At 72.6% G+C, this 50030-nt stretch carries 49 protein-coding genes and 2 pseudogenes (1 of these 51 only partly in view); 34 read left to right on the top strand and 17 right to left on the bottom strand.

Annotated elements, in window-relative coordinates; translation table 11 throughout:
• Positions 1–373: the final stretch of an alpha-galactosidase gene (locus tag ACFYXS_RS21400; protein WP_389250409.1), read on the top strand. It extends 1772 nt beyond the left edge of the window; the window shows 373 of its 2145 coding nt (coding positions 1773–2145); its start codon lies off the left edge, out of view; the stop codon is at positions 371–373.
• Positions 374–459: 86 nt separating this feature from the next.
• The gene (locus ACFYXS_RS21405) at positions 460–816 is read left to right on the top strand and encodes a hypothetical protein (protein ID WP_389250411.1); all 357 of its coding nucleotides are present in this window, start codon (positions 460–462) and stop codon (positions 814–816) included.
• Between the two features lie 70 nt (positions 817–886).
• Here ACFYXS_RS21405 and ACFYXS_RS21410 read toward each other — a convergent pair whose 3' ends face one another.
• From ACFYXS_RS21410 to ACFYXS_RS21420, 3 genes are read right to left on the bottom strand one after another with little or no spacing between them, the layout of a single operon-like run.
• A complete protein-coding gene (locus tag ACFYXS_RS21410) occupies positions 887–1447 on the bottom strand; it encodes a cysteine hydrolase family protein (RefSeq protein WP_389250413.1) in 561 nt (186 codons plus the stop codon).
• Positions 1423–3198 carry an MFS transporter gene (locus tag ACFYXS_RS21415; RefSeq protein WP_389250843.1) on the bottom strand — a complete coding sequence of 592 codons (1776 nt, stop codon included), beginning with the start codon at positions 3196–3198 and terminating at the stop codon, positions 1423–1425. Before ACFYXS_RS21415 ends, ACFYXS_RS21410 begins: the two co-directional genes overlap by 25 nt.
• Positions 3199–3203: 5 nt before the next feature.
• A complete protein-coding gene (locus ACFYXS_RS21420) occupies positions 3204–3653 on the bottom strand; it encodes a MarR family winged helix-turn-helix transcriptional regulator (protein WP_389250415.1) in 450 nt (149 codons plus the stop codon).
• 282 nt (positions 3654–3935) lie between these two features.
• Here ACFYXS_RS21420 and ACFYXS_RS21425 point away from each other — a divergent pair, with 282 nt between their 5' ends.
• Positions 3936–4655: an SDR family oxidoreductase gene (locus ACFYXS_RS21425; RefSeq protein ID WP_389250417.1), complete on the top strand. Its 720-nt coding sequence runs from the start codon at positions 3936–3938 to the stop codon at positions 4653–4655.
• 27 nt (positions 4656–4682) lie between these two features.
• Here ACFYXS_RS21425 and ACFYXS_RS21430 read toward each other — a convergent pair whose 3' ends face one another.
• Positions 4683–5444, bottom strand: a complete 762-nt coding sequence (locus ACFYXS_RS21430) for an SDR family oxidoreductase (protein WP_389250419.1) — start codon at positions 5442–5444, stop codon at positions 4683–4685.
• 293 nt (positions 5445–5737) lie between these two features.
• On the opposite strand from ACFYXS_RS21430, the gene ACFYXS_RS21435 reads away from it, so the two are divergent.
• The 3 genes from ACFYXS_RS21435 to ACFYXS_RS21445 all read left to right on the top strand — a co-directional run bounded on the left by ACFYXS_RS21435 (position 5738) and on the right by ACFYXS_RS21445 (position 8639).
• Positions 5738–6487, top strand: a complete 750-nt coding sequence (locus tag ACFYXS_RS21435; protein ID WP_389250421.1) for a DUF4328 domain-containing protein — start codon at positions 5738–5740, stop codon at positions 6485–6487.
• 121 nt (positions 6488–6608) lie between these two features.
• Positions 6609–6860, top strand: coding sequence for a hypothetical protein (locus ACFYXS_RS21440; RefSeq protein ID WP_389250423.1), 252 nt, complete (start codon positions 6609–6611; stop codon positions 6858–6860).
• A 210-nt stretch (positions 6861–7070) separates the two neighbouring features.
• A complete protein-coding gene (locus ACFYXS_RS21445) occupies positions 7071–8639 on the top strand; it encodes a CehA/McbA family metallohydrolase (protein ID WP_389250425.1) in 1569 nt (522 codons plus the stop codon).
• Between the two features lie 66 nt (positions 8640–8705).
• On the opposite strand, the gene ACFYXS_RS21450 is transcribed toward ACFYXS_RS21445, so the two are convergent.
• Entirely contained in the window at positions 8706–9557 is an 852-nt protein-coding gene (locus ACFYXS_RS21450) for a glycoside hydrolase family 19 protein (protein WP_389250845.1), read from the bottom strand.
• Positions 9558–9793: 236 nt separating this feature from the next.
• On the opposite strand from ACFYXS_RS21450, the gene ACFYXS_RS21455 reads away from it, so the two are divergent.
• On the top strand, positions 9794–11164 hold the full coding sequence (locus ACFYXS_RS21455; RefSeq protein ID WP_389250428.1) for an FAD-binding oxidoreductase: 1371 nt from the start codon (positions 9794–9796) through the stop codon (positions 11162–11164).
• On the opposite strand, the gene ACFYXS_RS21460 is transcribed toward ACFYXS_RS21455, so the two are convergent.
• Entirely contained in the window at positions 11161–12309 is a 1149-nt protein-coding gene (locus ACFYXS_RS21460; RefSeq protein WP_389250430.1) for a TDT family transporter, read from the bottom strand. The two genes, ACFYXS_RS21455 and ACFYXS_RS21460, sit on opposite strands and share 4 nt — an antisense overlap.
• Before the next feature lie 70 nt (positions 12310–12379).
• Between ACFYXS_RS21460 and ACFYXS_RS21465 the strand changes: the two genes are divergently transcribed.
• From ACFYXS_RS21465 to ACFYXS_RS21475, 3 genes are all read left to right on the top strand, one after another.
• Entirely contained in the window at positions 12380–13306 is a 927-nt protein-coding gene (locus tag ACFYXS_RS21465; RefSeq protein WP_389250432.1) for a LysR family transcriptional regulator, read from the top strand.
• Positions 13307–13394: 88 nt separating this feature from the next.
• Positions 13395–13874, top strand: a complete 480-nt coding sequence (locus ACFYXS_RS21470; protein ID WP_389250434.1) for a MarR family winged helix-turn-helix transcriptional regulator — start codon at positions 13395–13397, stop codon at positions 13872–13874.
• Positions 13875–14484: 610 nt separating this feature from the next.
• Positions 14485–15138, top strand: coding sequence for a hypothetical protein (locus ACFYXS_RS21475; protein WP_389250436.1), 654 nt, complete (start codon positions 14485–14487; stop codon positions 15136–15138).
• Positions 15139–15153: 15 nt separating this feature from the next.
• Here the strand turns inward: ACFYXS_RS21475 and pip are convergent, their stop codons facing one another.
• Positions 15154–16119 carry a prolyl aminopeptidase gene (gene pip / locus ACFYXS_RS21480; protein WP_389250438.1) on the bottom strand — a complete coding sequence of 322 codons (966 nt, stop codon included), beginning with the start codon at positions 16117–16119 and terminating at the stop codon, positions 15154–15156.
• Between the two features lie 442 nt (positions 16120–16561).
• A complete protein-coding gene (locus ACFYXS_RS21485; protein WP_389250847.1) occupies positions 16562–16936 on the bottom strand; it encodes a GMC oxidoreductase in 375 nt (124 codons plus the stop codon).
• Between ACFYXS_RS21485 and ACFYXS_RS21490 the strand changes: the two genes are divergently transcribed.
• Complete coding sequence (locus ACFYXS_RS21490) at positions 16843–18006, top strand: AI-2E family transporter (protein ID WP_389250440.1); 1164 nt, start codon at positions 16843–16845, stop codon at positions 18004–18006. The genes ACFYXS_RS21485 and ACFYXS_RS21490 overlap by 94 nt on opposite strands.
• Positions 18007–18340: 334 nt before the next feature.
• Positions 18341–22639, top strand: a complete 4299-nt coding sequence (locus ACFYXS_RS21495; protein WP_389250442.1) for a discoidin domain-containing protein — start codon at positions 18341–18343, stop codon at positions 22637–22639.
• A gap of 114 nt (positions 22640–22753) precedes the next feature.
• Here the strand turns inward: ACFYXS_RS21495 and ACFYXS_RS21500 are convergent, their stop codons facing one another.
• Positions 22754–23233: a lamin tail domain-containing protein gene (locus tag ACFYXS_RS21500; protein ID WP_389250444.1), complete on the bottom strand. Its 480-nt coding sequence runs from the start codon at positions 23231–23233 to the stop codon at positions 22754–22756.
• A 340-nt stretch (positions 23234–23573) separates the two neighbouring features.
• On the opposite strand from ACFYXS_RS21500, the gene ACFYXS_RS21505 reads away from it, so the two are divergent.
• Entirely contained in the window at positions 23574–24413 is an 840-nt protein-coding gene (locus ACFYXS_RS21505; RefSeq protein WP_389250446.1) for a methyltransferase domain-containing protein, read from the top strand.
• On the opposite strand, the gene ACFYXS_RS21510 is transcribed toward ACFYXS_RS21505, so the two are convergent.
• Positions 24376–24993, bottom strand: a complete 618-nt coding sequence (locus tag ACFYXS_RS21510; RefSeq protein WP_389250448.1) for a TIGR03086 family metal-binding protein — start codon at positions 24991–24993, stop codon at positions 24376–24378. The two genes, ACFYXS_RS21505 and ACFYXS_RS21510, sit on opposite strands and share 38 nt — an antisense overlap.
• Positions 24994–25177: 184 nt before the next feature.
• Between ACFYXS_RS21510 and ACFYXS_RS21515 the strand changes: the two genes are divergently transcribed.
• From ACFYXS_RS21515 to ACFYXS_RS21535, 5 genes and pseudogenes are all read left to right on the top strand, one after another.
• Positions 25178–27760, top strand: a complete 2583-nt coding sequence (locus ACFYXS_RS21515; RefSeq protein ID WP_389250450.1) for a SpoIIE family protein phosphatase — start codon at positions 25178–25180, stop codon at positions 27758–27760.
• A 74-nt stretch (positions 27761–27834) separates the two neighbouring features.
• Positions 27835–28092: pseudogene (locus tag ACFYXS_RS21520) on the top strand (serine/threonine protein kinase); the annotation flags it as partial.
• A 451-nt stretch (positions 28093–28543) separates the two neighbouring features.
• Positions 28544–28705: a hypothetical protein gene (locus tag ACFYXS_RS21525; protein ID WP_389250866.1), complete on the top strand. Its 162-nt coding sequence runs from the start codon at positions 28544–28546 to the stop codon at positions 28703–28705.
• Positions 28706–28811: 106 nt separating this feature from the next.
• Positions 28812–29549, top strand: coding sequence for a dienelactone hydrolase family protein (locus tag ACFYXS_RS21530; RefSeq protein ID WP_389250452.1), 738 nt, complete (start codon positions 28812–28814; stop codon positions 29547–29549).
• Positions 29549–29827: a DUF6295 family protein gene (locus ACFYXS_RS21535; protein ID WP_389250454.1), complete on the top strand. Its 279-nt coding sequence runs from the start codon at positions 29549–29551 to the stop codon at positions 29825–29827. The genes ACFYXS_RS21530 and ACFYXS_RS21535 overlap by 1 nt, the downstream gene beginning before the upstream one ends.
• A gap of 16 nt (positions 29828–29843) precedes the next feature.
• Here the strand turns inward: ACFYXS_RS21535 and ACFYXS_RS21540 are convergent, their stop codons facing one another.
• Entirely contained in the window at positions 29844–31028 is a 1185-nt protein-coding gene (locus ACFYXS_RS21540; protein ID WP_389250456.1) for a damage-control phosphatase ARMT1 family protein, read from the bottom strand.
• 102 nt (positions 31029–31130) lie between these two features.
• Here ACFYXS_RS21540 and ACFYXS_RS21545 point away from each other — a divergent pair, with 102 nt between their 5' ends.
• Complete coding sequence (locus ACFYXS_RS21545) at positions 31131–31727, top strand: HD domain-containing protein (RefSeq protein WP_389250458.1); 597 nt, start codon at positions 31131–31133, stop codon at positions 31725–31727.
• Positions 31728–31786: 59 nt separating this feature from the next.
• Entirely contained in the window at positions 31787–32353 is a 567-nt protein-coding gene (locus ACFYXS_RS21550) for a histidine phosphatase family protein (protein WP_389250460.1), read from the top strand.
• A 130-nt stretch (positions 32354–32483) separates the two neighbouring features.
• On the opposite strand, the gene ACFYXS_RS21555 is transcribed toward ACFYXS_RS21550, so the two are convergent.
• Entirely contained in the window at positions 32484–33203 is a 720-nt protein-coding gene (locus ACFYXS_RS21555) for a VOC family protein (protein ID WP_389250462.1), read from the bottom strand.
• Between the two features lie 238 nt (positions 33204–33441).
• Between ACFYXS_RS21555 and ACFYXS_RS21560 the strand changes: the two genes are divergently transcribed.
• On the top strand, positions 33442–33738 hold the full coding sequence (locus tag ACFYXS_RS21560) for a WhiB family transcriptional regulator (RefSeq protein WP_389250464.1): 297 nt from the start codon (positions 33442–33444) through the stop codon (positions 33736–33738).
• 32 nt (positions 33739–33770) lie between these two features.
• Here ACFYXS_RS21560 and ACFYXS_RS21565 read toward each other — a convergent pair whose 3' ends face one another.
• The gene (locus ACFYXS_RS21565; RefSeq protein ID WP_389250466.1) at positions 33771–34112 is read right to left on the bottom strand and encodes a hypothetical protein; all 342 of its coding nucleotides are present in this window, start codon (positions 34110–34112) and stop codon (positions 33771–33773) included.
• A 143-nt stretch (positions 34113–34255) separates the two neighbouring features.
• Between ACFYXS_RS21565 and ACFYXS_RS21570 the strand changes: the two genes are divergently transcribed.
• The 4 genes and pseudogenes from ACFYXS_RS21570 (at position 34256) to ACFYXS_RS21585 (ending at position 37251) form a co-directional block, all read left to right on the top strand.
• Entirely contained in the window at positions 34256–34489 is a 234-nt protein-coding gene (locus ACFYXS_RS21570) for a DUF5133 domain-containing protein (RefSeq protein ID WP_389250468.1), read from the top strand.
• Positions 34490–34618: 129 nt separating this feature from the next.
• Positions 34619–34978, top strand: coding sequence for an STAS domain-containing protein (locus tag ACFYXS_RS21575; protein WP_389250470.1), 360 nt, complete (start codon positions 34619–34621; stop codon positions 34976–34978).
• Between the two features lie 336 nt (positions 34979–35314).
• Positions 35315–35963 (top strand): annotated as a pseudogene (locus ACFYXS_RS21580) (DNA polymerase ligase N-terminal domain-containing protein).
• Between the two features lie 82 nt (positions 35964–36045).
• The gene (locus tag ACFYXS_RS21585) at positions 36046–37251 is read left to right on the top strand and encodes a glycoside hydrolase family 64 protein (protein ID WP_389250472.1); all 1206 of its coding nucleotides are present in this window, start codon (positions 36046–36048) and stop codon (positions 37249–37251) included.
• Here ACFYXS_RS21585 and ACFYXS_RS21590 read toward each other — a convergent pair.
• Positions 37244–38086 carry a GntR family transcriptional regulator gene (locus tag ACFYXS_RS21590; RefSeq protein WP_319659645.1) on the bottom strand — a complete coding sequence of 281 codons (843 nt, stop codon included), beginning with the start codon at positions 38084–38086 and terminating at the stop codon, positions 37244–37246. The genes ACFYXS_RS21585 and ACFYXS_RS21590 overlap by 8 nt on opposite strands.
• Before the next feature lie 243 nt (positions 38087–38329).
• Between ACFYXS_RS21590 and ACFYXS_RS21595 the strand changes: the two genes are divergently transcribed.
• Positions 38330–39787, top strand: coding sequence for a cellulose binding domain-containing protein (locus ACFYXS_RS21595; protein WP_389250475.1), 1458 nt, complete (start codon positions 38330–38332; stop codon positions 39785–39787).
• Between the two features lie 130 nt (positions 39788–39917).
• On the opposite strand, the gene ACFYXS_RS21600 is transcribed toward ACFYXS_RS21595, so the two are convergent.
• A complete protein-coding gene (locus ACFYXS_RS21600) occupies positions 39918–40745 on the bottom strand; it encodes an MHYT domain-containing protein (protein WP_389250477.1) in 828 nt (275 codons plus the stop codon).
• Between the two features lie 398 nt (positions 40746–41143).
• Complete coding sequence (locus ACFYXS_RS21605; protein WP_389250479.1) at positions 41144–42085, bottom strand: squalene/phytoene synthase family protein; 942 nt, start codon at positions 42083–42085, stop codon at positions 41144–41146.
• A 313-nt stretch (positions 42086–42398) separates the two neighbouring features.
• Here ACFYXS_RS21605 and ACFYXS_RS21610 point away from each other — a divergent pair, with 313 nt between their 5' ends.
• From ACFYXS_RS21610 to ACFYXS_RS21640, 7 genes are all read left to right on the top strand, one after another.
• A complete protein-coding gene (locus ACFYXS_RS21610; RefSeq protein ID WP_389250481.1) occupies positions 42399–43160 on the top strand; it encodes a DeoR/GlpR family DNA-binding transcription regulator in 762 nt (253 codons plus the stop codon).
• A gap of 114 nt (positions 43161–43274) precedes the next feature.
• Complete coding sequence (locus tag ACFYXS_RS21615; protein WP_389250483.1) at positions 43275–44666, top strand: ABC transporter substrate-binding protein; 1392 nt, start codon at positions 43275–43277, stop codon at positions 44664–44666.
• Positions 44667–44673: 7 nt separating this feature from the next.
• Complete coding sequence (locus ACFYXS_RS21620) at positions 44674–45648, top strand: carbohydrate ABC transporter permease (protein ID WP_389250485.1); 975 nt, start codon at positions 44674–44676, stop codon at positions 45646–45648.
• Positions 45645–46496: a carbohydrate ABC transporter permease gene (locus ACFYXS_RS21625; protein ID WP_389250487.1), complete on the top strand. Its 852-nt coding sequence runs from the start codon at positions 45645–45647 to the stop codon at positions 46494–46496. The genes ACFYXS_RS21620 and ACFYXS_RS21625 overlap by 4 nt, the downstream gene beginning before the upstream one ends.
• A complete protein-coding gene (locus ACFYXS_RS21630) occupies positions 46493–47482 on the top strand; it encodes a zinc-dependent alcohol dehydrogenase family protein (RefSeq protein ID WP_389250489.1) in 990 nt (329 codons plus the stop codon). Before ACFYXS_RS21625 ends, ACFYXS_RS21630 begins: the two co-directional genes overlap by 4 nt.
• Positions 47479–48450, top strand: coding sequence for a carbohydrate kinase (locus tag ACFYXS_RS21635; protein WP_389250491.1), 972 nt, complete (start codon positions 47479–47481; stop codon positions 48448–48450). The genes ACFYXS_RS21630 and ACFYXS_RS21635 overlap by 4 nt, the downstream gene beginning before the upstream one ends.
• A 50-nt stretch (positions 48451–48500) precedes the next feature.
• Entirely contained in the window at positions 48501–48971 is a 471-nt protein-coding gene (locus tag ACFYXS_RS21640; protein ID WP_389250494.1) for a DUF5990 family protein, read from the top strand.
• Positions 48972–48973: 2 nt separating this feature from the next.
• On the opposite strand, the gene ACFYXS_RS21645 is transcribed toward ACFYXS_RS21640, so the two are convergent.
• The gene (locus ACFYXS_RS21645; protein WP_389250497.1) at positions 48974–49135 is read right to left on the bottom strand and encodes a hypothetical protein; all 162 of its coding nucleotides are present in this window, start codon (positions 49133–49135) and stop codon (positions 48974–48976) included.
• A gap of 488 nt (positions 49136–49623) precedes the next feature.
• Between ACFYXS_RS21645 and ACFYXS_RS21650 the strand changes: the two genes are divergently transcribed.
• Positions 49624–49881: a hypothetical protein gene (locus ACFYXS_RS21650; RefSeq protein ID WP_389250499.1), complete on the top strand. Its 258-nt coding sequence runs from the start codon at positions 49624–49626 to the stop codon at positions 49879–49881.
• Positions 49882–50030 lie beyond the last annotated feature (149 nt).

Here is a 50030-nt window from a genome sequence, read left to right on the forward strand (position 1 = left end):
GGAACTGGCCGAGGCCGCGGAGCTGGTGGCGGAGTACAAGACGGTCCGCCACCTCGTCCAGCACGGCGTCCTGCACCGCCCGGCCGTCCCGGGCGACGACGGTCCCACCGTCGTCCAGTACGTCTCCGCGGACGCCGAGGAGACCCTGGTCCTGGCCTGGCGCCCGCCCCTCCCCCACGGCACCCCGCGCCGCCCCGTCCGCCTCGCCGGCCTCACCCCCGGCGCCCGCTACCGCGACGCCCGCACCGGCGCCGTCCACCACACCACGGTCCTCACGGGCTACGGGCTCACCCTCGACCTCCCCCCGGGCGACTGGGCGAGCACTGCCGTCCACCTCGTCCGCGTACCGGACGGCGAGGTTCCCGCATCCTGAATGCCGAGACAACGGATCTCACGTCATGAGATACCTGTTACCGTCCGGACCACGGGGACAGCGCGGAGGGAACGGGAGAGGACGCGATGCCCAAGACGGTCATTCATGTGTTCCACGACGATGACGACTCGCTCGCGACCGGGACGCGGGTGGCGCAGCGCATCCAGGAGATCGCCCCGGACCACGGGAGCTCTGTCGAGGTGTTCTGCTTCGGGCCGGCCCAGCGCCGTCTCGGCGGCCGGAACGGCCCGGAGTCCGTCGTGACCTTCAACCGGCGGATCGACGAGCTGATCGCGGACGGTGTCGTCGTCGGAGCCTGCGTCAACTCCGCCCGTGCCGACGGAGTCGAGGACGAACTCACCTCGCGCGGCCTCACCCTTCGGGTCGCCCGGGACGAGTTCCTGCGCTTCACTCTCGAAGGCGCGACGGTCGTCACCTTCTGACGCCGGCCGGTCCCGCCGTACCGCTGCCCCGCGCCCGGCGCGGGCCCGGGGCAGCCGACGGGAAGGGCGGTCAGTTCTTGACGGCGAGCACCCATTCGTCGACGGAGACGACGGCCGCCTGCCGGGGGAAGACCTTCTCCGTGAGCACGCGGTGCACCTCCGGGTCGGCGTCGAGGCAGGCGTCGGCCAGGACCGTGAGCCCGAAGTCCAGGTCGGCGGCCTGGCGGAGGGTGGACAGGACGACACCGCTGGTGGCGATGCCGGTCAGGACGAGGCTGTCGATGCCGCGGGCGCGCAGCAGCATGGCGAGGTCGCTGCCCGCGAAGGCGCTGACGCGCTTCTTGGTGACGACCAGATCGCCGGGCTCGGGGGCGACGTCGGGGTGGACCCGCGCGCCGGGGTCGCTCTCGGCGAAGGCGCCGGTGCCGGCGAGGGCGCTGAAGGTCTTGTTGCGGGGGCTGACCTCGGGGTGCCCGTCGCGGAAGCCGATGACGACGTAGAGCACCGGGATGCCGGAGGCGTGGGCCGCGTCGATGGCCCCGCGCAGGCGCGGCAGGTAGTCCGGGTCGGGGGCGAAGCGGTCGAGGATGCCCTGCTGGACGTCCATCACGAGGAGTGCGCTGTGCGCCATGCTTCTGTTTCCTGTCCTTCGTTCGCGCCGGCCGGTGTGCCCGGTCCGGCCTTGTGGTGCCGGCCGCGGAGCACCGAGGCGACCGCGGCGATCAGGGACATCGCCGTGGCGGCGGTGAAGACCGTGACGAGCCCGTGGTGGAAGGGCCCGGAAACCAGTGCGGGGAAGAAGCCCGTACCGGTCAGGACGTCGACGTTGTGCGCGGGCAGGGAGTGCAGTACGCCGCTGGGCCCGAGCAGGTGGCTGATGGGGTTGTTGCCGAGGAAGGTGGCGAACAGCGTGCTGACCGGGGGCAGCCCGGCCACCTGGCTCGCGATGTCCGCGGGCACGCCCTGGCCGCGCAGACCGCTCTCCAGCGCGCCGGGGAGCGAGCCGGCCAGGCCGGAGATCATCAGCGAGAAGGACAGCCCGATGGACAGGGCCGTGCCCGAGTTCTGGAACGTCGAGCGCATGCCGGAGGCCACACCGCGCTGGTCCGGTGCGACGCTGCCCATGATCGCCGAGGTGTTGGGCGCCGAGAACATGCCCTGCCCGATGCCGCTGAGCAGCAGCAGGCCCGCGAAGGCGGGATAGGGGAAGTTCACCGGCAGCATGAGCAGTCCGACGAAGCCGGCGGCCACCAGCACCAGTCCGGTCGTGGAGAACAGCCGCGCGCCGAAGCGGTCGGAGAGGTAGCCGGATGCGGGGCCCGCGATGAGGAACCCGACGGTGAGCGGCAGCATGAAGATGCCCGCCCACAGCGGGGTGTCCTCGAAGGCGTAGCCGTGCAGCGGCAGCCAGATGCCCTGCAGCCAGATGATCAGCATGAACTGCAGGCCGCCGCGGGCGACGGAGATCAGCAGCGCGGCCAGGTTGCCGGCGGCGAAGGCGCGGATGCGGAACAGGCCGAGGCGGAACATCGGCTCGGCGATCCGGGTCTCCGCGACGCAGAACACCACCAGCAGCGCGACGCCGGTGGCCAGACCGCCGAGCACCCAGGGGTTGGTCCAGCCGGTGGGGTGGCCCCCGTAGGGCTGGATGCCGTACGTGATGGCGGCGAGCAGTCCGCCGGCCCCGGCGGTGAAGGTGATGTTGCCGATCCAGTCGATCCGGCCCGGTTTGCGGACGCCGGTCTCGCGGAGGCTGCGGTACGACCAGATCGTGCCGACGATGCCGATCGGCACGCTGATCCAGAACACCGCGCGCCAGTGGATCGTGGCCAGCAGCCCGCCCGCGAGCAGCCCCAGGAACTGCCCCGCCAGGGCGGTGATCTGGTTGATGCCGAGCGCCATGCCGCGTTGTCTGGAGGGGAACGCGTCGGTGAGGATGGCCGCGGAGTTGGCCGTGAGCATCGAGCCGCCGACGGCCTGCACGACGCGGAAACCGATGAGCCAGAGCGCGCCCGAGCCGCCCTTGAACGGGTCGAGCGACAGCGCGAGCGAGGCGCAGGCGAAGATCGCGAAGCCCATGTTGTACATGCGGACGCGGCCGAACATGTCGCCGAGCCGGCCGAGCGCGACCACCAGGACCGCGGAGACCAGCAGGTAGCCCAGGATCATCCAGAGCAGGTAGCCGATGTTGCCGGGCGCCAGGGGGTCGAGGCCGATCCCGCGGAAGATCGCCGGCAGCGAGATGATCACGATCGAACCGTCGATGGTCGCGATCAGGACGCCCAGCGTCGTGTTGGAGAGCGCGACCCACTTGTACCGGCCGTTGTCGTCCGGCCGGCCGTCGCCTTCGCCTTGGGTGCGGGCCGCCGTGCCCGCCGGTATACCGCTCACAGCCGCTCCGAGAGCCGGTCCAGCAGCGGCAGCACGGTGAGCAGCTGCCGCCGTTCGTCGTCGGTGAACTCGTCCTGGATGACCGCGCCCAGCCGCTGCACGGACTCCGAGCGCCGGTCGGCGAGCACCTTGCGGCCCGCGTCCGTCACCGTCACCACCGCGCGGCGGCCGTCCGCGGCGTCGGGGCGCCGGCTGACCAGGCCCCTTTCCTCCAGCCCCGCGAGGGTCGTCGCCATGGCCTGCGGGCGCACCCGCTCCAGTTCGGCGAGCGACCCGGGGGAATCCGGCCCCTCGCGGTCCAGCCGGGCCAGCACGGACACCTCGGAGAGCGTCACGTCCCCCACGGCGTGTGCCTGCCGCAATCGGCGCGCGATCCGGCCCACGGCCAGCCGGAGTGCCGCTCCGACCTCCGTGGGGTCGTCCGCCGCCGGCGTTGTCTCGTCCATGAATACTTACAATAGCTTAATCAATCCGCCGTAACTACCCGTGGATCGCGGATCCGGGAGCTCCCTCGACGCCACCGCCGGCGAGGGCTCCGGCACCCGAACGCGGCCGCCTACCGGACCGGTTGGCGCGGGCGGGCCGCGGTCGCCGCCGATGACGCGCGGTCCGGGTGGTGGCAGAGACCCCTGCGACATACGTTTGACGTGGGAGCGGCGCCGCACGCTCGCGCGTCATCGCGACGCCGGTCCACGGCCCTGCAGTCCATCGCCGGTGAGGTGCTCCCCATGAAAGTCCAAGGGTCTGTCGCTCTCGTCACCGGAGCGAATCGCGGGCTCGGTGAGCAGTTCGTGCGGGCGCTTCTCGACGCCGGAGCGGCCAAGGTCTACGCGGGGGCGCGCGATCCCGGGAAGGTCACCGTGCCCGGGACGACCCCGGTCACCGTGGACATCACCGACCAGGAGTCCGTGCGCGCGCTGGCCGAACTGGCCCAGGACGTGACGCTCCTGGTCAACAACGCGGGTTCGACGACCCGGGCCCATGTGCTCACCTCCGACCTGGACTCCTTCCGCAAGGAGTTCGAGACGCACGTCCTCGGCACCCTCGCCATGAGCCGGGCCTTCGCGCCGGTGCTCGGGCGCAACGGCGGCGGCGCGATCGTCAACGTCCTGTCCGTGCTGTCCTGGGTGTCGATCCCGGTCAGCGCCGGATACGCGGCGGCCAAGTCCGCCGAGTGGTCCGTGACCAACGCCCTGCGGGTGGCGCTGGCGGAACAGGGCACGCAGGTCACCGCCGTGCACGTCAGTTACCTCGCGACGGAGATGGCCGCGCAGGTGTCCGGCCCGAAGGCCGATCCCGCCGCGGTGGCCCGCGCGGCCGTCGACGGGGTGGACGCCGGACTGGACGAGGTGCTCGCCGACGACATCAGCCGGCAGGTCGAGGCCGCGCTGGCCGCGGGCCCCGAGGCCCTGTATCCGCAGTTGTCCGGCCGCCCGCCACTGGTCTGACCGACCCGCCGCCCCGCCCACGAAGGATCAGTGCGGGAGGAGCTGCTGGCCGCCGTCGATGTCGTAGGTCGCGCCCGTGAGCGCGTCATTGCTCATGATGTGCAGGGCCAACGCGGCGACGTCGCCGGGGCCGACGACCCGGCGGATGGGCAGCGTGGCGCGCAACTCCTCGCGCCGGGCTTCGAGTTGATCGCCCAGCAACGAGGCCGACAGAGGCGTGTCGACGAATCCCGCCGCGATGAGGTTCACCCGGACCGGCGCGATCTCCAGCGCGAGGTTGGCGACGAGGGCCGGCAGCGCCGCCGTCATGGCGCCCACGACGGACATGCCGACGCCAGGGCGCCGGGCTCCGGTACCGCTCATGAACAACAGCGATCCCCCGGCCCTGACCTTCTCACGGCCGTGGAGGGCGACCGCGAGCGTCGTCGTCAGGCGGTCGCCGAACTGGCTGCGGGCGGCGGCGAGGTCCATGTCGTCGAGCGGCATGTAGGCCGGACTGCCGGCGGTGACCATCACATGGTCGACGGGACCGCGCAGATCCTCGAAGAACTGCCGGAGACGGTCGGTGTCGTTGGCGTCGAACGCGGCCGTGCCGAGCGGCTGGAGTTCGCGCGCGGCCCGCTCCAGCCGTTCCGGGCTGCGGGCGACGAGAATCAGCCGGCCGCCCCTGGCGCGCGCCTGGCGGGCGGTCTCCAGCCCGATGCCCGCACTGGCGCCGATCACCACGACGGTCCGGTCGGCGAAGTCGGCGGGACCGTGCGCGGCGGGAGCGCCGGGTGCCGCGCTCATGACGCGACCTCGCGGCCGCTGTCGCCACGGCATCGGCATCGGCAGTTCAGTGGGCAGCTCATCCGTGCCTCCGGGGGTCGGCCTCCGGTCCCATCGTCGCGCTTCGGTCCGCTGCTCGCCTGCCGGCCGGCCACAGCCCGGGCCCTTGCCGGGAGGCTCCCCTTCCGGAAACGCGCGTGCGGGCCGCCGGGCGAATCCACATGGACGTCCTACGACCCGCTGGCATATGTTCCTGCCTGCCCGTTCGCGACGGGCCCACCGCTCGTCCACGATCCCTTGGGGGGGATTTCGTCGTGTCCATCAGTCCTGTCGGTCCACCGGGTGGCGCCGCCCCGTACTCCCAGCCCGGCCTGACGCCCACACCACCGGTCCTGCCCCGTGTGCTCCGGTCGCCGGGCGGCCTTGCGAACGCGGTCACCGTACTACTGGCGCTCATGATGGCGTTCGACCTGTTCTCGATCGCCTCCGACGTCAATCTGCACTCCCTGGCCGGAACGCTCACGGCGGACGGTCTCGTCTCGATCAGTGGCGACGACGCCGACCGTGCCGAGGTGCTCGTGGGCGTCGCCGCGCTCCTTCAGGGCCTCGGCTTCCTGGCGACCGCGGTCGTGTTCATCATCTGGTTCCACCGGGTGCGCAGCAACGGCGAGGTGTTCTCGCCCAACGGCTTCAACAGGGGCCGCGGGTGGGCCATCGGCGGCTGGTTCATCCCCTTCGCCAACATCCGCATCCCGTACCGCATCGCGCGCGACACCTGGGCCGCCAGCACACAGCTCGCCCCGGACGGTTCGTGGCGTCCGCTCCGGACGGGGATCGTCACCGTCTGGTGGATCGCGCTGCTCGCCGACCGGGTCGCGACCGAAGTGACGTCGCAGATGTTCACCGGGGCCGAGACGCCCGACGCCCTCGGGGACGCCGCGATCGGATTGTCCTTCTCCGACGCGCTGGACATCCTCGCCGCCGTCCTGGCGATCCGCTTCGTCCGGAGGCTGACCGCCATGCAGCACATCAAGGCCGTGCAGGGCCCGGTGGCCGCCTTCTGAGGTTCCCGCTTCCGGGGTTCCCGCGGAGTCCGGGCGCCGGCCACGTGCCGGCGCCCGGACCCGTTCTCACGGCCCGGGTTGCGAGCGGTGCGGGCACACGGGGAGGCTGGCAGGGGGGACGGTGCCACGAAGGCGGTGGTGGGACGTGGAGCGCCAGGTGTCGGTGGAGATGACCGGTGAGGGCTATCGCGTCGCGTGCCGGGACACCGGAGTGGTCGGGCACGGCATGACCGAGTCGGAGGCGTGGACGGACTTCTGGGAGGCCCTGCACGCGGATTGGAAGTCGCCGGAGGACGCGCGGGCCGCCGCGGAACGGCGGGATGCGGACCGCGCGCGGCCCCGGATGGACCGGGTGCGCGGCCTGCTGAGCTGAGCACGCCGGACCGCCGCGACACACCGGAGGTCCTCCCGGCTTCAAGCAACCGTGGCCGGGAGTTCCCCGTGGACTGTGCGCCGTTCACCTCGGCGGGCAAGGGTGCCGAAGTCATTGCACGCACCATCCATTCAGGAGGGGACCGCCTTGTGCCAGTCCGGGGCCTGTGAGCACAGTTCGAACCCGTCGGGAGAGGAAGCGGCCGCGGGCATGGGCCGCCGCTCCCTGCTGATGGCGAGCGGCGTGATCGGCGCGGCGGGGGCCCTGACCCTCGCTCCCGTGAGCTTCGCCGAGGCGGACCAGGCCCACGCGGCCGGCTCCGCCGGAGCGGGCGTTCCCGCCGACGGCACGGAGGTCACCCGCGTGATCACCGGTCACCTGGAGACCGGCGCCGCCGACTTCGTCTACCTTCCGGTCGAGGTGCCCCGCGGCGTCAACCAGATCGCCGTCTCGTACACGTACGACAAGCCGTCGGTGCCGAGCGGCACCCCGGGCAACTCGTGCGACGTCGGCATCTTCGACCAGCGCGGCACGGCGCTCGGCGGCAAGGGCTTCCGCGGCTGGTCCGGCGGCGCGCGCACCTCCTTCGTCGTCAACAGCGACGACACGACCCCCGGGTACCTGCCCGGCCCGGTCGAGCACGGCACCTGGAACGTCGTGCTGGGCCCGTACCAGATCGCGCCGCAGGGCATGAACTACTCGGTGACCGTCACCCTGCGCTACGGCCCGGCCGGCACCCCGTTCACGCCGTCCTACCCGAGCGAGCGCGCCACGGGCCGCGGCCGAGCCTGGTACCGGGGCGACTGCCACCTGCACACCGTGCACTCCGACGGCAAGCGACTGCCGTCCGAGGTGGCGGCCGGGGCGCGCGCGGCGGGCCTGGACTTCATCGTCTCCACCGACCACAACACCTCCTCGGCGCACGCCGTCTGGGGTCAGTACGCCGGCCCCGATCTGCTGATCGTCAACGGCGAGGAGATCACCACGCGCAACGGCCACTGGCTGGCGCTGGGCCTGGACTCCGGTGCGTGGATCGACTGGCGCTACCGCTCGCGGGACGACGCGTTCGCGCGGTTCGCCCGCCAGGTCCGCCGCCAGGGCGGCCTGGTCGTCCCGGCCCACCCGTACTGCCCGTACGTGGCCTGCCAGTGGAAGTTCGGCTACGAGGACGCGGACGCCGTCGAGGTGTGGAACGGCCCCTGGACGTACGACGACGAGTCGGCCGTCGACACCTGGGACGCCATGCTCGGCGCCGCGATGCGCAAGGGCGAGGACTGGCTGCCGGCCATGGCCAACAGCGACGCGCACAGCGTCCCGCAGGTCATCGGCCTGCCGCAGACCGTCGTGTACGCGGACGACCTGAGCCGGCGCGCGGTCATCGAGGGCATCCGCGAGGGCCGCACCTACGTCGCGGAGTCCTCCGCGGTGACGGTGGCCTTCACCGCGACCGGCGGCGGCCGCCAGGCCGCCATCGCCGAGACGCTCACGGTGGACGGGGACACGCCCGTCGACGTGCGCCTGGAGGTCTCCGGCGTGCCGAACGGCACGGTCCGGCTGATCACCGACGAGGGCCAGATGCACCAGGAGTCGCTGGACGCGTCCGGCTCCGGCACGGTCGTGTGGCGGACGACCGCTTCGCTCGCCGCGTACGTGCGTGCCGAGGTCCGCCACCCGAAGGCGGACGGCACCCCGGGCAAGGGCAACACCATGGCCGCGGACCTGCAGTGGGGCCCGATGGCGGCGCTGACCAACCCGATCGTGCTGAAGGTCCGCGACTGACCGGCGCCCTCCAGCCGGCCCGGTGGGCGCAGGGGCCGCTGCCCCTGCGCCCACGTGCGGTGGCGCTCAGCAGTAGAGGTTGTCCCCGGCGGCGACCCCGAGGATCTGGGTGAAGCGCTGGTAGTTGGTCACCCGGCTCTGGACCTGCGCGGGGTTGTGCCCGTCGCACTCCAGGGAGCCGTTGATGGAGCGGATCGTCTGGCCGAAGCCGGCCCCGTTCACCATCGCGTTGTGGCCGGTCATGGTGCCGGGGCCGCTCTGGGTGTTCCAGTACCACAGGCCGGTCTTCCAGGCGACGGCCGCGTCCTGCTCGACCAGCCACGGGTTGTGCAGCAGGTCGATGCCCAGCGCGTCGCCCGCGGCCTTGTAGTTGAAGTTCCAGCTGAGCTGGATCGGGCCGCGGCCGTAGTACGCGGACTGGCCGGCGGGGCAGCCGTAGGGCTGGCCGCTGTCGCAGTAGTGCGGGTAGTTGGCGGTGTTCTGCTCGACGATGTAGACGAGGCCGCCGGTCTCGTGCGCGATATTGGCGAGGAAGGCCGCGGCCTCCTGCTTCTTCACGGTGTCACTGCCGGTGTTCGCGAAGCCGGGGTACGCCGACAGGGCCGCGACCAGGCCGCTGTAGGTGTAGAAGCCGTTCCTGTTCGGGAACATCTGGTTGAACTGGGCCTCGCCGACCACGAATCCGGAGGGGTTGCCCGGGTTGCCGGGGTCGGTGCCACCGCCGCCGCAGGTGCCCTGGTCGGCCCACACGCCCCATTCGCCGGTGGTGCCGGGCGTCTCGCCCTGGGTCCACCACTTGGCCTGCCAGTTGTGGCCGCCGAGGGACGCCGTCATGCCGTTCGTGTAGACCGCCGAAGCGCTCCAGGGGGCCGCGCAGGTGGCGGCGGAGGCGGAGCCTGAAGGGATGGCCACCGCCATGCCGGCGGCGGCCGCGATGGTTGTGAGGAGTGCCAGAGTGCGTCGCATGACCATAACTGCTCCTTGGGTGGGGGGAGTTGCGTTTCGCACTGAGCAATGAACCGGATTGGCCTATACCTGTCAAGGTCTAGACCAACGCCCATTCCGCTTGAGGGCGTGCCCCGGCGGCGTAGCGTGGGAGGGGTAACGCGGGACAGGCGGGAAGGGGGGCCTCGGCGCTACGAGGAGCGTGGGCGATGGGCAACCCCTCGATCGACCGGCTGCGCGAGCGCGTCCGCGGCCCGGTGGTCACCCCCGGCAGTGACGACTACGACCGGGCGCGCACGGTCCGCAACGCCATGATCGACAAGCGCCCCGCGGCCGTTGTGCGCTGCGCCGACGCCGAGGACGTCAGGGCGGTCGTGGACCACGCCCGGGACACCGGGGCCGATCTCGCCCTGCGCGGCGGCGGGCACAGCGTGCCCGGCTTCGGCACCTGCGACGGCGGTGTCGTCGCCGACCTGTCGTCGATGCGCGCGGTACAAGTGGACCCGGCGGCACGGACCGCCCGCGCCGAGGGCGGAGCCACCTGGGGCGACTTCAACACGGCGACCCACGCCTTCGGTCTGGCCACGACCGGCGGCATCGTCTCCACCACCGGGGTCGGCGGGCTGACCCTCGGCGGGGGCATCGGATACCTGAGCCGGGCGCTCGGCCTGAGCTGCGACAACCTCGTCTCGGCGGACGTCGTGACCGCGGACGGGAACCTGGTCGTCGCGAGCGGCAAGGAGCACGAGGACCTGTTCTGGGCCCTGCGCGGCGGGGGCGGCAACTTCGGGGCCGTGACCTCGTTCGTGTTCCGGCTGGCACCGCTCACGGACGTCTACGGCGGGCTGATGCTCTACGAGACGGAGGACGCCGGCAGCGTGCTGCGCGCCTACCGCGAGGCCATCGCCGCCGCCCCGGAACGGCTCGGCGCCTTCCCCGCCTTCCAGATCGCGCCGCCGCTGCCGTTCATCCCCGAGGACCGGCACGGGGACCTCTTCGTCGGCGTCGTGGCGTGCTGGGCCGGTCCGCCGGAGGAGGGCGAGCGCGCCCTGCGCCCGTTCCGCGACGCGGCACCCGTGGTCGCCGAGCACATCGGCCGGATGCCCTATCCGGCGATGAACAGCCTCTTCGACGCCATCGCGCCGCCCGGCCTGCAGCACTACTGGAAGGCCGCGTTCGCCACCGGACTGACCGACGAGGCCATCGCGGCCCACGTCGCCCACGCGCCGGGGCTGCCCGCGGTCAACTCGACCGTCCACATCTACCCGATCGACGGCGCCTGCCACCGGGTGGCCCCGGACGCGACAGCCTTCGCGTACCGCGACGCGTCCTTCGCCGCGGTCATCGCCGGGATGTGGCCCGACGCCACGGCCAACGACGCCAACATCGCCTGGGTGCGGGACTACTTCGACGCCATCGCACCGCACTCGCAGGAGGGCGGGTACGTCAACTTCATGGCCGGCGACGACCAGAGCCGCATCCGGGCCAACTACCGCGGCAACTACGACCGCCTGGTGGAGGTGAAGAGGGCCTACGACCCCGGCAACCTCTTCCACCTCAACCAGAACATCAAGCCCTAACGCGCGGGCACCGGGAGGAAGATGCTCCCGCGTGCCGCGGCCCGCGCCGTGCGCGCCACGACCGTGACCCACGCGACGAGCAGCAGGACGCCGAGCACCACCGCGGCGCCTTGGAAGGCCGTCGAGTGCAGCCGCAGCGCCAGCGCGCTCGTGCCGGTGACGCAGGTGCCGACGGGGAAGGTGAAGCTCCACCAGGTCAGGGAGAAGGGCAGGCCGCGGCGGGCGGTGCGCACCGTGAGGGCCGCCGCCAGGACGAGCCACATCATCGCGAAGCCCCAGACGGGCACGCCGTACAGGAGGCCGAACACCTCGGCGCCGGTGGCGTAGGGGCGCGGCAGCACCGAGGGGGCCACCCCGCCGAGCAGATTGGCGGCGGTCACCGACTGGCCCAGCGGGCCCAGCACGATCCACAGCGTCGGCACCATCGCGGCGGGTCCCGTCTTGTGGTGCACGAGCCGGCTCCACACCAGGGTGATGATGATCAGGCTCGCGATCAGGCTCATACCGAACATTGCGTAGCACGCCAGCAGCAGCGTGAGCCGTCCCTGCCCGGGTGCGAGGTGCGGGATCAGGGCGGCACCGGTGGCGGCCGACACCATCGGGGGCACGACGGGCATCAGCCAGCCGCCGAAGGCCGAGTCCCCGGTGACGTGGTGGTCGGTCATCGCGCGGTACGGGATCCACACCCAGGTCACCAGCCCGAGCAGGGTGCCCGCCGACCAGAGCACCACGTCCACGACGAGCGCGGGGCGCTCCCCGATCCACGCGGAGCCCAGCGTCAGGGTGCCGACGCCGACCGTCATCAGCGCCATCGCGGGGGCGCCCCAGAAGTGCGCCATGACCGGGTTGGCGGCGTGCGCCCGGCCCCGCTCGGGGTGGCGCGTCCAGTGCACGGACCAGGCGGCGGTGAGCACGACGAGCCAGGCGGCGGCCAGGGCCCAGACGACGGTGGCGAACGTTCGCAGTCCCGGCACGTGCACCGGGAGGTTCGCCGCCGCGACGGCGATGATGCCGGTGCCCATGACGGAGGCGTACCAGTTGGGACCGAGGTCGCGGAAGAGCTGGGAGGGGTGGTCCAGCTCCCGCAGCAGGCCGGTGCGCGGGTGGGCGCCGGTGCTGGGCGGGGCGGTGAGCGAGCTGTGCATGGCCTCACCTTCCCGCCGCCGGGCGGGCCGCGGTAGGGATCATTCCGCGATGGGGTCATAGACTCGGCCTATGCCCTTGCCCGAGCGTGTGAGCGACCTGGCGGCGTACGACCTGCTGCTCTCCGTCGCCCGCCTGGGCAGCGTGGGCGCGGCCGCCCGCGCGCACGGCATCAGCCAGCCGTCCGCCAGCTCCCGGCTCCGTCATCTGGAACGCCGGCTCGGACTCCAGCTGCTGGAACGCTCACCGCGCGGTTCACGGCTCACCGAGCAGGGCGCGCTGGTCGCCGACTGGGCGCGCACCGCGGTGGACGCGGCGGCCTTCCTGGACGCGGGCGTGACCTCGCTGCTGGGCACCACGGAGAGCCGGCTGCAGGTGGCGGCCAGCATGACGGTGGCGGAGTATCTGCTCCCCCAGTGGCTGGCGGTCCTGCGGACGCGCGCGCCGCACACCTCGGTCGCGCTGACCGCGGGCAACTCCGACGAGGTCGCCGCCGCCGTGCGGGAGGGCAGGGCCCACCTCGGCTTCGTCGAGGCCCCCGACGTCCCGCGCGGGCTGACGGCCCGCACGGTGGGACGCGACGAGCTCACGGTGATCGTGGCCCCGGCCCACCCCTGGGCCCGGCGGCGCTCGGGGATCACCGCCGGCGAGCTGTCCGCCACGCCGCTGGTCAGCCGCGAACGCGGCTCCGGCACCCGGCGCTACCTGGAACGGGCCCTCGACGGGGTGGGCGCGGTCCCGCTCGCCGCTCCCCTGCTCGAACTCCCCTCGACGACCGCCATCAAGACCGCCGTCGCCGACGGGGTCGCCCCCGCGGTCCTCAGCTCGCTCGCGCTGACCGCCGAGCTGGCCAACGGCACCGTGGTGGCCGTCCGCGTGCGTGACCTCGATCTCACCCGCGCCCTGCGCCTGGTCCACCCGCGGACCAGCCCGCCGACCGGCGCCGCGGGCGAACTGGCGGCGATCGCCCGGCACGACTGCCCACCGACGGCGGCTTGAGCCCATCGGCCCATCGCCACGATCTATCATTGAGGGGCGGCAACGATCTGTGCCGACGGATGGTTTCCCGCTTGATACGGTGACCGACGTGACAGGACACGAGAACGCGACCCGGGACCCCGCATCCGATCCCCTGGACCGGCTCGGCTTCCTGTTGGTCCGTCACGGAGCCGTCGCCAAGAGCCGGGTGCAGCACGCCTTCGGCGTCTGCGGACTGGCACCCCGTCAGGGCACCACGCTGATGCTGCTCGGCAGGTCGGGCAACATGAGCCAGCAGTCGCTCGCCGGTGAACTGGGCGTCGACCCCAGCATCATGGTCGGCATCCTCAACGACCTGGAGTCATGCCACCTGGTGGAGCGGCGGCGCGACCCGGCCGACCGGCGGCGGCACATCGTCGCCATCACCGAGGCGGGCGGCGACACGCTGACGCAGGTCGAGAAGGCCCTCCATGAGGTGGAGAGCGAACTCTTCGCCGATCTCGCCCCCGAGGAGATCAGCACGCTCCGCGGTCTGCTCGCTCGGGTCAGGACCGACTCTCCGGTCGATCCCCCCTGCGACGAGGTCTGAGCCGACACCGGCCCCGGGCGGTGCGCGAAGGGCGGGCGGCCGTCACGTCCGAGCGTCCCCACGCGCGATGACGGGCCACCCGCCCTGGCGGACAGGGCGACAGCCGTGTCCTGTCAGCCGCACTTACCGTCCCCACGGGCGCGGCCTCCTGCGCCTCCCTCACAGAGCGCAGGGCCTTCACCCCGTCCTCACAAGTCCGGGGCGAGATTGAACGTACACGACGGTTGATCGAACTCAACGATTACGACCGTGTGACCATGACCTCAGCACGACGTTTCCCGGTGGCGGAATAAACGGCTCCGGATGGGCGCACGCCCGCCCCGGACGGCGTGGGGCACCTCACACCCCCTCGCAGAGCATGACGATCACCGCCCTGACCTGCCCTTTCACGGAATCACTCCTGGTGGGACCGGCTTGCGCCGACCCCAGGGCCTTGCGCTGTCCGCGCCCGCTGTCGCAGAGTCCAGTCCAGACATATCCGGCCTCGTTCGCCGATACGGCGACGAGGCCACCGGGCGGGGGGCACGTTCGAAAGGGTCCTCGTCCAGCCATGGCTTCCCCACGCAGCAACCAGGCAAAGCACCGCCGCGGTCGGTCCCTGCGGTGGAAGGTGACAACGGCGGGCGTCGCCGCGGCGGCCGCGCTCGGCGGCACCGCCTGGGCGCTGCAGCAGTCCTTCCAGGAACCCGCGGAGGCCGCCGGCAAGCCCCGGCCGGCCGCCGTCTCGCCGGCACCGGCGTCCCGCACCACCGCCGCCGGCCCCGACGGCGCGGCCGGCAAGGGCCTCGGCCCGGCGGACCACGGCAAGCGGACCGCGTCCGGGGAGCAGGACGACGCCGGTAAGGACCGCAAGCCCGCGCACGGGTCGCCGTCCCCGGAGCCATCGGCGTCCACCCCCGCGAAGGCGACGCACAAGCCCGCCGAACCCACCAAGTCCGCCGCGCCGTCGCACCACCCGGCCCCGAGCGCGTCGCACACGACCCACCCGACGCACCCCGCCGGCACCCCGACACCGGTGGTCACCCACCCGTCGCACACGCCCCCGGCCACCCCGCCCGCGCCCAGTCAGCCCGCACCCAGCACCCCGCCGGCGAGCCCCGATCCCACGGACACGCCGACTCCGACGCCTACCCCGACGGCCACGGACCCGGACCCGGCCGAGGACACGGACGCGCCGGTCGAGGACACGGCACCCACCACCGCGCCGGAGCACCGGGGGCCGCCGGAGCACGGCGGGTGGTGGCAGCGCCGCTCGCCGCGGTGACACCGCGGGCGCGAGTCAGCGCCCGCGCCCCGAGAAGCGCTCGATGGCGGAGAGCACGGCCTCCTGCATCGCGGGGCTGCCGGTGTGCCCCGAGTCCTCGATGACCTGCAGCTCCGCGTCCGGCCACACCTTGGCCAGCTCCCACGCGGTCGTCAACGGGCTGCCGAGGTCGAGCCGCCCGTGGATCAGCACCCCGGGGATGCCCGCCAGCCGGTGGGCGTCGCGCAGCAACTGCCCGTCCTCCAGCCAGGCGTCGTGCGAGAAGTAGTGCGCGCAGATCCGCGCGAAGGCGATCAGCGCGTCGTCCGCCCGGTCGCTGTACGCACCGGGCCTGCCCAGGCTCTCGTGGGCGATGACCGCGTCCTCCCAGGTGCACCAGTCACGTGCCGCCTTGGCGCGCACGGCCTCGTCCGTGCTGTTCAGCAGCCGGCTGTAGGCGGCGACCAGGTCGCCGTCGCGGTCCTCGGGCGGCAGCGCGTCACGGAAGGTCTCCCAGGGGCCGGGCAGCAGCCGGCCGACCCCGCGGTAGAGCCAGTCGGTCTCCTCCGGCCGGGTCGTCGTGACCCCGACGACGATGATCTCGGTGACCCGCTCGGGGTGACGCTCGGCGTACGCGAGCATCAGGGTCGACCCCCAGGAGCCGCCGTAGAGCAGCCAGCGCTCGATGCCCAGGTGCTCGCGCAGCCGCTCCATGTCGGCGACCAGGTGCCGGGTGGTGTTCTCCGCGAGGCTCACGCCCGGGTCGGAGGCGTGCGGCAGGCTCTCCCCGCAGCCGCGCTGGTCGAACATGACGACCTGGTAGAGCTCGGGGTCGAAGCCGTTGCGGGCACCCCGCTTGCCGCCGCCGCCCGGACCGCCGTGCACGCACAGCGCGGGCTTGCCCTCCGGATTGCCGCTGGCCTCCCAGTGGACGAGCTGACCGTCGCCGACGTCGAGCAGACCCTGCGCGTACGGTGCGGAATGCTGATACGGCGACGCCACGGCGGACTCCCCCTGCGAGGTACGGAACGGACCCGGAAAGGACGCGAAACGTCCGTGAGGCTACTGGGCGCGCCCCGGGAGACGCCATCCACTTCCGCACGCCCTCCACGGCGCGGGTCAAGCCGTACCGAACCACGCCTATGAGCTGAAAACATCACCAAAGATGTCAGCTCACGTCCTGGGGACCGCATGATCGAGGACACAAGGGGCTTCGCGCCCGTGGACCGGCGGCCGGAGCGGCAGCGCTCCACCCGCACGCCGATCGCCGAGAGCTTCTGCCTGGTCGTCTCGAAGCGGGCCGCGACGACCCTCCAGCAAGCGGGCCAGTACACGTATCACGAGTTCCGCAACGACGTCCCCGGCGCGGGCACGGACAAGAACGGCTGCGACGTCTTCCCCGCGGGCCAGACCGCGGCGAGCAGCGCGCCGGCGAACGCGCCGATCATGACGGCGGTCGCGTGCGGGCACGTGCTGACGATCCCGGGCACACCGACGCGTCGGCGATCCGCCGTCCCTCGACGCCGTGGACGCGCAGCTCCGCGTCGACGACCGACCCCACGGCGCGGGTGCCGACCGGGTGGGGGTACGGCATGGCGGCGTCGCGCGCGAAGGCCGGCGCATGCGGGTCGCGGTGGGTGCCTTCGGGCGAATGACGCCCGCGGCGCGTTGCTCGGGACGGGAGTGGTGGTACGAGCCCAGGCGTAGGGAGGTGGTGGCGGGCCCATGCCCAGGCGAGCGCACACGCAGGGCCGCCCGGACCCGGGCATGCCGCCGGGAGGACGCCGGGACCGCATCCGCACGGGCCGCCGCGTGTCAGCGGGACGCACTCCCGACAGGACCGGGCCCCGGGTGCTCCCGGCGCTCAACACGGCGGCCGCGTACAGCTGGCGGCTCATCGTCGTCGGCGTGGTCGTCTACGGGATCTTCTCCGTGCTGGGACGCTTCCACGAGATCGCGGTCGCGGTGTTCCTGGGGCTCGTCGGCACGGCGATGCTCCGGCCGGTCGCGGACCTGCTGGCGCGGTGGATCCCGCGGCCGCTCGCGGTAGCGGTGACGCTGCTCGGCAGCATCGTCCTCGTGCTGGGCGTGCTGGCGCTGGTCGGCGAGGCGGTCGCCCAGGAACAGGAGGGACTGCAGAAGGAGTTCGGGGCCGGGCTGTCCAGAATCGAGCGCTGGCTGGAGTCACCGCCGTTCCGCGTGGACCCGAAGGCCCTGACGGACCTCCAGTCCAAGATCGGCGACTGGCTGTCCAGCCACCGCTCGACACTCATCAGCACCGCGCTGAGCGGCGCCGGACGCCTCATCGAGGTCCTCACGGTCTTCGCGCTCGCCCTGTTCTGCTCGGTCTTCTTCCTGCACTCGGGCGACCGCCAGTGGACGTGGTTCTGCCGGCAGCTGCCGCTGTCGGTGCGGGACCGGGTGGCGGTCGGGGGCACGGCGGCGTGGCGCACCTTCACCGGGTACACGCACGGCATCGTGCTCGTGGCCGGCACCAACGCCGTGCTCGTCGGCCTCGCCCTCTACGCGCTCGGCGTGCCGCTCGCGCTCCCGCTGGCGCTGCTGGAGTTCTTCGCCGCCTTCGTGCCGCTGATCGGCTCCCCCATCGCGCTCGCGGTGGCCGCCGTCGTCGCCCTGGCCTCCCAGGGGCCCCTGATCGCGCTCGTCGTCGTGGCCCTGATCGTCATCATCGGCCAGATCGAGGGCCACGTCCTGCACCCCCTCGTGATGAGCTGGGCGGTCCGGCTCCACCCCGTCGTCGTCGCCCTCAGCGTGATCGGCGGTGCCATCGCCGCGGGCGTCATCGGCGCGGTCGTCGCCGTCCCGCTCGTCTCCGTGCTCTGGTCCGTCCGTCAGGCGCTGCGCGCCGCCGGAGCGCAGCGGGCCTGAGGCCGCCGGGCCCGGCCGCTCGGCGGTCCGTGAATCCGGAGCGAGGGCGTCCGAACACGTGGACGAAGCCGCTCCGGAGCGGCGAGGGAGCGTAGTAAAGGCGACCCGCAGAGGCAAGAGCAATTGCGAATTGCGCAAAATCTTGCATGCAGGCGCAAGCACGTGCCGTGCGCACGACACAGCAGTGCAAGCCTGTCGCGTGCATATCAAAAGGCCCGGTCGTAGGCATGGACGACCGCAATTGACTCTGCAACTATCGCCACGGTTAACGCAATTTCATGAGCGATCAACGCAACTTCTCGTTCACTCGACACACGAGAGGCACAGGGACGACATGCGTAGGAAGCACATGGTCCAGCGGCTGGTGGCGGGGGTGATCGCGGCGGGCATGGTCGTCCTCGGCCTGTCGGCGCCGCCCGCGTCGGCCGCCGGGGGGCCGAACCTCGCCGCGGGCAGACCGGCCACCGCGAGCAGTTCGCACGCCGAGTACGGGGTCGCGAACATCACCGACGGCAGCCAGGACACGTACTGGCAGAGCGCGGGAAGCACGTTGCCGCAATGGGTCCAGGTCGACCTGGGCAGCGGGACGAACGTCGACGAGGTGGTCGTGAAGCTGCCCGCGCCGTGGGGCGCGCGCGACGAGACCTTCGCGGTGCAGGGCAGTACGGACGGCAACACCTTCTCCACCCTCTCCGGCTCCGCGGCGCACACCTTCGCCCCCGGTGCGGGCAATACCGTCACGATCGGCTTCTCGTCCGTCACGACCCGGTACGTGCGGCTGAACATCACCGCCAACACCGGCTGGTCCGCCGCCCAGGTCTCCGAGCTGGAGGTGCACGGTGCCGCCTCCTCGACGGACAACCTGGCGCAGGGCCGGACGCTGACCGCGAGCGGCAGCAACGCCCCCTACACCCCGGCCAACGCCAACGACGGCAACCAGGCCTCGTACTGGGAGAGCGCCAACAACGCCTTCCCGCAGTGGCTCCAGGCCGACCTCGGCTCCTCCGTGGGGGTCAGCAAGGTCGTGCTGAAGCTGCCGCCGACCTGGGAGGCGCGGACGCAGACGCTGTCGCTGCGCGGCAGCACGGACGGGTCGAACTTCAGCGACCTGGTGGCGTCCCACGACTACGCGTTCACCCCCGGGAACAACAACACGGTCACCATCACCATGACCTCGGCCACCGTGCGCTACCTGCGGGTCAACGTCACGGCCAACACCGGCTGGGTCGCCGCCCAGTTGTCCGAGCTGGAGATCTACGGCCCGGCAACCGGTGACACCGTCGCGCCGTCCGCGCCCACCGGACTGGCGTACACGCAGCCCGCGTCCGGACAGATCCGGCTGACCTGGAACGCGTCCACCGACAACGTCGGCGTCACCGGCTACGACGTGTACGCCAACGGCATGCTGCGCACGAGCGTCGCCGGCAACGTGACGACCTTCACCGACAGCCAGCCCGACACCGCGACGGTCACGTACTCCGTGCGGGCCAAGGACGCGGCGGGCAACCAGTCGGGCAACAGCAACACCGTCACCCGCAACGGCGACACCGGCGGCGACACGCAGGCGCCCTCGCAGCCCGGCAACCTCGCCTACACGCAGCCCGCGTCCGGACAGGTCAAGCTCACCTGGACCGCCTCGTCGGACAACGTGGGTGTCACCGGCTACGAGGTGTACGCCAACGACCAGCTGCGCGGCACGGTCTCCGGCACGACGCTGACGTACACCGACACCCAGCCGGACTCGGCCACCGTCGCCTACTACGTCAAGGCCAAGGACGCCGCGGGCAACCGCAGTGTCGCCAGCGCCACCGTGATCCGCAACGGCTCGCCCACCGGCCCCGGTTCCAACATGGCCGTCGGCAAGCCGATCACGGCGTCCTCCACCACCCAGAACTTCGTCGCGACCAACGCCAACGACAACAGCGTGACGACGTACTGGGAGGGCGCGGGCGGCAGCTACCCCAACACGCTGACCGTCTCGCTGGGCGCCAACGCCGACGTGACCTCGGTGGTGCTCAAGCTCAACCCCGACGGCGCCTGGGGCACCCGCACCCAGAACGTCCAGGTGCTCGGCCGCGAGCAGGGCGCGACCGGTTTCACCAGCCTCAAGGCCGCGGCGGACTACACGTTCAACCCGGCCTCGGGCAACACCGTGACGATCGCGGTCAGCGCGCGCGTCGCCGACGTACGGCTGACCTTCACCTCCAACAGCGGTGCGGGCGGCGGTCAGGTCGCCGAGTTCCAGGTGATCGGCACCCCGGCGCCGAACCCGGACCTGACGGTGTCCGCCATGGGCGTGTCCCCGAGCGCGCCGGTCGAGACCGACGCGGTCACGCTCTCCGCCACCGTCCGGAACATCGGCGATCTGGCGTCCGGCGCCACGAACGTCAACTTCTACCTGGGCACCACCAAGGTCGGCACCGCCGCGGTCGGCGCGCTGGCCGCCGGTGGCTCGACCACGGTGACGGCGAACATCGGCACCCGTGACGCGGGCAGCTACCCGCTGAGCGCGAAGGTCGACGAGTCGAACACCGTCATCGAGCAGAACGACACCAACAACGCCTACACCAACCCGAGTCCGCTGGTCGTCAAGCCGGTCGACAGCTCCGACCTGGTCGCCGCGCCGTCCAGCTGGACGCCGGGCAACCCGGGCAAGGGCAACACGGTGACCTTCTCGGTCGCGATCAAGAACCAGGGCACCGTGGCGTCGGCGGGCGGCGCCCACGGCATCACGGTGACGGTCACCGACACCGCCTCCGGCAGTGTGGTGAAGACGCTCACCGGCTCCTACAGCGGTGCCATCGCGGCGGGCAGCACCGGCAGCCCGGTCAACCTGGGCACCTGGACGGCGGTCAACGGCAAGTACTCCGTCAAGACCGTGATCGCCGCGGACGCCAACGAGCTGGCCGTCAAGCAGGCGAACAACACCAGCACCCAGTCCCTGTTCGTCGGGCGCGGCGCCAACATGCCGTACGACATGTACGAGGCCGAGGACGGCGTCCTGGGCGGCGGCGCGCAGGTCGTCGGCCCGAACCGCACCGTCGGCGACCTCGCGGGCGAGGCGTCGGGCCGCAAGGCCGTCACGCTGAACAGCACGGGCAGCTCCGTGGAGTTCACCACCAAGGCCGCCACCAACACCCTGGTCGTGCGCTACTCCATCCCGGACTCGGCGGGCGGCGGTGGCATCGACTCCACGCTCAACGTGTACGTCAACGGCACCTTCCTCAAGGCCATCGACCTGACCTCCAAGTACGCGTGGCTCTACGGCAACGAGACCGCCCCGGGCAACAGCCCCGGCGACGGCAGCCCGCGCCACATCTACGACGAGGCCAACATGCTGCTCGGCACCAACGTGCCGGCCGGGGCCAGGATCAAGCTGCAGAAGGACGCCGCCAACGGCACCAACTACGCGATCGACTTCGTCAACACCGAGCAGGTCGCGCCGGTCGCCAACCCCGACCCCGCGGCGTACACCGCGCCCACCGGCTTCAGCCAGCAGGACGTGCAGAACGCCCTGGACAAGGCGCGGATGGACACCACCGGCACGCTCAAGGGCGTCTACCTGCCGCCGGGCGACTACGACACCTCCAGCAAGTTCCAGGTGTACGGCAAGGCCGTCAAGATCATCGGTGCCGGCCCCTGGTACACCCGCTTCCACACCCCGTCGAGCCAGTCCAACACCGACGCGGGCTTCCGCGCCGACTCCACGGCCAACGGCTCGTCCTTCTCGGGCTTCGCCTTCTTCGGCAACTACACCTCCCGCATCGACGGCCCCGGCAAGGTCTTCGACTTCGCGAACGTCGCCAACATCACCATCGACAACGTCTGGAACGAGCACACGGTCTGCCTTTACTGGGGCGCGAACACCGACAACGTCACGATCACCAACTCGCGCATCCGCGACACCTTCGCCGACGGCATCAACATGACCAACGGCAGCACGGACAACCACCTCGACAACATCGAGGCCCGTGCCACGGGTGACGACAGCTTCGCGCTCTTCTCCGCGATCGACGCGGGAGGCGCGGACGAGAAGAACAACCTGTACGAGAACCTGACGTCCCTGCTGACCTGGCGTGCCGCGGGCATCGCGGTCTACGGCGGCTACGCCAACACGTTCCGCAACATCCTCATCGCGGACACGCTGGTCTACTCCGGGGTCACGATCAGCTCCCTGGACTTCGGCTACCCGATGAACGGCTTCGGGACCGACCCGACCAACATCCAGAATGTCTCCATCGTCCGCGCCGGCGGACACTTCTGGGGCGGTCAGACCTTCCCGGGCATCTGGCTCTTCTCGGCCTCGAAGGTCTTCCAGGGGATCCGCGTCAGCGACGTGGACATCGTGGACCCGACGTACAGCGGCATCATGTTCCAGACCAACTACGTCGGCGGGCAGCCGCAGAACCCGATCAAGGACACGATCCTCACCAACGTGACGATCAGCGGCGCCCACCGCAGCGGTGACGCCTTCGACGCCAAGTCCGGCTTCGGACTGTGGGCCAACGAGATGCCGGAGGCCGGCCAGGGTCCGGCGGTCGGTTCGGTCACCTTCAACAACCTGCAGTTCAACGACAACTTCCAGGACATCAAGAACACCACGTCCACCTTCACCATCACCCGCAACCCGTAGCCGGCATGCCCCGGCCGGTGGTCCCGGCCGGGGCGCGAGGCGCACGCAAAGGCGGCGTGCCGCGCTGGATGTCGCGGCACGCCGCTCGTTCATCGGGCCCTGCCGGGCCTGGGATCAGCGGTGACGGCGGCCGCCCCACTCCTTGCTGTCCACGACGCGGCCGTGGTCGTTGCGCAGGGTGGCCATGTCACGGTTGTCCCAGACGCCCTTGCGGCGGTCCTGGAAGACGTCGAACCGGCTGTCGCGGCCCTGACCGGTGTGCACCCGGACCTTGGAGTGTCCGGGGAGGCGCAGGAAGTTGAAGCGGTAGCGGTTGCCGTCGCTGTCGGTCAGCGTCCAGCCGCGCAGGTTCACGGCGTCGCGACCGCGGTTGACCACCTCGACCCACTCGGTGTTGAGCGCGCGGTTCGAGCGGACACCGCGACCGCCCTCGTCGTGCCGGACGTCACCGATCGACACCGCGGAGCGGGGGGCCGGGCCGTGCCCGTGGCCGCGGCCGTTGTCCGCGGAGGCCGGCATGGCGGCGGCCGCCACGACGGCGCCGGAGGCGAGGACGGTGGCGATGACGCGACGGGCGTTGAAAGAAGCAGACATGATGCCCCCTCATCAGGGTGCGTCCCGGAACTCCCGTGTTCCGATGACGCGGTACGGATACCTCGGCGGTTGGCCGATGACCCAACTCTGACCTGCTTCGACGGCAAAATCCGGAAGATCCGCTTCACGTTACGGAATGCGGACATATCCGTAACCCTCGCCTGTAGGCGACATCTGTCAATGTCATAGGACACGCCATGCCATTGCCTGATACATCGACCCGCTTCGCAGGCGTCATCCGCGCGACGACGTGTCACTCACAGGGGTAACGGCCCCGGGCGCGACGTTGACGTCCGGCTCCGAGGGCCTTTGTAACGGCCCCATCTGCGAACATCGCGGCATGGCGACACACGAGCCCGACAGCGGCTACCTGCTCGACAACCGGCAGTCCGAGGCCGGCGTCCGCTTCGGCGCCCTCGCGGAGCTCTTCGACCCCGTGACCTTCCGCCATGTCGACGCCCTGGGCATCGGCCAGGGGATGCGCTGCTGGGAGGTGGGCGCGGGCGGCCCGTCCGTGCCGCTCGGGCTGGCCCGGCGTGTCGGGCCCGGTGGAACCGTGGTCGCCACCGACATCGACGTGTCGTGGGCGCGGGAGGCGGCCGGCGGCGTGATCGACGTACGGCGCCACGACGTGGCCGCCGACCCGCCGCCGGACGGCGGCTTCGACCTGGTGCACGCCCGGCTGGTCCTGGTGCACGTCACCGACCGCGCCGAGGCCCTGCGGCGGATGACCGGCGCGCTGCGGCCGGGCGGCGTACTGCTGCTGGAGGACGCCGACCCCGGACTGCAGCCCCTGCTGTGCCCGGACGAGTCGGGGCCCGCGCAGCAGCTCGCCAACCGCCTCAGGTCCGGATTCCGGACGCTCATGGCGGAGCGCGGCGCCGATCTCGCGTACGGCAGGACGCTGCCCAGGCTGCTGCGCGAGGCCGGCCTGGAGGACGTGCGCGCCGACGCGTACTTCCCGATCACCTCACCCGCCTGCACGGTGCTGGAGGCGGCCACGGTGCGGCAGATCCGCGGCCGGCTGGTGGCGGCGGGCCTGGCGACGGACGAGGAGATCGACCGTCATCTGGCCAACGTCGCCACCGGCACCCTCGACCTCGCCACCGCCCCGATGATCTCGGCGTGGGGACGGCGGCCCCTCAGCGCGACGGACGCCACCCCGGATCCCGGCCGGTGAGGGCGACCACCCGGTCCAGCAGCGGCGCCGTCGGCGGCACGGGGACCGGACGCCCGAAGGGCCCGGAGCCGTCCGACCCCGCGGCGAACGGGGTGAGCAGGGCGAGCGCGGCCTCCAGACCCGCCGGGTCCGGCCGGTAGTCCTGGCCCGTGGCGCGGGCCAGGTCCCAGCCGTGCACCAGGAGCTCGTTCAGGGCGAAGCGCCCGGCCGCGTCGGCCGGCAGGTCGACCCCTCCGGCGCGGGTGCGGCCCTCCCACGCGAGGGGACTGCGCCAGGCGTCCGCCATGTCGGCCAGCAGCTCCGGCAGCGTGTCGCGCCACTGGGCCGGCGGATCGGGCGGGAGGGCGCTGCCGGGATCTCTGTCGGTGGTGGGCCCGAGGTCCTTGCGTGCCGCGTCACGGAAGGCCGCGCACAGCCCCGCGACATGGCCGATCAGATGACCGACGGTGTAGTCGGGGCACGGGGTGGGAGCGCCGAGCCGGCCGTCGTCGATGCGCTCCAGCACCGCGGCGACGCCGAGCGCTGCGGGACGGAGATCGGGCTGCCCGGCGGTGCCGGGGCCGTGGAGCTGCTGCGTCATGGAAGGTCCCCTGGATGTCGGTGTTCCTGCGTGTGCCTGCGTGTGTCTGCCGGTTCTCCCTGTTCGGACCGCGGCGGCGCGCGGAACTCATCGGTGCGCGGGCCGTGGCGGGCCCTGGCCGCGGCGGGGCCGCCAGCGGGTGCTGCAGATCTTGGCTGAAGGCAGTATTGACCTGTGGAGGTCCTTGACACGAGGCACCGCCGCCCGGGTCGGCTGCGCACAGGGCGGCGCGGTGCTCCCTGACGCTCCGGGCGACTCACCCGTGAGGGGTGACGCGTACGCCGTGCTCGACGACAGCGGCGCCGTCGTGAGCTGGAGCCCCGGCGCGCAGCGGATGCTGGGGCGTACGGCGGCCGAGGTGGTGGGGACACCCGCCGCCGGACTGCTGCACAGCGGCGCCGACGCCGCCCGGATCCTGGAGCGGCGGCACGGGGACCGGTCGGTCGTGCTCGGGGTGACCGGTCTGCGCCACCTCGACGGCCGGCGGGTCGACGTGGTGCTGTGGGCCCATCCACTCGTCCTGGCGGGGCGACGGCACTGGCTGCTGCAGGCCGAGGACGCCGAGACGGTACGGCGGAGCGATCTGCGTCACGCTCTGCTGCAGGGCGTGTTCACCGAGTCGCCGTTCATCATCGACGTCTTCGACCGGGACCTGCGCTTCGTGGCACAGAACGACTCGCAGAACCGTGCGCCGGGTTTCACGAACGTCGCCGGGCGGACGATGCGGGAGGCCGCGCCGCCGGGTCTGCTCGACGTGGACGCCCTGGAGAGCCGGCAGCGGCGGGTGCTCGCCACGGGGAAGGCGCTGATCGGCACCGAGGTGCGCGGCCGCGATCCGCGCGACCCGGACCGCGACACCGTCTGGGAGGAGACCATCCTGCCGCTGCGCGGCGCCGCCGGTGACGTGGTGGCGCTCGCGCACATGGTGACCGACACCACCGAGGAGTCACGCGCCCGCGAGCGGCTCGACCTCGTCAACGAGGCGAGCGCCCGCATCGGCAGCCGGCTGGAGGTCCTGACCACCGCGCAGGAGCTCACCGACGTGGCCGTGCCGCGATTCGCCGACCTCGCCTACGTCAATCTGCTGGACCCGGTCTTCGGCGGGGCGGAACCGGTGACCGGGCCGCTGCGCGAAGCGGTCGTGCTGCGGCGGGCGGCGAGCACCATGGACGTCGGCGACCTGGCGAAATCCATCGTCGCCACCGGTGACGTGGACGTACTCGCCTCCGCGCCCGACTCCTACACCCGGCGCGCCCTCGCCGACGGGAAGCCGGTGAGGCTGGCCGGCGACCAGGTCAGGGCCGCACTGGCGGCGGCCGATCCGGCGCGTGGTGCGCTGGCCGCCCGCTACGGCATCCATTCCTGGCTGCTGGTCCCGATGTTCGCCCGCGGCGCGCCGCTCGGCTCCGCGGTCTTCGTCCGCATCACCCGCGCGCACCCCTTCGAGGACGACGACGTGCCGCTGGCCAGGGAGATGGTGACCCGCGCCGCGGTGTGCATCGACAACGCCAGTCGCTACACCCGGGAGCGGACCACCGCTGTGACCCTTCAGCGGAACCTGCTGCCGCAGAGCCTGCCCGAACTGCGGTGCGTGGAGAGCGTGTCGCGCTGTCTGCCGTCCGGTGACCGGGCGGTGCTCGGCGGTGGCTGGTTCGACGTGATCCCGCTCTCCGGCGCCCGGGTCGCCATCGTGATCGGCGACGCCGGCGGCGAAGGTCTCTACGCGGCCGTGTCGATGGGGCGGCTGCGGACGGCGGTGCGCACCCTGGCGGATCTGGACCTGTCGCCCGACGAGCTCCTCACCCATCTCGACGACCAGGTCAAACGCACCCTCAACGACCGGCCCGCCCCCATGGAACGCCCCGAGCCCGAGGCCCGGTCCTGCCTGTTCGCGGTCTTCGACCCGATCTCGCGCAAGTGCCGCTTCGCCAGCGCGGGCCACCCGCTGCCGGTGCGCGTGGGTGCGGGCGGACAGGCCTCGTTCGTGGACGTCCCCGTCGGGGCCCCGCTGGGTGTCGGCGCGGTCCCGTACGAGTCCGGGGAGGTGACCCTCGCCGACGGCGACGTGCTGGCCTTCTACACCGGCGGCCTGCTCGGGGCGCCGGGCTCCGAGGACCGCGGCGCGGGTTCGGCGCGGCTGCGCGAGGCGCTGTCCGACCCCGGCGTCGTGGCGGCCCTGCGCGCCGGCGGCGGCCTCGACTCGCTCGGCCGCGCGGGCGACGCGGTCCTGAGCCGGATGCACCCCGACCCCTCCGACCCCTCCGGCTCGTCCGCCCCGTCCGGCCTGTCCGGCTCGCACGAGAACAGCGACGTGCTGCTGCTCGCGCGCCTGCACGGGCTGGAACCCGACCGGCACGTGACCTGGGAGCTGCCGGCCGAGCCGGAGGCGGTCGGGCGGGCGCGGGCGCTGACCGTGGACAAGCTGGCCGAATGGGGCCTGGGAGAGCTGGAGTTCACCACCGAGCTGCTGGTGAGCGAACTGGTCACCAACGCGATCCGGTACGGCCGGCCGCCGCTGCGCCTGCGGCTCATCCACGAGCGCACCCTGATCCTCGAGGTCTCCGACGGCAGCAACACCTCGCCCCGCGCCCGCCGTGCCCTGGAGACCGACGAGGGCGGCCGCGGCCTGTTCCTGGTCGCCCAGGTCGCGAAGCTGTGGGGCACCCGCTACGAGGTGCGGGGAAAGACCATCTGGGCCGAACAGCCGCTCACCGACGGGACGGACGGCGCGGACGGCGCGGACGGCGCGGACGGCAGCACGTTGTGAGCACGACCGGGGATCAGGGGGAGGCTTGAGGGTCGCAGGCCGCCGACGGCGAACGCCTCACGCGGACGGGTGCCGTGGTCGGTACGCCGGCCTTCATGGCGCCCGAGCAGTTCACCGGGGCCACGGTCGGTCCCTCGGCGGACGTCTTCGCGCTCGGCTCGGTGCTCGCGTTCGCGGCCACCGGGCACGGGCCCTTCAGCGGCCACAGCTCGCACGCCATCGGCTTCCGCGTGGTGTACGAGGAGCCGGATCTGGGCGGGCTGCCGGAGGAGTTGCGATCCCTGGTGGTGGCCTTGCTCGCCAAAGGGCCGGAGCGGCGGCCCACCGTGGAGGGGCTGCTGGAGTCGCTCTTGGCACCGCACCCGGAGGCCGCGGATCCGGTCCCCACCGCCCCGCCCCCGACCGCCGTCGCCGACGCGGTGCCCCCGGCGCCCGCCCCGACCCCGACCCTGCGCCCTCTCGTACCGCCGCCGCCCACAGGGGAGTTCGGCCCGGCACCCGGTGCTGTCGCCGGGCCGCCCGAGGGCAGCGCGCGGCCCTCCCGTACCCGCGTCGCACTCTCCGCGGGGGCCGCGCTGCTGGCCGTCGTGGCGGCGGCCATCACGATCCCCCTGCTCGGCGACCGGGACAACGGGGCCGGCGACCGCGGTGCGCGGGCGGGCGGGCGGCGGCATCCCGAGCAGGGTCACGGCCCCCTCGGTCATCCCCCGCGTCGCTCGTGCTCGACCCGGCCACCCACGCCGAGGGCGCGTACGCCCTCGCCCGGGTCGACTCCGCACTGGTGTGCGCCAGGGCAACGACACCCGGTCGCTCGCGACGCTCAAGGCGTTCCTGTCGTACACGGTCAGCGGTCCCGGCCAGGAGACCGCGGTCCGGCAGGGGCACGCCCGGCTCCCCGAGCCGCTGGCCACACGCGTCCGCAGGGCCGTCGGAGCGCTGGCCTGAGAACACGGAGAACACGGAGAAGAGAACACGGCAGCCTGGGAGGGGGCGTTCCGGAACGGCGGACTATCGTGTCGATCATCCGTCACCTCGGAAGGAAACCCCTTTCATGTACGACGCAATCCTGGCCGAGACGATCACCGTCACCGGCCACGGCGACGACGCGATCGAGGCCTACGCGGCGCGCCCGATGACCCCCGGTCCGCTGGGCGGCGTGGTCGTGATCCACCACATGCCGGGCTTCGACAACCCGTCGAAGGAGATCACCCGCCGCTTCGCCGCGGAGGGCTACGCCGCCGTCTGCCCGAACCTCTACAGCCGCGAGGCACCCGGTGCCTCCCCCGACGACGCCGCCGCGACGGCCCGGGCCCGGGGCGGCGTGCCCGACGAGCGGCTGCTCGGGGACGTGGCGGGTGCCGCCGCGTACCTGCGCGGGCTGCCGTCGTCCAACGGGCGTGTGGGCGTGATCGGTTACTGCTCCGGCGGGCGCCAGTCCTTCCTGGTGGGCGCCTCCCTCGACGTGCAGGCGGCCGTCGACTGCTACGGCGCCTTCGTCGCGGGCCGCCCGCCGGAGGGCTTCCCCCTCCAGGTCGAGCCGCTCCTGCACCTGACGAAGGAGCTGCGCGCGCCGCTGCTCGGGCTGTTCGGCGCGGAGGACAGCTACCCCTCGCCCGAGCACGTCGCCGAGCTGGAGGCCGAGCTCAAGGCGCACGGCAAGCCGTACGAGTTCCACACCTACGAGGACGCGGGCCACGCCTTCTTCGCCGTCGACCGGCCGAGCTACCGGCCGCAGGCGGCCGTCGACGGCTGGTCCCGGATCCTCACGTTCTTCGGGGAGCACCTCTGATGTGCACCTACCTCACGGAGAAGGTCCGGATCGAGGGCAGCGGCAAGGGCGCGCAGGGCTACTTCCCGCTGACCGACGCGATGGTCTACGTCGACCATCCGCAGCACGCGCCCTTCGAGCACACCGTCAACATCGACTTCATGAACCCGGAGCTGGGCCCGGCCGCGCGCGTGGCCGTGGAGCTGACCGAGGAGGCCGCGCTGGCGCTGGTCGAGGCGATCCGCTCGGCCCTGGCGTCGGCGCCGCCCGGGCTCGCCTCGGCGTCCGCGGGACGCTGACGGGCGTTCCCCGGTACTAGGCCGTACTCACCTGGATCAGCGCTTGGGTTCCGGTGGTGCGCCAGGGCGTGCCGGTGGCGTCGAGACGGGCGACGGTCCGCGCGTCGACGCCGGTGAGGGTGTCCGACTTGAGGGTGCGCAGGGCCGCGACCGGGCCGGGGAAGTACGCGGTGACCTCCGCGAACGGCACGGTGGCGGCCCACTGCCGGTCGCCGACCAGGCGGCGGTAGTTGAGGTCGCCCTTCATGACGGTGACGGCCGCGGCCGCGAAGCGGTCGCGCAGGTCGCCGGGCAGGGCGTCGTAGGGCAGCGGCGCGCAGGCGAACGGGTGCGTGGACAGCGTCAGGCGGTCGGCGCGCAGGGCGTCGACGAGCCGGTGCCCGATCGACCCCGCGGCGCCGGGTGCGTGCGTCATGCGGCGCAGGCACATCAGCACGTCGCGGGGCGTGGCATCGGAGACGAAGTACGGGCGGGGCTTGAGCATGAGCTCGACCTGCCCGGCGCGTCCCGTGGTCAGCAGGTGGTCGACGAACACGAGGTCGGCCAGGATCTCGCGGGCGCTGTTGTCGGCCACCACGACGACCTGCCCGCCGTCGAGCAGCGGCCACAGCAGGCCGGACTCGTCGGCCACGTACGTCCCGGACGGCTCGGGGGCGCCGCCCGGCCCGCCCGCGATGGTGAAGCCCAGGTCGGCCTGGTTCCCCCAGACGGCCGCCGTCAGCAGCCGCTGCTCCCGCTCCTCCTGGGAGAGCGCGGCCAGGTCGTCCAGGGCCGCGAGGTCGCCGGCGAATCCGTGGCCCTCCAGTTCGGCGTCCTTGAACGGTGCGAAGAAGTCGAGGCCGTGCCAGGGCCCGTCGGCGAGGTACCCGGTGGCCTCGAGCAGCCTGCGGTAGAAGAACGACTCCGCCCACAGGAAGGGCAGTTCGGGCCAGGGTCCGCCGTACTTCCCCTGCCCCCACCGCTCCCACGTGGCCGCGTCCGAGGCGTCGCCCGGCAGCGGGGCGACGGTGCCGTGGCGCGACTCCTCCAGCAGCGCGGCGCACGCCTGCCGCTGCGCGGCGCCGTACGGGACGGACTCCAGGATCCGTCCGATCAGCACCGGGTGGCGGACCTGGAAGACGTTCCAGGCGAAGGAGCCCGGCTCGTCGCAGGTGATCGGCGGCGCGTCCGGGGTCGTCGCGCCGTGCGCTTGGTGGGACATGCGTGGGCCTCCAACGGTGGGAACGCAATTCTCACAGGAAGCGGCGCGAAATCAGGGAGCGCACGCCCGTCCGGGAGGACGTCCCCTACGCTGCTGACCGCGATGACGCCACCGAAACCGCTGGACCGTGCCCTCACCGACCCCGGCGACCCGCCGATGCGCCCGTTGCCGCCCGCGGTCGCCGCCCTCCTGCTGGGCCTGCAGGCCCCGCCCCGGCTGGCGGCGCATCTGCGGGCCGTCCACGACGTCGCCCACGAACTGGCCGACTGGACGCGGGAGCGCTGCCCCGGCCTCCCGCTGGACCGCGAGGCGGTGTTCTTCGGCGCGGCGACGCACGACATCGGCAAGACGGTCCACGAGGCCGAGTTGTCCGGCCCCGGTTCGGCGCACGAGGAGGCGGGCCGGGCGCTGCTGCCGGCGCACGGTTTCCCCCCGGCGCTCGCCCGCTTCGCCGGGACCCACGCGTCCTGGGCGCGTGCGGAGGTGACGGTCGAGGACCTGCTGGTCAGCACGGCCGACAAGGTGTGGAAGAACAAGCGGGTGCCGGACCTGGAGGACCGTCTCGTGGCACGGCCGGCCGGGGCGAACGGCACTCCGCACTGGGAGGAGTTCCTCGCGCTCGACGACGTCCTGTCCCGGATCGGCGAGCAGGCGGCACGCCGCCTCGCCTTCCAGGCGTCCTTCCCGGTGCGGGGCTGACGCGGCGACAATGCGGTGTCGGATGCGGCACGCCCTGTCGACAACGTCCGGAGGTCCCGATGCCGGTGGAGATCGTCTATGAGACCCATGCCACGACCACCGACAACGAGGCGGGCATCGCCACCGGCCGGCTCCCGGGCGAGTTGTCGGAACTGGGCCGCCGCCAGGCCCGTGAACTCGGTGAACGCCGGCCGGCCAGCGGATTCGCGGCCGTGTTCACCTCCGACCTGCACCGCGCCGTCCGGACGGCCCGGATCGCGTTCCCCGGCGGCCGCCCACCGATCCATCAGGACGTCCGGCTGCGCGAGTGCGACTACGGCGCCCTCAACGGAGGCCCGTACTCGCTCGTCGCCGCCCAGCGCACCCGGCGCATGGACAAGCCCTTCCCCGGTGGCCAGAGCTACCGTCAGGTCGTGGCGGCCACCAGCGCCTTCCTCCACGACCTGGCCGCCGGATGGGACGACTCCCGCGTCCTGGTGATCGCCCACTCGGCCAACCGGTGGGCGCTCGACCACCTGCTCACCGGCACACCCCTGGAGGAAGTCCTCCAAGCGCCCCCCACGTGGCGCCCGGGCTGGCACTACACGCTGCCTTCCGACTGGCCGCCCCCTCCGGTGACCCTGTGAGGCCGAGGCACTAGCGGAGGCCAGGACGCGATCCAGCGCCGCGCTGCCCGCCGGTCCGCCCACCCCCATGATCGCCCGGACGGCTCACCACCCCCGGTGCGGGGGCGGCAAGCGCGTCTGTGAAGGCCGCCTACCGGGGCCTCCGCACGGAGAACTCGTTGCCGTCGGGGTCGAGCATCAGCATCGGGCCGCCGCCGGCCCCGCCGGCGTCGGTGCGCTTCGCACCGAGCGAGATCAGGCGGTCGACCTCCGCCTCCCAGTCGGCGTGGGCGGGGATCGCCAGCTCCAGGTACAGCCTGTTGGTGCCCGTCTTCGGCGCCACCGGAGGACCGCCCCAGGTGATCTTCGTACCGCCGTCCGGCGATTGGATCGCGGTCTCCTGGTCCTGGTCCCAGACCAGCGGCCACCGCAGGGCCTCGCTCCAGAAGTAGCCGACCGCCTGGGTCCCGTCGCAGGACAGCGCCCCGATGAAGCCGGTGTCGGCGAGGAACGCGTTGCCCGCCTCGCAGACGCAGAACTCGTTGCCGTCCGGATCGGCGAGCACCACATGGCCCTCTTCCGGGAGTTGGCCCACGTCGATGTGCTGCCCGCCGAGTGCCAGCGCCCGCGCCACCGTCCGCTGCTGATCCTCCGGGAGGGCGCTCGTCAGGTCGAAGTGCGCGCGGTTCTGGCCGAGCTTGGGCTCCTGGCTCGGCAGGAAACGGATGCGGAACCCGCCGGGATCGGGGGGCAGGATCGCGACGCCGTCGGGATCGTCGGCCAACTCCCGGCCCAGGACCCCGGACCAGAACCGCGCCAGGTCCGACGGCCGGGTCGCGTGGAAACAGATCGCGAACAGTCGACTGCTCATACCCCGTGCATCTCCGATCCGCTGACGGTCGCTACGGCCCTCGTCCTCCCCCGACGGCGCAGCCTAGGGTCGCCGTGCACCGGGCGCACCCGAGTTTCCGGCGCCGGGGCGCCCGTCACGCGCCCGGCCCGCCACGGCCGTTCGGCACGCCGCCCGCATGGCTCCCGGACGATCGGGTACGCGACGTCTCACGGTTACGTCCGCAGCACTCCGTACGCGTTCTCCGGAAGGAGTTGCCATGGGCTGGTGGCGAAACGCCGCTTGTTCCGACGAGGATCCCGACCTGTTCTTCCCGGTCAGTGCGTCAGGGCCGGGGGCCGCTCAGGAGGAGCGGGCCAAGGCGGTCTGCGAGCGGTGCCCGGTGGAGGAGCAATGCCTGCAGTGGGCCCTGGACAGCGGGCAGAACCCGGGGATCTGGGGCGGCACGACCGAGGACGACCGACGGGCGATCAAGCGCAGGCGGTCGCGGAGCCGGTCGCACGCACCGTCGGCGCCGTCCTCCCCGCGGAAGGACCGCCGGCCGGCGGTGCGCTGAGCCCCGGGACCGGCGGGCGGCCCGGGTGACGCTCATCCGGTGCGCGGTCCGAGGCTCCGGCCGCGGGCCGGTCCCGGCCGCCGGAAGGCCACCGTGAGGGCGAGCAGCCAGCTCACCGAGAAGGCCGCCGCGACACCGGGCTGCCACGTCACCACGGTCGCCACGAGCAGGGCGATCGTGGCGGCCACGAGCACCGCGACGAGCAGCACCCGGGGCCGCCAGGTCTCGCGGTCGCGCAGGGCGTCCAGTGCCCGGTCACGGGGCGTCAGGCGCATGGTGCGCAGCCGCCGTTCGAGGACGGCGTCGGCGCTCAGCAGACGCTCCATCCCCGCCAGCGTGCGCCTCTCGCGGTCGGACAGTTCCGAACTTTCCATTCCCGGCACCTCCGCGGCTCGCCACCCATGCATGCCATCTACCCCGAATGGGCGCCGGGATGGCGGGTAGCCGGACTCCGGTGGCCCTCCCCCGGCCCCTCGCCGGCCCGCGTGCCCGGCCGGGCGACGGAAGGAGTCCGATCATGCTGGTGGCGCATCCCGTGGTGCTGTACATGCTCGTCGAGCGGTACGAGGCGCTGCGCGCCCGACCGTCGGGGGAGAACGACGCCGAGACCGGCCGGCACCGGGACGATCTCGCCGTCGCCCTGTGCGCGGCCACCGGGGCACCGGACGTGGAAGCGGCGCTGCGCGCCGCGCGCCGCCTGTTACCGGGGACGGGCAAGGAGGTCGGCGGATCCGAGGTCGGCGGATCTTGAGGACGGCCGGTCGGCACGGTGTGGCGGTGTGGTGAAAGGGCCGGTCCGCGCCCTGCATCACTTGACCGGACCGGCGGGCGGGCCGACCCTGAAAAGGATCGAGCGTTCCACCCCCACTGGGAGCTCCACGTGCCACCCCTCCCCTCACCCCGTCCGGCATGGGCCGCCCACCGGCTCACGGTCCGCTTCGGCGGGGCCGGGGACCGGCCGCTGGCCATCGTCGCCGGTGAGATCGACCAGGACTGCGCCGAGGACCTGCGGCACGCCCTGGAGGCGGCGCTGGGCGACGGCACGGACGGCCCCGGCGGCCTCGACGTCGACCTGCGCGACGTCTCCTTCTGCGACTGCGCAGGGCTCAACGCCCTGCTGCGGGTCCGCCTGCACGCCCTGGACAGCGGCCGCACGGTCCGGCTCAGCGCGGTCAGCGGGCAGGTGGGACGGCTGCTGTCGCTCTCCGGCACGGAGGACCTCTTCGCCGCCGCCGCGTGAGGACCGCGGGAACGGGCCGTGTCACCGCCGCGGCACCGGGTAGCCGACCGTGGAGAACGCCTCGATCCACTTCCGAGGAGGACCAGGTCATGACCGACCCAGTGCCCCCGAGCCCCGTCCCCTCGCCGGGTCCCACGGGCCCCGGCCCGGGCCCTTCGCCCGGCCCCGTGCCGCCGCCCGTCGGCCCCGACCCCGTACCGCCGGAGCCGCCGCGCCCCGGCCCCGACCCGCTGCCCCCGGACCCGACGCCGCCCGGTCCCGGACCGGAACCGGGCCCCCTCCCGGACCCCGGTCCGAGCCCCGCGCCCGCCACCTGACCGCGGGAGGGAGAACGCCGTGGCCGCCGGGAAGCCGCCGGCGGAGTACCACCGCGAGCGGGCCCTCGCCAGGACGTCCGAGCCCGAGGGCGGCCGCCGCGATCCGGACGGCGAGCCCCGGTTCGTCGTCCGGATCCACGACGCGGGCACGACGCACTTCGACTTCCGCCTCGAAGGGGACGGCGTACTCAGGGGCTGGGCCGTCCCCAAGGGGCCGTCCGGCGAGCCGCACGACACGTGCCTGGCGGTGCCCGCCGAGGACCATCCGCTGGAGTACGCGGAATTCGAGGGCGTCATCGGGCGAGGCGAGTACGGCGGGGGAACCGTGATCGTCCGGGACACCGGGACGTAGCGGCCCCTCACCGACCGCGCCTTCGCGGCGGCGCTCGCCCGCGGGCAGGCCTCGTTCCGGCTCGACGGCGGGAAACTGCGCGGCGGTTACGCCCTGACCCGGACCCGCCCGGCGGGCGAGGACGGCCGCGACGAGACCTGGCGGCTGGTCAAGAAGGCCGACCTGTACGGCTCCGCGCAGCACCACCGACCCGCGCCGCGCCCGCTCGGCCCGTCCGAGCCGCACGCTGCGCCAGGTTGCCGTGGCCGCCCCGGCCTTGGCCGCCGAGGGGGGGCAACACAACTCCCGCACAAACGACTTGGGAACAGCGGATTGACAGTGCTCGCTGTGCGCGGGAATTTGAGAGCGCTCTCATCAGAGCGCTCTCATCCTCCACCCCCCACACGAGGAGGAACCACGTGCACGCCCGAGTCGCACCACGCAGAGTCCTCGCGGTGCTGTTCGCCGCACTGCTGGTGGCCGTGGGCCTGACGGCCCTCGGCACCACGTCCCGTGCCGGCGCCGCGGTGCCGGCCACCATCCCACTGACCGTCACCAACAACTCCGGCCGTTCGGGGCCGGTGTACCTGTACGACCTCGGCACCCAGCTGTCGACCGGACAGCAGGGCTGGGCCGACGCGAACGGCACGTTCCACGCCTGGCCGGCCGGGGGCAACCCGCCGACGCCGGCGCCGGACGCCTCGATCGCGGGGCCCGCGAACGGCCGGTCGGTCACCATCCGGATGCCCAAGTTCTCGGGGCGGCTGTACTTCTCGTACGGCCAGAAGCTGGTCTTCAAGCTGACGACGGGCGGCCTGGTGCAGCCCGCCGTCCAGAACCCGAGCGACCCCAACCGCGACATCCTGTTCAACTGGACCGAGTACACCCTCAATGACGCCGGGCTGTGGATCAACAGCACCCAGGTGGACATGGTCTCGGCCCCCTACGCGGTCGGCGTCGGGCTCGCCGACGGCTCCGTCAAGAGCACGGGGCACTTCAAGCCGGGCGGCTGGACCGGGTTCTTCGACGCCCTGCGCGCCCGGCCCGGCGGCTGGGCCGGCCTGATCCAGACCCGCTCCGACGGGACCGTGCTGCGCGCCCTGTCCCCCGGCCACGGCATCGAGACCGGCGCCCTGCCGCGCACGGTCATGGACGACTACGTCAACCGCGTCTGGCAGAAGTACTCGACCTCCACCCTGACCGTGACCCCGTTCACCGACCAGCCCGGCACCAGGTACTTCGGGCGGGTCTCGGGCAACGTCATGAACTTCACCAACTCCTCCGGGGCGGTGGTCACCTCCTTCCAGAAGCCCGACTCCGACAGCGTCTTCGGTTGCTACAAGCTGCTGGACGCCCCCAACGACCTGGTGCGCGGCCCCATCTCGCGCACGCTGTGCGCCGGCTTCAACCGCTCGACGCTGCTGGTCAACCCCAATCAGCCGGACACGAGTGCGGCGAACTTCTACCAGGACGCCGTCACCAACCACTACGCCCGCGCACTCCACGAGCGGATGGCGGACGGCAGGGCGTACGCCTTCGCCTTCGACGACGTCGGCAACCACGAGTCGCTGGTCAACGACGGCAATCCGCAGCAGGCCTACATCACCCTGGACCCGTTCAGCTAGAACGCGGCTGGACGTCCCCGACGAGGGAGGCGAGCGTGCCGGCCGGTGCGGCGCGCTCGTCCGGGGGCATGCCGGGGTGGTGCCCGGCCGGGGCGGGCCCCGGGGGGACCGTGCCGGCCAGCGCGAGCCGGGAGACGATGCGGTAGCGGTCGCCCCGGTAGAGGGAGTGCACGTACTCCACGGGCTGCCCCTGCGCGTCGCAGGTGAGGCGGTCGAAGAGCAGCGCCGGGGAGAGCACGGGCACCGCGAGCAGCCGCGCCTCCTCCTCGTTGGCGACCGTGGGCTCGATGGACTGGACGGCCTCGTGGACGTGGACGCCGTGCCGGTCGCGCAGGAAGGCGTAGAAGTCCCCGGACTCCATGTCGGCGGCGCGCAGTCCGGGCACCAGGCCGGCGGGTACGTGCAGGTACTCCACCGCCATGGGCTCGCCGTCGACCAGGCGCAGCCGCGCGATGTAGACGATCTCGGCGGCGGGCGAGATGCGCAGCTTGCGGCCGACACGCGCGCCCGCCCGTACGGTGGCGAACTCCAGCACGCGGCTGAGCCAGTCGCCCCCGGCCTGCGGCAGGGTGAAGACGCTGGCGCCCTGTGCGAGTTCCTGGGTGATCTTCGCGGGCGCGACGAACATGCCGCTGCCGTGCCGGCGCACCAGCAGGCCGGTGTTGACGAGTTCGTCGACGGCGGAGCGCACCGTGGGGCGGGAGACGTCCAGCCGCTCGCACAGCGCGCGTTCCGACGGGATCGGTGTGCCGGGTTCCTGTGACTCGACGAGCTCCAGCAGATGGTCGCGGACCTTCTCCCGCTTCAGCGGCGACCGCGGCGCCTCGCCCGCCATGGATCAGCCCCCCGTTCCCTGTCCGGTACCCGGCCGTACGGCGCGACGCCGCACGGTGCGAGGCTAGCCAGTTGCTGACCAGTTCACCAGTGGTTACGGCCCAACGGATCGGCATGGAGTCCCGATTCCCTTGCTCCCCAGCCTCTTGACCCCCCATCAGGTCTATGCCATTTTCCCTTACCAGTGGAAGACCAGTTGCCAAGTGGTAAGCCCCACGCACTCCACCGACTGGAAGGGATCACCATGTCAGGAACGTCCCGCACCACCGCCCGGGGGCGCGGATCCGTCCGGGTCCGCACGGCCATGGCCGTCGTCGCCGCGGCCGGTCTGGCCTGTGCCGGGCTGACCGCCCTGCCCGCGTCCGCCGCGGTGGGCACCCTCAGTGCCCAGTACCGCACCAGCGCCGCCGGGGCGACCGCCGACCAGGCCGAGCCCTGGTTCGAGATCACCAACACCGGGAGCACCGGCGTCCCGCTCAGCGAGGTGACGCTGCGCTACTACTTCAAGGCCGACAGCGCCGGCACCGCGTACCGCTTCGCCTGCTCCTGGGCGGTCAAGGGCTGCGCCAACATCACCGGCACCTTCGGCACGCTCGCCAATCCCACCGCGACCGCCGACCGCTACCTGGAGATCGGCTTCACCTCCGGCGCCGGCACCCTCGCCCCGGGCCAGAACACCGGCGACATGCAGCTGCGCTTCTACCGCGCGGACTGGCAGCGGCTCACGCAGTCCGACGACTACTCCTTCAACGGGGCGCAGACCGCCTACGCCGACTGGAGCAAGGTCACCCTGCAGCGCGGCGGCTCCGTCGTCTGGGGCACCGCCCCGGCCGGCAACAACCCCACCGATCCCCCCACCGACCCGCCGACCACGCCGCCCACCGACCCCAACGCGCCCGCGCTCTTCGACGACTTCCGCTACGCCTCCAGCAGCGACCCGGCGCTGCAGAGCCACGGCTGGACCGTCAAGTCCGGCCAGGGCGGGCCGGGCGTGCCCGGCGCCACGTGGTCCCCGCAGGACGTCACCTTCGTCGCGGGCACCGGCGCCGACAAGGTCATGAACCTCCGCCTCACCACCGACGGCACCGCCGCCGGCACCAAGGAGACCGAGCTCCAGACCAGCGCCCGCAAGTTCCGCAACGGCACCTACGCGGCGCGGGTGCGCTTCGACGACACCCCGACCGGCGGCCCGGACGGGGACCACATCGTCCAGACGTTCTTCGCCTTCACCCCGCTGAACGCCCCCATGGACCCCGACTACAGCGAGCAGGACTTCGAGTACCTGCCCAACGGCGGCTGGGGCGAGCCGAGCAACATCATGTACACGACGTCCTGGGAGACCTACAACCCCGACCCCTGGAACGCCGTCAACACGCACTCGGAGAGCCGCGCCGACTACGACGGCTGGCACGACCTGCAGGTCACCATCGACAACAGCGCCATCACCTACTCCATCGACGGCCAGGTCTTCGGCACGCACGGCGAGCCGTACCTGCCCGAGACCAGCCAGTGGATCGACTTCAACCACTGGCTGATCGACCTCGTCGGCCAGACCGGCAGCACCGCGCGCTCGTACGACCAGCAGGTCGACTGGGTCTACTTCGTCAAGGACCAGGTCCTGACCCCGGCGCAGGTCGCCGCCCGGGTCGCCGCCTACCGCGCGGCGGGCACGGCCTTCACCGACACCGTGCCCGGGAGCTGACCGGACGCCGCGCCGCCGCCCACCGCCACAGGGGCGTGGTGGGCGGCGGCGCGGACCCGAAACAATCCCGACGCGAGTGAGTGACATCGCGTCAGGTGATTTCCGGCCGGCCCCTGGGGGCCGGTCGCTTTCAGGCCCCGAATTCCCCGGATTCGCGGTACGGCTCGCTCTGCGCGCCGCCGAATGCGCCGTACGCGCCCGGGCCGGAAACGTGAACGCCGCCGCGCCCCGCGATCCGGAATTCCTCCGCCGGAGCGGCCGGGACCGCCACGTCCTTCCGCACGTCCTGGACGGGACTCATCAGCACGGCGAACGTGATCACCATGAGTTCGAGACCGAGGCCGATGATGAGCGGTGCGACGAGAACGAGTCCGGTGACACCGCTGTCGCTGTGGACACCGGACACACCCCGCACGTTCACTGCCGCCATTCCCGTGTAGTGCATACCGCTGATCGCGATCGCCATCACCAGGGCCGCGCCGAGCGTGGCCCAGGTCCCCGTCACCCGCAGGGTGAACCACAGCGCGGCGGTGGCGGCCACGACGGCGATCACCACGGAGAGCACCACGAGCCAGGTCGTGTAGACGACCTCTCCCGGGAACAGCAGGGCCTCCATGCCCATGTAGTGCATCGCGGCGACACCGAAGCCGGCGCCGACACCGCCGCTGAGCAGCCCGGACCAGGACCGCCGCACTCCGGCGACGAACATGCCGAGGCCGACGATGACGATGGCGACCAGCAGGCTGACGATGGTCAGCGGCACGTCGTAGTGGAACTCCACCCCGTCGACGGCGAAGCCGAGCATGGCGATGAAATGCATGCCCCAGATGCCGGATCCGAGGGTCACCGCACCGGCGACGAGCCACGACCAGCCCCGAGCGAGCCCCCGGGCGTGGAAACGGGCCGCGCAGGCGAGCCCGAGTCCGGAACCCACCGCCGCCATGAGATAGGCGAGCAAGGGATACAAGGCATGCGAATAGAGATGCTGATGCTGCCCCACGAAGGAACTCCCCACCTGGCATGGACGGTACGCGCTCCACCGGATAAGGAAAGAGGGGAACGGGCCGCCGACCGGCCGCCATCTGTGCCCACAATCCTCGCCGGCGTACCGCCCGCAATTCGGAATCGGGTCACCCGCGACGGCGCCCTTGCCGTTCCACGGGGCACGGTCACGGCGACTCCCCCGTCGCCCGACCACCGATGCTTGAACCTTATATTAAGTGCCGGAAGGTGCCGCACGCCCACGCCATCGGAAACACGCCGTTCCCATAGGGGGAATTCTCACCCACGGGAAATGCCGCGGCGGGCGACCCGAATGGACGACCCGGCCCGCCCGCCGCGCGGGCGCGGGACCCTTCAGCGTGACGCGGAACGGCGCAGCGTGCCCGCGTAGGCGCCGGCGAGGGTGCCCAGCGCGGCGGCGACCGGGCGCCGCGCGGGCCCGGTGAGCAGCGCGGCGCCGGTGCGTTCCGCCGCCCGCAGCCGGTGGCCCTGGAGGTCGATCAGAGCGCGCGTCATGGGCCGGTGGGGCACCGGGACGATGTCGGCCAGACGGCGGGCGTCGGCGAGACCGCGCCGGGTGGTCGCGGCGACGTCACGCACCAGGCTCGCGAAGTCGCCCTCCGGCGCGCGGTGTTCGAGGCCGGCGCGGGTGAGCCCGTGGCGGGCGAGGGCGTCCTCGGGAATGCCGAGGCGGGCGGCCCGCAGGTCCTCGGTCACGTCCTCCAGGAAGTCCAGCCGCTGGGCGGCCTCGACGAAGGTGCGGCAGGCGGCCCGGTAGCCGGCGTACCCGGTGGGCGGGGCGAGCAGGCAGGCGACGAGGAGGAAGGCGGGCAGGGAGTACGCGTCCACGTAGGCCTGGAAGTCGGCCTCGGTGGCGAAGCCCCGCCAGCCGGCGTCGGCCGGGGCGGCGACGAGGTACTCGGCCACCACGTCGCCGAGCACGGGCCGCCGGGAGACGGTGTGGGCGAGGGCCCGCAGCACCCGATCGCCGTCGCCGTCGCCGCCCTCGCCCCCGGTGCCGTCCTCCAGGGCCCCGCGCACGCGGCGCTCCCACGCCGTGAAGGCCGTGAAGGCCGCGTCGCCGTCGGCGTCCTGGTCGAGCAGGTTGTCCGTGTGGTGCATGAACGCGATGGCGGCGACGACGTCGGGGACGAGGTCCGCCGGCAGCAGCAGCCGCACGCCGAGGAACGTGGCACGGTCGAAGCGGGCGACCAGGCGGCGCTGGGCGGTGTAGGCCTCGCGCAGCGCCGGATCGTCGATGCCGGCCCGGTCCAGGGTGTGCCGCCAGGTGGTCATCGTTCCGCCGCTCCGATCGTCCGGCCAGCAGGGTCCCGGCGACGAGTCAAACGCAGAAAAACCGGCAAACACACTGCCCGGATGCCGCCGAACACCCTCTGAGCTGGGATTCACCGTACCGGGAAACGGGTGGATCCGGGCACAGTCTTCCCTTGTACGGGCTGACCCGCGCGCGTCCCACGGCGGTATAAATCTCGGGCAGGCCCAAACGGGCACCGGATGCCCGAAGTTGCCCGAACGGCCATGGGGCATCGGCAAACGGCGTGTGCGGCCGGCGTGACCGGCCGACCGGCGGACCAGGGAGGTGCGGGACATGCGGGGCGACGAACGGCAGCACCGGATCCTGGCCCTGGTGCGGCAGTCCGGCCAGGTGGAGGTCACCGTACTGGCCTCGGACTTCAAGGTCGCGCCGGAGACCATCCGCCGCGATCTGAGCGAACTGGAGCGCAGGGGACTGGTCCGCCGCACCCACGGCGGTGCCTATCCCGTGGAGAGCGCGGGCTTCGAGACCGACCTGGCCCGGCGCGAGACCCATCACGTGGAGAGCAAGCGCCGGATCGCCGCTGCCGCGGTGAAGCTGCTCGGCGAGGCCGAGACCGTGTTCGTCGACGAGGGCTACACGCAGCAGTTGCTGGCGGCCCTGCTCCCCGCCGACCGGCCGCTGACGGTGGTGACCGCCTCGCTCCCCACCGCGGCAGCCATCGCCCAGTCCTCCGAGACCACCGTGCTGCTGCTCGGGGGCCGGGTACGGGGCCGCACTCTGGCCACCGTCGGCTCCTGGGCGACCCAGATGCTGTCCTCGTTCGTCATCGACCTGGCGATCATGGGGGCCAACGGCATCTCCCGCGACTTCGGGCTGACCACCCCCGATCCCGTCGTCGCGGACGTCAAGGCACAGGCGGTGCGCTCCGCGCGGCGGCGCGTACTGGTCGGGATCCACACCAAGTTCGGCGTCTCGAGCTTCTGCCGGTTCGCGGAGATCGGCGACTTCGAGACCGTCGTGACCGACACGGGCCTGCCGGCCGCGGAGGCCCACCGCTACTCCCTGCTCGGACCCAACGTCATCCGCGTCTGACCACCCTCCCCCCCCAGCCCGCGTGCGAGCCGCCGCGGGCCGGCCCGGCACACCCTCGCGCGCCTCCGACCCGGCGCGCACCGCCCGGGACCCACCCAGAGAAAGGCCTCCCCCATGCGTGCCCACGACCCCCGAACGCCACGGCGGCGTCCCGTCGTCCCCCGCCTCACCGTCGTCGCGGCGTCTGCCGCCCTGGTGGCCACCGGCTGCGCCGGCGCGGGCGGCGGCGGGAGCTCCGACGGCGGATCCGGCGGCGGCTCGGTGAACGTGCTGATGGTCAACAACCCGCAGATGCTGGACCTGCAGAAGCTGACCGCCTCCGACTTCACCAAGACCACCGGCATCAAGGTCAACTTCACGGTGCTGCCCGAGAACGACGTCCGGGACAAGATCAGTCAGGAGTTCTCCAGCCAGGCCGGCACCTACGACGTGGCCTCCATCAGCAACTACGAGGCGCCGATCTACGGCAAGAACGGCTGGCTGGCGCCGCTGGACGACACCGTCGCCAAGGACCCGGACTTCGACCAGGCCGACATCCTGCCGTCCATGAAGGAGAGTCTGACCGGCGGCGACGGCAAGCTGTACGCCGAGCCCTTCTACGGCGAGTCGTCGTTCCTGATGTACCGCAAGGACGTGCTGCAGTCCAAGGGTCTCACCATGCCCGCGCACCCCACCTGGCAGCAGGTCGCGGACCTCGCGGCGAAGGCGGACGGGGCCGGGCCCGGCATGAAGGGCATCTGCCTGCGCGGACTGCCCGGCTGGGGCGAGGTGATGGCGCCGCTGACGACCGTGGTCAACACCTTCGGCGGCACGTGGTTCACCAAGGACTGGCAGGCGCAGGTGAACGCTCCCGCCTTCAAGGAGGCGACGAAGTTCTATGTCGACCTGGTCCGCGCGCACGGCGAGGCGGGCGCCCCGCAGGCCGGCTTCGCCGAGTGCCTGGGCGCCTTCCAGCAGGGCAAGACGGCCATGTGGTACGACGCCACCTCGGCGGCCGGCATCCTCGACAGCGCCGACTCCCCCGTCGCCGGCAAGGTCGGCTACGCGCCGGCGCCCGTGGTGAACACCGAGAACTCCGGCTGGCTGTACACCTGGGCATGGGGCATCCAGAAGGCGAGCAAGCACCAGGACGACGCCGCGAAGTTCGTGGCCTGGGCCTCGGGCAAGGGGTACGAGGAACTGGTCGGCAAGAAGCTGGGCTGGGCCCGTGTCCCGGCCGGCAAGCGCACCTCGACGTACGCGAACGCCGACTACCTCAAGGTCGCCGGCCCGTTCGCCAAGGCGACGGAGGAGGCCATCGCCGGCGCCGACCCGCGCGACCCCGGCACCCAGCCCCGGCCCACCCTGGGCATCCAGTTCGTCGACATCCCGGAGTTCCCGGACCTCGGCACGAAGGTCTCCCAGGAGATCGCCTCCGCCATCGCCGGGCGCACCTCGGTGGACGCCGCGCTGGACAAGTCCCAGCAGCTGGCCGACAAGGTCGCGGCGCAGTACCGGAACGGGTGATTCGGACATGACCGGTACATCCAGCACTGTCGCGGAGAGGGCGCGCGGCCGGGCGCCGGCGCGGCCGGCCGCCGCCCGGCCACCGGGCCTGGACCGGGCCGCGGCCTGGGCCCGCCGCGCGCCGCTCATGCCGGCCCTGGTGTTCATGGTGGTCGTCACCCAACTGCCTTTCGTGGCCACGCTGGTGATCTCCTTCATGAACTGGAACGCGCTCTACCCCGACCGCCGGGGCTTCACCGGACTGAGCAACTACACCGATGTGTTCGGCGACGCCGATCTGCGGTCGTCCGTACTGACCACGGTGTGGCTGACGGCCGGCGTCGTCCTGGTCAGCCTGGTGCTGGGGCTGCTCCTCGCCCTGCTGCTTGACCGCCGTTTCCGGGGCCGCGGGCTGGTGCGCACCCTGCTGATCGCGCCCTTCCTGCTGGTCCCGGTGGCCTCCGCGCTGCTGTGGAAGCACGCGCTCTACAACCCGGAGTACGGGCTGTTCAACGGCGCGCTGACCTGGCTGTGGAAGCTGTTCGGCAGCGACCGCCCGCCGCAGCCCGACTGGATCACCTCCATGCCGCTGGGGGCGATCACGGCCTCGCTGGTGTGGCAGTGGACCCCGTTCATGATGCTGATCCTGCTCGCCGGACTGCAGAGCCGTTCCACGGAGGCGGTGGAGGCGGCCCGGGTGGACGGCGCGAACGCCTGGCAGGTCTTCCGCCACCTGACACTGCCGCACCTGCGCCGCTACCTCGAACTGGCCGCCCTGCTCGGGTCGATCTACGTCGTGCAGAACTTCGACGCGGTCTTCACCCTCACCTCGGGCGGCCTCGGCACCGCCAACCTGCCGTACACGATCTACGAGTCCTTCTACAAGGCGCACGACTACGGCCGGGCGTCCGCCGCCGGCGTCGTCGTGGTCGCCGGGACGATCGTCGTCGCCACCCTCGCCCTGCGACTGGTGTCGACGCTGCTGAAGGAGGAGTCCTCATGAGCGCCGTCGTCGCTCCCCCGGCCACCAGGCGGCGTTCCGGCTCCCTGTGGGGGCTGGTCGCCTGGGCGGCCGGGCTGCTCTTCGTCCTGCCCATCGTCTGGATGGTGCTGACCTCGCTGCACCGCGAGACGGACGCGGCGACGAACCCGCCCTCGCTGGGGGCCGGGCTCACCCTGGACGGCTACCGCGAGTTCTTCGGGGCCTCCACCGGTGCCAGCCCGTGGCCCGCGCTCATCAACTCACTGACCGCGAGCCTGGTCTCCACCCTGCTGGTGCTCGCACTGGCCGTGCCCGCCGCGTACGCGCTGTCGATCCGGCCCGTGCGGAAGTGGTCCGACGTGCTGTTCTTCTTCCTGTCGACCAAGATGCTGCCCGCGGTGGCCGGTCTGCTGCCCGTCTACCTCGTGGCGCAGAACCTGGGCCTGCTGGACAACATCTGGCTGATGGTCCTGCTGTACACCTCGATGAACCTGCCGATCGCGGTCTGGATGATGCGGTCCTTCCTGGCCGAGATCCCGGTGGCGATCCTGGAGGCCGCGTCCATCGACGGGGCCGGGCTGCCGACCGTCTTCCGCCGCGTCGTCCTCCCGCTCTCCGCGCCGGGCATCGCCGCCACCTCGCTGATCTGCTTCATCTTCAGCTGGAACGAGATGCTCTTCGCGCGGGTGCTGACCGGGGTGCGCTCGGTGACCGCGCCGGTCTTCCTCACCTCCTTCGTCACCAGTCAGGGACTCTTCCTCGCGAAGGTCTGCGCCGCGGCCGTCGTGGTGTCCCTGCCCGTCCTCGTCGCCGGATTCGCCGCCCAGGACCGTCTGGTCCAGGGCCTGTCCCTGGGAGCCGTCAAGTGAAGGCAGTGGTCATCGCCGAGCCCGGAAAGATCGAGCTCGCCACCGTCGAGGACCCGGCACCCGGGCCGCGGGACGTGGTCGTCGCCGTGTCGGCGTGCGGGCTGTGCGGCACCGATCTGCACATCCTGCGGGGCGAGTTCGCGCCCACCCTGCCGATCGTGCCCGGGCACGAGTTCGCGGGCGAGGTGGTCGCGGTGGGGTCGGCCGTCACCGAACTGGCGGTCGGCGCGCGGGTGGCGGTCGATCCCTCGCTGCACTGCGGCGAGTGCTACTACTGCCGCCAGGGCCGGGGCAATCTGTGCGAGCGGTGGGCCGCGATCGGCGTGACCGAGCCCGGCGGCGCCGCGGAGTTCGCGGTCGCCCCGGTGGCCAACTGCGTGGTCCTGCCGGAGCACGTGGCGACCGCCGACGCGGCGCTGATCGAGCCCCTGTCGTGCGCGGTGCGCGGCTACGACGTGCTGCGCGGCCGGCTCGCCTCCCATGTGCTGATCTACGGCTCCGGCACGATGGGCCTGATGATGCTGGAGCTGGCCAAGCGCACCGGGGCCGCGAGCGTCGACGTCGTGGACATCAACCCGGAACGGCTCGCCACCGCGCGCTTGCTGGGGTGCGACAACACGGCGGCGTCGGCGGACGAGATCGCCCGCCCGCGCGGCTGGGACGTGGTGATCGACGCCACCGGCAACGCCGCCGCCATCCAGGACGGCCTGGAACGGGTCGGCAGGGGCGGCACCTTCCTGCAGTTCGGTGTCGCGGACTACGCGGCCCGCGCCGTCATCGAGCCGTACCGGATCTACCACCAGGAGATCACCATCACCGGCTCGATGGCCGTGCTGCACAGCTACGAGCGGGCCGCCGAACTGTTCGCGGCCGGGGTGCTGGATCCCGGGGTCTTCATCAGCGACCGCTTCCCGCTGGGCGACTACGCGCACGCCATCGAGCGGTTCACCGCGGGCATCGGCCGCAAGATCCTGGTGCAGCCGTGACCGCGCCCGCCGCGCCCGCCGCGCCCGCCACGCTCGTCGTCGGCGAGGCGCTGGCGGACGTGGTGGTGACCGCCGACGGCGAGGCCGCCCACCCGGGCGGCAGCCCCGCCAACGCCGCCCTGGGCCTGGCCCGCCTCGGCCACCGCGTGGAACTGGCCACGCGGTTCGGCCGGGACGCGTACGGCGAGCTGCTGCGGGAGCACCTGACCGGCTCCGGGGTCGTGCTGGCCCCGGGGTCGGTGGGGGACGGCCCCACCTCCACCGCCCGTGCCCACCTCGACGCCCACGGCAGCGCCGCCTACCGCTTCGACATCACCTGGGACCCGGCACCGCCCCGGCTGCCCGCCGTGCCCGGCCACCTCCACACCGGTTCCGTCGCGACCGCCCTGGAGCCGGGCGCGTCCCGGGTCCTGGCGCTCGTCGAGGCGGCCCGCGCGGCGGGCCACACCGTGTCGTACGACCCGAACCTCCGGCCCGCGCTGATGGGGCCGCCGGAGGCCGAACGGCCGCGTGTGGAGCGGTTGGTGGCTCTCTGCGACGTCGTGAAGGCGAGCGAGGAGGACCTGGCCTGGCTCTGTCCGGGCCGGGCACCTGCGGACGTCGCGGCGGACTGGGCGCGCCGGGGCCCCTGCCTGGTCGTCGTGACCCGGGGCGCGGACGGCGCCGAGGCGTTCTGGTCGCCGGACGGCGGGCACCGTGTGCCCGGGCGCCGGGTCCCGGTGGTCGACACCATCGGCGCCGGTGACGCCTTCATGGCGGGGCTGCTGGCGGGGCTGCTCTCCGCCGGGCTGCTCGGCGACCGCGCGGGCCGGCTGCGGCTGCGCGCGGCCACCCGCGGCGGCCCCGCGTTCCCCGAGGTGGCGGCCGCGCTCGGGCTCGCGGCGCGGGTGGCGGAGCTGACGTGCGCACGCCGCGGTGCCGACCCGCCGTCCCTGGCGGAGGTGACGCGGGCGGCGGCCGTAGGATGACCGGGCCGGTGGCCCGTCGGGGCACCGGCCGGGCGGGAGGTGAGGCGGTCGTGCGGATCCGGATCGAGGGCCACGAACTGCCCGGGCGTACGCAGGCGTGCGGCCCGGAGGGCTCCGTCTACACGGACGTCCATGTCGCGGTCCAGCGCCGCAACCGCCCCGCGGAGTTGCTGGACCTCCAGCCGGCGGACGCCGCGACGGTCACCTGGACTCTGGAGTGTGCCGCCACGGCCACCCCTGAGGGTGTCGACCTCAGGGGGCCGTATGTGCAGGGCGGGCCCGGCGGCCGGTTCGTCTACCTGTCGTGGGGCGCCGTGGACGGCGCGGGCGGCTTCACGATGTTCCGCCGGGCCAAGCTCATGCTGGGCGGCGTCGACCAGGACGTGATGGAGAAGTCGGTCCGGTCCGGCCTGCTCGTGGGCAGGATCGCTCTCACCGACGGCGGAGGGCACCCTGTGTGCGCTGCCGTGCGGCCACCGCGGATCGCCTGGTCGGCGGGGCGAGCGGGCTCAGCGGGCTGAGGTCAGTCCTCGCCCCGGACGATGTTCCAGTCCGTGCTGTTGTCCTGGTCCCGCTCCGGCTTGTCGGCGCGCTTGGCCGTCTTCACCACGGCCGGCCTGCAGGTACGTATCTGCTGGTCACGCGGTATTCGGGTACTGATGGGGTGGCCGTTCCTGTTGTCCACGGTCCGGTGCCTCCTCGATTCCTCTCAAATGTCGACATACCCACTTGAATAGTACATACACGAACGACCTCGGCCCCCGTCCGGGCACGCTGCGTGAGGGCTTCCGCCCAGGTGTCACGATGCGCTCGGGTTCGCGGCGGAACGGGGGTGTTCCTGGATGAGGGAACCCAGCCGGAGGGCACCGCCCGCCATGGTCGCGCCTGCCCCGTCCTGCGGGACGGAAACCGCCGGCCGACCCGGCCGGCCCCCGGCCGCGACCCCGCCACCGTGCCGCGACACGCCGTCCCACCTGCGCGAACGCTCCTGGACCGCGGAGAGGGCGGCCGTCCACTGCCGGCCGACGGTCCGCGGTTCCGTAAATGGCCTTATTCCAGCAAATTGAGTGTCATCACGGGCGTGCCGCCGTCGCTGCCGGGGTGCGGGGGCCGACGCTTGCCCTGTCCAACCCCGCGGATGCCCCCGGGCACCCGCCGAGACAGGAGGTCCCCATGCGTCTTCCCCGCTTCGCGACCGCGGTAGGTGTGGCCGTCGTCGTCGTCCTGGGTGGTGCCGCCGGCGCCGGCGCCGCCACCCCGGAGCTGGTCGGCACCCACGCCGGCCACGGCTCGCACGCCACACACGACGACCACGGCCGCCACGGGCACCACGCCCGTCACCACGGCCGCCACCTGCCCAAGTGGCACGGTCACCGGCACCACCGTGACAACCACCGTCACCACCCGTTCGCCAAGCACCACCGCCGCTGACCCTCGGCGGCAGGCCCTTGAGGCGGGGGGGGGGGGGCGCGGGGGGGGGGGGGGGGGCCCCGCCCTGGTGCGCCGCGTGCGGGTGGCCGCGCGGGCCGGCACCCACCCCAGCGAGGACGTCGTCGGGGGGGCGGAGAGAGAGGGACGGT

This window comes from Streptomyces sp. NPDC002574, from assembly GCF_042889545.1.
In the GTDB taxonomy this organism is placed as follows: Bacteria; Actinomycetota; Actinomycetes; order Streptomycetales; family Streptomycetaceae; genus Actinacidiphila.

Coding starts and splice junctions, on each gene's coding strand:
- ACFYXS_RS21625 (WP_389250487.1), top strand. CDS start 45,645: ATGAGCGCCGTCGTCGCTCCCCCGGCCACCAGGCGGCGTTCCGGCTCC.
- ACFYXS_RS21500 (WP_389250444.1), bottom strand. CDS start 23,233: ATGTCTGCTTCTTTCAACGCCCGTCGCGTCATCGCCACCGTCCTCGCC.
- ACFYXS_RS21595 (WP_389250475.1), top strand. CDS start 38,330: ATGTCAGGAACGTCCCGCACCACCGCCCGGGGGCGCGGATCCGTCCGG.
- ACFYXS_RS21405 (WP_389250411.1), top strand. CDS start 460: ATGCCCAAGACGGTCATTCATGTGTTCCACGACGATGACGACTCGCTC.
- ACFYXS_RS21620 (WP_389250485.1), top strand. CDS start 44,674: ATGACCGGTACATCCAGCACTGTCGCGGAGAGGGCGCGCGGCCGGGCG.
- ACFYXS_RS21495 (WP_389250442.1), top strand. CDS start 18,341: ATGCGTAGGAAGCACATGGTCCAGCGGCTGGTGGCGGGGGTGATCGCG.
- ACFYXS_RS21530 (WP_389250452.1), top strand. CDS start 28,812: ATGTACGACGCAATCCTGGCCGAGACGATCACCGTCACCGGCCACGGC.
- ACFYXS_RS21465 (WP_389250432.1), top strand. CDS start 12,380: ATGCCCTTGCCCGAGCGTGTGAGCGACCTGGCGGCGTACGACCTGCTG.
- ACFYXS_RS21510 (WP_389250448.1), bottom strand. CDS start 24,993: ATGACGCAGCAGCTCCACGGCCCCGGCACCGCCGGGCAGCCCGATCTC.
- ACFYXS_RS21565 (WP_389250466.1), bottom strand. CDS start 34,112: ATGGAAAGTTCGGAACTGTCCGACCGCGAGAGGCGCACGCTGGCGGGG.
- ACFYXS_RS21455 (WP_389250428.1), top strand. CDS start 9,794: ATGGGCAACCCCTCGATCGACCGGCTGCGCGAGCGCGTCCGCGGCCCG.
- ACFYXS_RS21535 (WP_389250454.1), top strand. CDS start 29,549: ATGTGCACCTACCTCACGGAGAAGGTCCGGATCGAGGGCAGCGGCAAG.
- ACFYXS_RS21540 (WP_389250456.1), bottom strand. CDS start 31,028: ATGTCCCACCAAGCGCACGGCGCGACGACCCCGGACGCGCCGCCGATC.
- ACFYXS_RS21505 (WP_389250446.1), top strand. CDS start 23,574: ATGGCGACACACGAGCCCGACAGCGGCTACCTGCTCGACAACCGGCAG.
- ACFYXS_RS21570 (WP_389250468.1), top strand. CDS start 34,256: ATGCTGGTGGCGCATCCCGTGGTGCTGTACATGCTCGTCGAGCGGTAC.
- ACFYXS_RS21605 (WP_389250479.1), bottom strand. CDS start 42,085: ATGACCACCTGGCGGCACACCCTGGACCGGGCCGGCATCGACGATCCG.
- ACFYXS_RS21615 (WP_389250483.1), top strand. CDS start 43,275: ATGCGTGCCCACGACCCCCGAACGCCACGGCGGCGTCCCGTCGTCCCC.
- ACFYXS_RS21545 (WP_389250458.1), top strand. CDS start 31,131: ATGACGCCACCGAAACCGCTGGACCGTGCCCTCACCGACCCCGGCGAC.
- ACFYXS_RS21425 (WP_389250417.1), top strand. CDS start 3,936: ATGAAAGTCCAAGGGTCTGTCGCTCTCGTCACCGGAGCGAATCGCGGG.
- ACFYXS_RS21550 (WP_389250460.1), top strand. CDS start 31,787: ATGCCGGTGGAGATCGTCTATGAGACCCATGCCACGACCACCGACAAC.
- ACFYXS_RS21555 (WP_389250462.1), bottom strand. CDS start 33,203: ATGAGCAGTCGACTGTTCGCGATCTGTTTCCACGCGACCCGGCCGTCG.
- ACFYXS_RS21430 (WP_389250419.1), bottom strand. CDS start 5,444: ATGAGCGCGGCACCCGGCGCTCCCGCCGCGCACGGTCCCGCCGACTTC.
- ACFYXS_RS21490 (WP_389250440.1), top strand. CDS start 16,843: ATGCCCAGGCGAGCGCACACGCAGGGCCGCCCGGACCCGGGCATGCCG.
- ACFYXS_RS21460 (WP_389250430.1), bottom strand. CDS start 12,309: ATGCACAGCTCGCTCACCGCCCCGCCCAGCACCGGCGCCCACCCGCGC.
- ACFYXS_RS21590 (WP_319659645.1), bottom strand. CDS start 38,086: ATGGCGGGCGAGGCGCCGCGGTCGCCGCTGAAGCGGGAGAAGGTCCGC.
- ACFYXS_RS21610 (WP_389250481.1), top strand. CDS start 42,399: ATGCGGGGCGACGAACGGCAGCACCGGATCCTGGCCCTGGTGCGGCAG.
- ACFYXS_RS21560 (WP_389250464.1), top strand. CDS start 33,442: ATGGGCTGGTGGCGAAACGCCGCTTGTTCCGACGAGGATCCCGACCTG.
- ACFYXS_RS21445 (WP_389250425.1), top strand. CDS start 7,071: ATGGGCCGCCGCTCCCTGCTGATGGCGAGCGGCGTGATCGGCGCGGCG.
- ACFYXS_RS21650 (WP_389250499.1), top strand. CDS start 49,624: ATGCGTCTTCCCCGCTTCGCGACCGCGGTAGGTGTGGCCGTCGTCGTC.
- ACFYXS_RS21450 (WP_389250845.1), bottom strand. CDS start 9,557: ATGGCGGTGGCCATCCCTTCAGGCTCCGCCTCCGCCGCCACCTGCGCG.
- ACFYXS_RS21420 (WP_389250415.1), bottom strand. CDS start 3,653: ATGGACGAGACAACGCCGGCGGCGGACGACCCCACGGAGGTCGGAGCG.
- ACFYXS_RS21410 (WP_389250413.1), bottom strand. CDS start 1,447: ATGGCGCACAGCGCACTCCTCGTGATGGACGTCCAGCAGGGCATCCTC.